At 73.0% G+C, this 55,129-nt stretch carries 55 protein-coding genes (1 of these 55 cut by a window edge); 18 read left to right on the top strand and 37 right to left on the bottom strand.

Going from position 1 to position 55,129, the window contains the following annotated elements:
* A protein-coding gene (locus IT780_RS35750) for a nitrate reductase subunit alpha (protein ID WP_233414058.1) crosses the window boundary here: on the bottom strand, positions 1-485 show its 5' portion. It extends 3,118 nt beyond the left edge of the window; only the first 485 of its 3,603 coding nucleotides appear in the window; it begins with the start codon at positions 483-485; its stop codon lies beyond the left edge, outside the window.
* Between the two features lie 250 nt (positions 486-735).
* Between IT780_RS35750 and IT780_RS35745 the strand changes: the two genes are divergently transcribed.
* Complete coding sequence (locus IT780_RS35745) at positions 736-1,287, top strand: hypothetical protein (RefSeq protein WP_199516275.1); 552 nt, start codon at positions 736-738, stop codon at positions 1,285-1,287.
* On the opposite strand, the gene IT780_RS35740 is transcribed toward IT780_RS35745, so the two are convergent.
* The gene (locus IT780_RS35740; RefSeq protein ID WP_199516274.1) at positions 1,272-1,859 is read right to left on the bottom strand and encodes a DUF4360 domain-containing protein; all 588 of its coding nucleotides are present in this window, start codon (positions 1,857-1,859) and stop codon (positions 1,272-1,274) included. The two genes, IT780_RS35745 and IT780_RS35740, sit on opposite strands and share 16 nt — an antisense overlap.
* A 169-nt stretch (positions 1,860-2,028) precedes the next feature.
* Between IT780_RS35740 and IT780_RS35735 the strand changes: the two genes are divergently transcribed.
* Complete coding sequence (locus IT780_RS35735; RefSeq protein ID WP_199516273.1) at positions 2,029-3,507, top strand: cellulase family glycosylhydrolase; 1,479 nt, start codon at positions 2,029-2,031, stop codon at positions 3,505-3,507.
* Positions 3,508-3,546: 39 nt separating this feature from the next.
* Here IT780_RS35735 and IT780_RS35730 read toward each other — a convergent pair whose 3' ends face one another.
* Positions 3,547-4,326, bottom strand: a complete 780-nt coding sequence (locus IT780_RS35730) for a class I SAM-dependent methyltransferase (RefSeq protein ID WP_307831543.1) — start codon at positions 4,324-4,326, stop codon at positions 3,547-3,549.
* A 116-nt stretch (positions 4,327-4,442) separates the two neighbouring features.
* Between IT780_RS35730 and IT780_RS35725 the strand changes: the two genes are divergently transcribed.
* Entirely contained in the window at positions 4,443-4,760 is a 318-nt protein-coding gene (locus tag IT780_RS35725; RefSeq protein ID WP_199516271.1) for a hypothetical protein, read from the top strand.
* A gap of 8 nt (positions 4,761-4,768) precedes the next feature.
* Here IT780_RS35725 and IT780_RS35720 read toward each other — a convergent pair whose 3' ends face one another.
* The 7 genes from IT780_RS35720 to IT780_RS35690 form a co-directional block, all read right to left on the bottom strand.
* Positions 4,769-7,585: an AfsR/SARP family transcriptional regulator gene (locus tag IT780_RS35720; protein ID WP_199516270.1), complete on the bottom strand. Its 2,817-nt coding sequence runs from the start codon at positions 7,583-7,585 to the stop codon at positions 4,769-4,771.
* A gap of 113 nt (positions 7,586-7,698) precedes the next feature.
* Positions 7,699-8,157, bottom strand: a complete 459-nt coding sequence (locus IT780_RS35715; RefSeq protein ID WP_199516269.1) for a nitroreductase family deazaflavin-dependent oxidoreductase — start codon at positions 8,155-8,157, stop codon at positions 7,699-7,701.
* A gap of 25 nt (positions 8,158-8,182) precedes the next feature.
* The gene (locus IT780_RS35710; RefSeq protein WP_199516268.1) at positions 8,183-10,990 is read right to left on the bottom strand and encodes a transglycosylase domain-containing protein; all 2,808 of its coding nucleotides are present in this window, start codon (positions 10,988-10,990) and stop codon (positions 8,183-8,185) included.
* An 89-nt stretch (positions 10,991-11,079) separates the two neighbouring features.
* Positions 11,080-11,382 carry a putative quinol monooxygenase gene (locus IT780_RS35705; RefSeq protein WP_199516267.1) on the bottom strand — a complete coding sequence of 101 codons (303 nt, stop codon included), beginning with the start codon at positions 11,380-11,382 and terminating at the stop codon, positions 11,080-11,082.
* Entirely contained in the window at positions 11,379-12,413 is a 1,035-nt protein-coding gene (locus IT780_RS35700) for a vWA domain-containing protein (RefSeq protein WP_199516266.1), read from the bottom strand. The genes IT780_RS35705 and IT780_RS35700 overlap by 4 nt, the downstream gene beginning before the upstream one ends.
* A 49-nt stretch (positions 12,414-12,462) precedes the next feature.
* Positions 12,463-13,077 carry a class F sortase gene (locus tag IT780_RS35695; RefSeq protein ID WP_199516265.1) on the bottom strand — a complete coding sequence of 205 codons (615 nt, stop codon included), beginning with the start codon at positions 13,075-13,077 and terminating at the stop codon, positions 12,463-12,465.
* 1 nt (position 13,078) lies between these two features.
* A complete protein-coding gene (locus IT780_RS35690) occupies positions 13,079-14,377 on the bottom strand; it encodes a hypothetical protein (protein WP_233414034.1) in 1,299 nt (432 codons plus the stop codon).
* Between the two features lie 178 nt (positions 14,378-14,555).
* Between IT780_RS35690 and IT780_RS35685 the strand changes: the two genes are divergently transcribed.
* Positions 14,556-15,929 (top strand): serine/threonine-protein kinase, encoded by a 1,374-nt coding sequence (locus IT780_RS35685; RefSeq protein WP_199516264.1) that lies wholly within the window; start codon positions 14,556-14,558, stop codon positions 15,927-15,929.
* A gap of 65 nt (positions 15,930-15,994) precedes the next feature.
* Here IT780_RS35685 and dacB read toward each other — a convergent pair whose 3' ends face one another.
* Positions 15,995-17,602, bottom strand: coding sequence for a D-alanyl-D-alanine carboxypeptidase/D-alanyl-D-alanine endopeptidase (gene dacB, locus IT780_RS35680; protein ID WP_199516263.1), 1,608 nt, complete (start codon positions 17,600-17,602; stop codon positions 15,995-15,997).
* Between the two features lie 123 nt (positions 17,603-17,725).
* The gene (locus tag IT780_RS35675) at positions 17,726-19,066 is read right to left on the bottom strand and encodes a M1 family metallopeptidase (protein WP_199516262.1); all 1,341 of its coding nucleotides are present in this window, start codon (positions 19,064-19,066) and stop codon (positions 17,726-17,728) included.
* On the opposite strand from IT780_RS35675, the gene IT780_RS35670 reads away from it, so the two are divergent.
* From IT780_RS35670 to IT780_RS43330, 3 genes are read left to right on the top strand one after another with little or no spacing between them, the layout of a single operon-like run.
* Positions 19,050-19,493, top strand: a complete 444-nt coding sequence (locus IT780_RS35670; RefSeq protein ID WP_199516261.1) for a diguanylate cyclase domain-containing protein — start codon at positions 19,050-19,052, stop codon at positions 19,491-19,493. The genes IT780_RS35675 and IT780_RS35670 overlap by 17 nt on opposite strands.
* 37 nt (positions 19,494-19,530) lie before the next feature.
* Positions 19,531-21,027 (top strand): S8 family serine peptidase, encoded by a 1,497-nt coding sequence (locus IT780_RS35665; protein ID WP_199516260.1) that lies wholly within the window; start codon positions 19,531-19,533, stop codon positions 21,025-21,027.
* Between the two features lie 24 nt (positions 21,028-21,051).
* Positions 21,052-22,599, top strand: a complete 1,548-nt coding sequence (locus IT780_RS43330; RefSeq protein WP_199516259.1) for a GGDEF domain-containing protein — start codon at positions 21,052-21,054, stop codon at positions 22,597-22,599.
* Here IT780_RS43330 and wecB read toward each other — a convergent pair whose 3' ends face one another.
* From wecB to IT780_RS35635, 5 genes are all read right to left on the bottom strand, one after another.
* Entirely contained in the window at positions 22,600-23,784 is a 1,185-nt protein-coding gene (gene wecB / locus IT780_RS35655) for a non-hydrolyzing UDP-N-acetylglucosamine 2-epimerase (protein WP_199516258.1), read from the bottom strand.
* A gap of 19 nt (positions 23,785-23,803) precedes the next feature.
* A complete protein-coding gene (locus IT780_RS35650) occupies positions 23,804-25,210 on the bottom strand; it encodes a glycosyltransferase family 2 protein (protein ID WP_199516257.1) in 1,407 nt (468 codons plus the stop codon).
* 16 nt (positions 25,211-25,226) lie between these two features.
* Positions 25,227-26,264 (bottom strand): glycoside hydrolase family 113, encoded by a 1,038-nt coding sequence (locus tag IT780_RS35645; RefSeq protein ID WP_199516256.1) that lies wholly within the window; start codon positions 26,262-26,264, stop codon positions 25,227-25,229.
* Positions 26,261-28,111 carry a DUF2334 domain-containing protein gene (locus IT780_RS43325; RefSeq protein ID WP_199516255.1) on the bottom strand — a complete coding sequence of 617 codons (1,851 nt, stop codon included), beginning with the start codon at positions 28,109-28,111 and terminating at the stop codon, positions 26,261-26,263. The genes IT780_RS35645 and IT780_RS43325 overlap by 4 nt, the downstream gene beginning before the upstream one ends.
* A gap of 340 nt (positions 28,112-28,451) precedes the next feature.
* A complete protein-coding gene (locus tag IT780_RS35635; RefSeq protein WP_199516254.1) occupies positions 28,452-29,720 on the bottom strand; it encodes a prolyl oligopeptidase family serine peptidase in 1,269 nt (422 codons plus the stop codon).
* A 153-nt stretch (positions 29,721-29,873) separates the two neighbouring features.
* Here IT780_RS35635 and IT780_RS35630 point away from each other — a divergent pair, with 153 nt between their 5' ends.
* From IT780_RS35630 to IT780_RS35620, 3 genes are read left to right on the top strand one after another with little or no spacing between them, the layout of a single operon-like run.
* A complete protein-coding gene (locus IT780_RS35630; RefSeq protein WP_199516253.1) occupies positions 29,874-30,875 on the top strand; it encodes an ABC transporter ATP-binding protein in 1,002 nt (333 codons plus the stop codon).
* Positions 30,872-31,657: an ABC transporter permease gene (locus tag IT780_RS35625; RefSeq protein WP_199516252.1), complete on the top strand. Its 786-nt coding sequence runs from the start codon at positions 30,872-30,874 to the stop codon at positions 31,655-31,657. The genes IT780_RS35630 and IT780_RS35625 overlap by 4 nt, the downstream gene beginning before the upstream one ends.
* A gap of 1 nt (position 31,658) precedes the next feature.
* On the top strand, positions 31,659-32,447 hold the full coding sequence (locus IT780_RS35620) for an ABC transporter permease (protein ID WP_199516251.1): 789 nt from the start codon (positions 31,659-31,661) through the stop codon (positions 32,445-32,447).
* Between the two features lie 7 nt (positions 32,448-32,454).
* On the opposite strand, the gene IT780_RS35615 is transcribed toward IT780_RS35620, so the two are convergent.
* Positions 32,455-32,796 carry a MarR family winged helix-turn-helix transcriptional regulator gene (locus tag IT780_RS35615; protein ID WP_199516250.1) on the bottom strand — a complete coding sequence of 114 codons (342 nt, stop codon included), beginning with the start codon at positions 32,794-32,796 and terminating at the stop codon, positions 32,455-32,457.
* A gap of 92 nt (positions 32,797-32,888) precedes the next feature.
* Entirely contained in the window at positions 32,889-33,269 is a 381-nt protein-coding gene (locus tag IT780_RS35610; RefSeq protein ID WP_199516249.1) for a hypothetical protein, read from the bottom strand.
* 115 nt (positions 33,270-33,384) lie between these two features.
* On the opposite strand from IT780_RS35610, the gene IT780_RS35605 reads away from it, so the two are divergent.
* Positions 33,385-34,497, top strand: coding sequence for an aminopeptidase P family protein (locus IT780_RS35605; RefSeq protein WP_199516248.1), 1,113 nt, complete (start codon positions 33,385-33,387; stop codon positions 34,495-34,497).
* On the opposite strand, the gene IT780_RS35600 is transcribed toward IT780_RS35605, so the two are convergent.
* From IT780_RS35600 to IT780_RS35590, 3 genes are all read right to left on the bottom strand, one after another.
* Positions 34,492-36,246: a potassium channel family protein gene (locus IT780_RS35600; protein ID WP_199516247.1), complete on the bottom strand. Its 1,755-nt coding sequence runs from the start codon at positions 36,244-36,246 to the stop codon at positions 34,492-34,494. The two genes, IT780_RS35605 and IT780_RS35600, sit on opposite strands and share 6 nt — an antisense overlap.
* Positions 36,247-36,257: 11 nt before the next feature.
* Positions 36,258-36,644, bottom strand: coding sequence for a DUF6394 family protein (locus IT780_RS35595; protein ID WP_199516246.1), 387 nt, complete (start codon positions 36,642-36,644; stop codon positions 36,258-36,260).
* 67 nt (positions 36,645-36,711) lie between these two features.
* The gene (locus IT780_RS35590) at positions 36,712-37,749 is read right to left on the bottom strand and encodes a polyprenyl synthetase family protein (protein ID WP_199516245.1); all 1,038 of its coding nucleotides are present in this window, start codon (positions 37,747-37,749) and stop codon (positions 36,712-36,714) included.
* Positions 37,750-37,821: 72 nt separating this feature from the next.
* On the opposite strand from IT780_RS35590, the gene IT780_RS35585 reads away from it, so the two are divergent.
* From IT780_RS35585 to IT780_RS35570, 4 genes are read left to right on the top strand one after another with little or no spacing between them, the layout of a single operon-like run.
* Positions 37,822-38,151 (top strand): YciI family protein, encoded by a 330-nt coding sequence (locus IT780_RS35585; protein ID WP_199516244.1) that lies wholly within the window; start codon positions 37,822-37,824, stop codon positions 38,149-38,151.
* Positions 38,148-39,374 carry an RNA polymerase sigma factor gene (locus IT780_RS35580; protein WP_199516243.1) on the top strand — a complete coding sequence of 409 codons (1,227 nt, stop codon included), beginning with the start codon at positions 38,148-38,150 and terminating at the stop codon, positions 39,372-39,374. Before IT780_RS35585 ends, IT780_RS35580 begins: the two co-directional genes overlap by 4 nt.
* A 43-nt stretch (positions 39,375-39,417) precedes the next feature.
* On the top strand, positions 39,418-39,978 hold the full coding sequence (locus IT780_RS35575) for a hypothetical protein (protein WP_199516242.1): 561 nt from the start codon (positions 39,418-39,420) through the stop codon (positions 39,976-39,978).
* A gap of 23 nt (positions 39,979-40,001) precedes the next feature.
* On the top strand, positions 40,002-40,541 hold the full coding sequence (locus tag IT780_RS35570; protein WP_199516241.1) for a hypothetical protein: 540 nt from the start codon (positions 40,002-40,004) through the stop codon (positions 40,539-40,541).
* Between the two features lie 3 nt (positions 40,542-40,544).
* Here IT780_RS35570 and IT780_RS35565 read toward each other — a convergent pair whose 3' ends face one another.
* The 15 genes from IT780_RS35565 to IT780_RS35495 all read right to left on the bottom strand — a co-directional run bounded on the left by IT780_RS35565 (position 40,545) and on the right by IT780_RS35495 (position 52,395).
* A complete protein-coding gene (locus tag IT780_RS35565) occupies positions 40,545-40,853 on the bottom strand; it encodes a hypothetical protein (protein ID WP_199516240.1) in 309 nt (102 codons plus the stop codon).
* 20 nt (positions 40,854-40,873) lie between these two features.
* On the bottom strand, positions 40,874-41,353 hold the full coding sequence (locus tag IT780_RS35560) for a hypothetical protein (RefSeq protein WP_199516239.1): 480 nt from the start codon (positions 41,351-41,353) through the stop codon (positions 40,874-40,876).
* A gap of 10 nt (positions 41,354-41,363) precedes the next feature.
* Positions 41,364-41,615 carry a hypothetical protein gene (locus IT780_RS35555; RefSeq protein WP_199516238.1) on the bottom strand — a complete coding sequence of 84 codons (252 nt, stop codon included), beginning with the start codon at positions 41,613-41,615 and terminating at the stop codon, positions 41,364-41,366.
* On the bottom strand, positions 41,612-42,052 hold the full coding sequence (locus IT780_RS35550) for a MerR family transcriptional regulator (RefSeq protein WP_199516237.1): 441 nt from the start codon (positions 42,050-42,052) through the stop codon (positions 41,612-41,614). The genes IT780_RS35555 and IT780_RS35550 overlap by 4 nt, the downstream gene beginning before the upstream one ends.
* Complete coding sequence (locus IT780_RS35545) at positions 42,049-42,408, bottom strand: hypothetical protein (protein WP_199516236.1); 360 nt, start codon at positions 42,406-42,408, stop codon at positions 42,049-42,051. Before IT780_RS35545 ends, IT780_RS35550 begins: the two co-directional genes overlap by 4 nt.
* Positions 42,409-42,460: 52 nt before the next feature.
* Positions 42,461-43,459, bottom strand: coding sequence for a glycoside hydrolase family 26 protein (locus IT780_RS35540; RefSeq protein WP_199516235.1), 999 nt, complete (start codon positions 43,457-43,459; stop codon positions 42,461-42,463).
* Positions 43,460-43,480: 21 nt separating this feature from the next.
* The gene (locus tag IT780_RS35535) at positions 43,481-44,716 is read right to left on the bottom strand and encodes a sensor histidine kinase (RefSeq protein WP_199516234.1); all 1,236 of its coding nucleotides are present in this window, start codon (positions 44,714-44,716) and stop codon (positions 43,481-43,483) included.
* A complete protein-coding gene (locus tag IT780_RS35530) occupies positions 44,713-45,378 on the bottom strand; it encodes a winged helix-turn-helix domain-containing protein (RefSeq protein WP_199516233.1) in 666 nt (221 codons plus the stop codon). Before IT780_RS35530 ends, IT780_RS35535 begins: the two co-directional genes overlap by 4 nt.
* A gap of 83 nt (positions 45,379-45,461) precedes the next feature.
* Positions 45,462-46,526 (bottom strand): LLM class flavin-dependent oxidoreductase, encoded by a 1,065-nt coding sequence (locus IT780_RS35525; protein ID WP_199516232.1) that lies wholly within the window; start codon positions 46,524-46,526, stop codon positions 45,462-45,464.
* Positions 46,523-47,860 (bottom strand): LLM class flavin-dependent oxidoreductase, encoded by a 1,338-nt coding sequence (locus tag IT780_RS35520; RefSeq protein ID WP_199516231.1) that lies wholly within the window; start codon positions 47,858-47,860, stop codon positions 46,523-46,525. The genes IT780_RS35525 and IT780_RS35520 overlap by 4 nt, the downstream gene beginning before the upstream one ends.
* Entirely contained in the window at positions 47,857-48,597 is a 741-nt protein-coding gene (locus IT780_RS35515; protein WP_199516230.1) for an ABC transporter ATP-binding protein, read from the bottom strand. Before IT780_RS35515 ends, IT780_RS35520 begins: the two co-directional genes overlap by 4 nt.
* Positions 48,573-49,421 (bottom strand): ABC transporter permease, encoded by an 849-nt coding sequence (locus IT780_RS35510; RefSeq protein WP_199516229.1) that lies wholly within the window; start codon positions 49,419-49,421, stop codon positions 48,573-48,575. Before IT780_RS35510 ends, IT780_RS35515 begins: the two co-directional genes overlap by 25 nt.
* Positions 49,418-50,482 (bottom strand): ABC transporter substrate-binding protein, encoded by a 1,065-nt coding sequence (locus IT780_RS35505; RefSeq protein WP_199516228.1) that lies wholly within the window; start codon positions 50,480-50,482, stop codon positions 49,418-49,420. Before IT780_RS35505 ends, IT780_RS35510 begins: the two co-directional genes overlap by 4 nt.
* A gap of 17 nt (positions 50,483-50,499) precedes the next feature.
* A complete protein-coding gene (locus IT780_RS35500) occupies positions 50,500-51,003 on the bottom strand; it encodes a flavin reductase family protein (protein WP_199516227.1) in 504 nt (167 codons plus the stop codon).
* A 159-nt stretch (positions 51,004-51,162) separates the two neighbouring features.
* Positions 51,163-52,395: an ROK family protein gene (locus IT780_RS35495; RefSeq protein ID WP_199516226.1), complete on the bottom strand. Its 1,233-nt coding sequence runs from the start codon at positions 52,393-52,395 to the stop codon at positions 51,163-51,165.
* 181 nt (positions 52,396-52,576) lie between these two features.
* On the opposite strand from IT780_RS35495, the gene IT780_RS35490 reads away from it, so the two are divergent.
* Genes IT780_RS35490 through IT780_RS35480 form a run of 3 tightly spaced genes read left to right on the top strand, consistent with a single transcriptional unit; the run spans position 52,577 to position 55,042 of the window.
* The gene (locus IT780_RS35490) at positions 52,577-53,554 is read left to right on the top strand and encodes a methionine ABC transporter ATP-binding protein (RefSeq protein WP_307831540.1); all 978 of its coding nucleotides are present in this window, start codon (positions 52,577-52,579) and stop codon (positions 53,552-53,554) included.
* The gene (locus IT780_RS35485) at positions 53,551-54,207 is read left to right on the top strand and encodes a methionine ABC transporter permease (protein ID WP_199516224.1); all 657 of its coding nucleotides are present in this window, start codon (positions 53,551-53,553) and stop codon (positions 54,205-54,207) included. The genes IT780_RS35490 and IT780_RS35485 overlap by 4 nt, the downstream gene beginning before the upstream one ends.
* A gap of 13 nt (positions 54,208-54,220) precedes the next feature.
* On the top strand, positions 54,221-55,042 hold the full coding sequence (locus IT780_RS35480; protein WP_199516223.1) for a MetQ/NlpA family ABC transporter substrate-binding protein: 822 nt from the start codon (positions 54,221-54,223) through the stop codon (positions 55,040-55,042).
* Positions 55,043-55,129: the final 87 nt, after the last annotated feature.

Below are 55,129 nucleotides of genomic sequence, written 5' to 3'. Positions count from 1 at the left end.
GCCTCGTCCCAGCTCGCCCGGACGAAGCCGCCCCGGCCGCGCTGCGCCTTGTAGGCGGCCGCCTTCAGCGGTGTCTCGACGATCTCGGCCCACGCGAGCACCGGGTCGCCCAGGCGGTGCCGCGCCTCCCGGAACATCTCGGCCAGGACCCCACGCACGTACGGGTGCCGCACGCGCGACGGCGAGTACTCGTACCAGGAGAAGGAGGCGCCGCGCGGGCACCCGCGCGGCTCGTAGTCCGGGGCGTCCGGCCCGGTCGTCGGGTAGTCGGTGGCCTGGTGCTCCCAGGTGATCAGGCCGTCCTTGACGAACACGTTCCAGGAGCAGGAGCCGGTGCAGTTCACGCCGTGCGTGGAGCGGACCACCTTGTCGTAGCGCCAGCGGTCACGGTAGAACGAGTCCCACTCGTTGCCGCTCACCTGGTGCAGCGTGCGCCCGTGGTCGCCGACGGTCTCGCGGGTCAGGAAGCGGCGGGCCGCCAGCAGCGGGGCCGTACCGGGAAGGCTGTCCGTGGCGGGTGGCCGGGTGTCGTCCAGTGCTGACACGGTGATCCTTCGCGTCGGGTGCGGCGGCCCCCGGCCGCCGGTGCCCCACGGTGGCGCGGCACCCCACCAGGCTTGTCGATCGCATCCGGGGTTTCAGGTGCCCGAGGTCCCCAACCGGACAGGACCAACGTCCCGAATCGATCATCGCGGCCCGACTCCAGTACCGTCGACGCACCAGGAAGGAATGACAGTGATCGATCTGGATCGGCCGGCTCCGGACCGCGGACGACGCCGGCCCGCCACCGTACGCGGGCTGACCCTGGTCGTGGTGGGTGCGCTTCTGGCCGGCATGCTGCTGGGCGGCGTCGCGGCGTACGCCTGGTGGTGCCGGCCGCTGGCGGCGTCGGTGGCACAGGAGAGGTCCACGGTCTCGCTGCTGCTCTTCGCGGAACCCGGCACGCCGACCGTGGACGGGAAGCAGCGGCGGGTGCGCCTCGACGCCCAGGTGACGGTCGTCAACGCCGGGCCGGCCCCGGTCAACGTCCTGACCGTCCGCGCCGACCGGCCCGGCGTCACCGTCCGCAGCCCCGAGCGGGAACGCTGGATCGAACCGGGTACGGCCCTGCCGCTCGACGTGGTGGTGGAGTCGAGCTGCGAGCCGGGCGTGCCCCTTCCCCTGGCCGCGTCGGTCCGCGTGGAAACGGAGGACGAGGAGGTGCGGGACATTTCGCCGGTGGCCCTCGACGGTGCGGCGTGGATGGAGAGCAGCCGCGCGGCCTGCGCCCGTCAGCAGGCTCGATAGGTGAGCCGGTACGTCCCGCCGACCGCGCCGTCCGTGGAGTCCATGGCGATGTAGCTGGTCGCCGCGTCGGCCCGGTCCGCCTGCGCACGCAGCTCGGTGTCGATGTCCACCTTGCTCCCGCCGCACGGGCTGAACATCGCCGGGCTGCCCGCCGGCTCGGTGACCTGCCAGGAGTCGTCGAGGCCGGCCGCGAAGGTGTGCACCGTGGACGCCGGCGCCCCCGCGCCCGTGAAGTGGTAGCGCGCGGACAGGCTCGCCGAGGCGCCGGCCTCCAGGTGCGCGAAGCCGCGGTGGTCGACGGCCGTGATCGCGTACGCCATGGTCTGCGGCACGCCGAGCCGTACGGTGATGCCGCAGGTACGCCGCTGGTCCTTGGTCTTGCCGCCCGCGCCGGCCTGCGCGAGGTAGTCGCTGTAGATCACCGTGAACGCGGTGCGGTCGGCCGAGAGCGCGACCGCGACGGTGTCCGGCCGGCAGCCGGTGCCGTTGACCTTCACCTTCTCGATCATGACGCCGTCGCCGGCCGGCGCGGGCAGGGCGGCGAGAACCATGATCATGAACTGGTGGAGCACCCGGGTTTCCTTCCGGTCGATCGCTAGTGGCTCACCGACGCCCATTTGGTTGCCCGGAGCCGCGATTTAAGGATGATTTCAGCAAGTTTTGCCTGCTCAGGGGGCATGCGGTTACAGTCGCCGACACCTGGGAGCGCTCCCGCGCCCGCACCCCCGATGGAGTTCCTCCATGCGCAGACTGAAACTGAAGCTTCTCGTGGCCGGCGCGGTCGTCGCCGCGACCTCGGCGGTGGCGCTGGTCGCCCTGCCGGCCTCCGCGGAGACCGCCGCGTTCACCGTCACGAACTCGTGGTCCACCGGCTACCAGGCGAGCGTGGTGGTCAAGAACGACACCTCCTCGACGATCACGACCTGGCGGGTGCAGCTCACGCTGCCCGCTGGAACGACGGTCGTCAATGCCTGGAACGCGACGACGGCAACCTCGGGCAGCACGTACACGTTTACCCCGGCCGGGTGGAACGCCACCGTCGCCGCGGGTGCCTCGACCGAGTTCGGGATGATCGTCAACGGCACCGGGCGGCCCACCGCCTGCACGGTGAACGGCGCCGCCTGCGGCATCACGACCGCACCCGCCACGCCGGGCGCGACCACGCCCACGGCCGTACCCACCTCGCCGTCCGCGCGGCCCACCACGGCCGGCCCGTCGCCGTCGCGGCCCACCACCCCCACCCCCACGGCCACGCCGACCACACCGCCGGCCGGCGGCAGCGGCACGCCCGTCGGCATCAACGGCCAGCTGCGGGTCTGCGGCGTGCACCTGTGCAACCGGTACGACCGCCCGATCCAGTTGCGCGGCATGAGCACCCACGGCCTGCAGTGGTTCGCGAACTGCTACAACAACGCCTCGCTCGACGCGCTCGCCACCGACTGGCGCGCCGACCTGCTACGCATCGCCATGTACGTCCAGGAGGGCGGCTACGAGACCGACCCGGCGGGCTTCACCGGACGGGTCAACACGCTCGTCGACCAGGCCGAGGCCCGCGGCATGTACGCCCTCATCGACTTCCACACGCTCACGCCCGGCGACCCCAACCTCAACCTGGACCGCGCCAAGACCTTCTTCGCCGCCGTGTCCGCACGCAACGCGGCCAAGACCAACGTCATCTACGAGATCGCCAACGAGCCGAACGGCGTCTCCTGGTCCGGCATCAAGAGCTACGCCGAGCAGGTCATCCCGGTGATCCGCGCGAACGACCCGGACGCCGTGGTCATCGTCGGCACCCGCGGCTGGTCCTCGCTGGGCGTCTCCGACGGCGCGAGCTCGGCAGAGGTCATCGCCGACCCGGTCCGCGCGAGCAACATCATGTACGCGTTCCACTTCTACGCGGCGTCGCACAAGGACAACTACCGCGCCGAACTGGAGAAGGCGGCCGGCTCGCTGCCGATGTTCGTCACCGAGTTCGGCACGGTGAGCGCCACCGGCGGCGGTGCGGTGGACACGGCGAGCACCGGCGCGTGGCTCGACCTCCTCGACCGCCTGAAGATCAGCTACGCGAACTGGACGTACTCCGACGCCGGCGAGGGCAGCGCCGCGTTCCGGGCCGGCACCTGCGCCGCCGGCACGTACACCGGAACCGGGGTGCTCTCGGAGTCGGGCGCGCTGCTGCGCAACCGGATCCGGACCGCGGACACCTTCCCCACCTCCTGAGGCACGACGGCCCGCCGGCGACCGGGTGGATCCGGCGATTCACCCGGTCCGGCGGGCCACCCGCAGCTCGGTCAGGTAGCGCTTGACGACCCGGCCCCCGTGGTCGTCGATGAGCTGCGCGATGGCCGTCAGCAGCCCGGTGCGCCGGGGCTCCGGCAGCGCCCGGTGCCCTGAGTAGGTCAGCAGGAGATCCAGGTACTCCGCCGTGGAGTACGCCGCCTCCCACTCGTACCGATGGAAGATCGCGGGCCCGAACCGCCCGGACCGGGTCAGCTCCGCGTCGTCGCGCGGGATGTCCTGGGCGAACACCCTCCGCAGGCCCGGTGGCGTCGCGGGGTCGAACTGCTCGTAATGCCGCTGGATCTCGCCGTGGAACGCCTCGGTCCAGCTGCCGCCGGCTATGTGGTGGGTCGCCACGGTGGCCAGCACGCCGCCGGGGCGCACCGCGTCCGCGGACTTCGTCACCCGTACGGCCGGGTCGACCCAGTGGAACGCCGTCGCGCAGAACACCACGTCGAACGGCTCGGCGGGCAGCGGCCAGTCCTCGAACGCGGCCGTCACCACCCGTACCGAATCGAAGCCCGCGAGATTGCGCCGCGCCACAGCCGCCAGGCGCGCGCCCAGCTCGACGGCCACGATGTCGTACCCCCGCTCGGCCAGCGGAACGGTGGCCTGCCCGGTGCCGCAGCCGATCTCCAGCACCCGCGCCCCGCGGGGCACCCCGGCGGCGGCCAGATCGTCGAACATCCGCGCCGGGTAGCCGGGCCGGATCCGGTCGTACCGCTCGGCGTCCTCGTCGAAGGTCTCGCGCAGGTCCACCGGGCAAGAGTACGGGCCGACCGGCCGGTTCAACGCCTGCTCAACGTTCGCGCAACGGGCCGCGCCGATCGTCATCGGTGTGCGGCAGACGGCCGCGAACCAGGGGGAGGAACCCGATGTCCACGATCAAACTGAACTCCTTTCACTGCGCCAAGCTGCAGGACTCCATCTCGGAGGACGAGATCGAGGTGCGGATCAACGGGGTGAAGGTCGCCGGCCCGTTCGGCGTCCACAAGAACGAGACCGTGCAGCTCGGCGGGATCAGCAAGACCTTCACCGGCAGCGTCAACGTGCAGCTCGTCGAGATCGACGCGAACAGCGCCGACGACAACCTCGGCCTGCACACCGTCGGCTCGAGCCCGGTGCAGAACAACACGCTGGAGTTCAAGGCCGCGGCGAAGGCCTTCTACACGCTCAACTACAGCGTCGTCTGACCGGCGGGTCAGGCGGCGGACCGGGCCGGGGGCTCGCCGCGGTGCAGCTTCGTGCGCACCGCGGCGGCCTCCGGGTGCCCGAGCTCCGTGAGCACGGCCAGACCGTCGCGCCACGCGAGGCGGGCCGCTTCGACGTCTCCGGCGGCGTCGTGGGCGTCGCCGAGGCGGGCGTACGTGGCGCCCTCCCGGTAGCGGTCGCCGAGGTCGCCGAACAGGCCGACGGCACGTGCGTAGTGGACGGCTGCTTCGAAGTACCGGCCGAGCTGGTGGTACGCGTACCCCAGGCTGTCCAGGGTCAGGGCGATGCCGTGCCGGTTGCCCAGCCGCTCGTGCAGGGCGAGGGACTGGCCGCAGCAGGCCAGGGCCCGCTGCGGATCGCCGAGGTGCGCGTGGTGCCACCCGATGGCGTTGAGGGCCGAGGCCTGACCCGCCCGGCTTCCGGCCGCCAGGTACAGGGCGAGGGACTGCCGGTCGTACGGCAGCGCGGCGGCGTGCCGGCCCTGCCGGGCGTGGACCCGGGCGAGGCCGCGGTGGGCGTGCGCCTGGCCGAGGAGGTCGCCGAGCCCGGTGAACAGCTCCAGCGACCGCCGGAGGTGCTCCCGCGCTTCGCCGGGACGGTCCAGCCAGACGTATGCCAGGGCCATCTCCCGGTGGGCGTGGGCCTGCCGCCACGGGTCGTCGAGCCGCCGGGCCGCCACCAGGGCCGCCGCGTGGACGGCGAGCCGGTCCTGCCAGTGCCCGCGCCGGTCCAGGTACGTGGTGAGCGCCCACGCCAGCTGCCACACGTGGGCGGGCGAGCCGGCGTCCGCGGCGACGCGCAGGGCGGCGAGCAGGCCGGCGTGTTCCGCGGTGAACCACCCGAGCGCCGCGTCGTGGCCGGGGACCTGCTCGGGGACGACGCCCGGGCCCGGGCCGGGCGGCGCGACCGCGTCCCGGTACGGGGCGAGCAGCCGGTCGGCGGCCGCGGCGGTGTGCAGGTAGTGGTCGAGGATCCGGCGTACGGCGGCCCGCCGGTCGGAGCCGTCGCCGATGACCTGTTCGGCCGCGAACAGCCGCACCAGGTCGTGCATCCGGTGACGGCCCGGGGCCGGGGTCTGCACCAGATGGCCGGCGGTGAGCTCGCGCAGCAGCGCCCCGGCCCGGCCCGGTGACACGCCGGCCAGGCTCGCGGCGGCCGGCAGGGTGAGATCCGGCCCGGGGCAGTGGCCCATCAGGGCGAACAGCCGGCCGGCGGCGGGGGAGAGCGCCCGGCAGGACGCGGACAGCACGGCGCGCAGGTTGACCGCCACCTCGCCGAGGTCCAGCGCGTCCAGGCGGGTGGCCGCTTCGTGCAGCTCCGCGGCGAGCGACGCCAGCGGCAGGGCCGGGTCCGAGGCGGCCCGGGCGGCCACGATGCTCAACGCCAGGGGCAGGCCCGCGCACCACCGCAGCAGCGCCTCCACCGCCGCGGGCTCCGCCGCCGTACGGGCCGCGCCGACCTGATCGGCGAGCAGCTGCCGCGCCTCCGTACCGGTCAGGACGTCGAGCGTCAGGGGGCGGGCGCCGTACGCGCTGAGCAGCCCGAGCAGCCGGGACCGGCTCGTGATCAGCACGGTGGCCGGCGCCGACCCCGGCAGCAGCGGGACGACCTGGGCGGCGTCCCGCGCGTTGTCGAGCACGATCAGCATGCGCCTGCCCGCGACCAGGCTGCGGTAGAGCCCGGCCCGCGCCTCCGGGCCGGCCGGCATGGCGGAGGAGTCCACCCCGAGGGCCTCGAGGAAGGCGTGGACCGCGGTGGCCGGCGGCACCGGCTCGCCGGCCGGGTCGTAGCCGCGCAGGTTCACGTAGAGCTGCCCGTCGGGGAAGCGGGCCGCGTTGTCGTGCGCCCATCGCAGCGCCAGCCAGGTCTTGCCGATGCCGCCGGCGCCGCCGATCGCGGAGATCACCACCGGCGCTGCCTCGCCGGCCGGGCCGTCCATCGCCGCGTCGAGCTCGGCCAGGGCCGCGGACCGGCCGGTGAACCGCCACGGCGGCGCCGGCAGCTGACGCGGCGCCACAGCCGGGAGCGGGCCGGAGGAGCCGGCCGTCCGAGGAACCGCCGGCGGCTCCAGCGCCGGATCGGCGGAGAGGATGCGCCGGTGGAGCTGCTGCAGCGGCGGGCCCGGGTCGGCGCCGAGGGTGTCGGCCAGCAGCCGGCGCATCCGCTGGTACGCCGCGAGCGCCTCGGCCTGCCGCCCGCAGCGGTACAGGGCCAGCATCACCTGGGCGCAGAGGCGCTCGTCGAGCGGGTGGTCGTCGGCGTACGCCGTCAGCTCCGGGAGCAGCTCACCGTGCCGTCCGGCGCGCAGGGCGGCGTCGTTGCGGTCGAGGACGGCCGCGCGCCGCCGGCTCAGCAACCCTTCCCGGACGCCGGTGAGCCACGGGGTGTCCAGGGCGCCGAACGGCTCGCCGTGCCACAGGCCGAGCGCCTGCTCGTACAGCGCCACCGCGGTGTGGTCGTCCGCCGCCTCGCGTGCCTGCCCCAGCAGGACGCCGAACCGGTGCAGGTCCACGGTCATCGGGTCGGCGGTGCACGCGTACCCGCCGGGCCGGCGAACGATCTCCACGCCGCCGGCCGGCGCGAGGGCCCGCCGCAGCCGCGACAGGTAGCAGCGCAGCACGCCGGGCGCGCGCTGCGGGAGCCGCTCGCCCCACACCCGGTCGAGGACCCGGTCGGCCGGCACCGCGCGGCCCGCGTCGACCAGGAGCGCCGCCAGGACGCACCGCTGCCGGTCGTGGCCCAGGTCGAGGCGGCGGCCGTCCACGACCGCTTCCACCTCGCCCAGCAGGCGGAGCTCCACCGCCATCCGGCCTCCGCTCGACACCGCCGGCGACCAGCCGGCTGGTGCCCAGTGTGGGCGGCGCGGCCGCCGGGTCCAGCGGTGTGTCGGCCACCGGACGAGCGGCCGCCGGTGCCGCCCTACCGCGGGGCCAGCCGGAACACCCGGGCGCCCGCGGCCCAGGCCCGGTGCAGATCGGCGGGCTCCGGGTTGCCATCGGCGTCGTAGCCGACGTTGTTGAACGCGCCGAAGTGGTGGTTGGCGCGCGCGATCACGGCGTAATCGGCGACCACGCCGTCCTCGTCGCTGACCACGACGACGTCGGCCGGGCGGCGCTTGCCCAGATAGCGCACCTCGATCGGCTCGCCGGTGCGCAGGTTGCGGCCCCAGCCGAACGCCGAGCCGACGAGCAGGGCGCCGTCGTGCCGCGTGTACGCGACCGGCACCGTGTACCGCTTACCGGACTTCCGGCCCACCACGTACAGGATGATGAGGTTGCGGCCGATCAGGCGTGACACGAGGGGTACCCGGGACAGGCCCTGCACCAGCCGGTTGACGAGGCCCTGCACCGGCAGGGTCCTGGGACGGTCGTCCGCCATGGTGACCTCCGTACGGTCGCTGCCGTCACCACCCAAGATAGCTGCGCGTCAGCGCGGCCACGTGCTCGACGACCTCGATGCCGGATTTCTGACCCTGATGCCCGTGGGACATCACGGACACCGACACGTCGGTCTTGTCGCCGGTGATCCGGCCGGTGCTGTTGATGATCCAGCGGTTGTCCTCGGTGGACCGGGCCAGCCACCCGTTCTTCAGCGCCGTCCGCTCCCCGGCGAGCTGCGCGGCGCTGACGCCCCAGGTCTGGTCGGCGTTGACCGACGACATGAGCGAGAGGATCGCCTTCTGCGACTTCGCCGTCAGCGGGCTGTCCACGTCGATGAGGGCACCCACCATCCGGGTCTGGTCCTTCGCCGTGGTGCGGGTCAGGCCGAACGACGACGCCGGTTCGGTGTCGTGCAACCCGAGCCGCTCGCAGGCGTCGCGGAGCGCGCCGGGGCCGCCGATGGCCTGGTACACCTTCTTCGCCGCGTCGTTGTCGCTGGCCTTGATCATCTTTGCCACCCGGGACTTCTCGGCGCCCGTGAGGCCGCGGTTCGCGCCCTGCGCCTTGAGCAGCAACGCCGCCAGCAGCTCCACCTTGATCACGCTGGCGGCCTCGAGCGGGGTGTCGCCGTGGTAGTCGTACCGGTGCCCGGTCCGGTGGTCGACGACGGAGACGGTGAACTCCGGCACGGTCGCGGCGTAGCGGTCGAGCACCGACGTCAGCCGGTCGGTCCGCTCCGCCCACGATCCCTTGGCCTTCGAGCGGTCCACCTGGTCGCCGCGCTGCGGCCCGGGGAAGACGTACCCCGGGTACGCCTTGACCGTCGGCGGCAGGCGCTTCAGGTCGACCGTCTCGGGGGTGCCGACCATCCTCGGGTCGGCCAGCGGCCGGGCCGGCTGGTCGTGCAGGGCGTCGGCCATGAAGGACCGCCAGATCCGGTACGGCATGCCGTCGCCGTTGATGGCCTTGCCGTTCTTCTGCCGGATGGGCCCGGGCTTCTCCCGGCCCACCCACGTCACCGCGGCCAGCGCCGGCGTCCACCCGGCGGTCCAGGCGTCGGACGAGTCGGTGGTGTCGGCCCACTGCTGCGAACCGGTCTTCGCGGCGGCCGGCAGGTTCGGGATCGGGCCGTCGTGCTGCACCACCTGCGACAGCACGGCTCCCACGTCCGCGGCCACGTCGTCGGACAGCACCCGCTTGGTCTTCTTGGCGTACCGGTGGAGGGTGGTGCCGTCGGCCGTGCTCACCGACTGGACGAAGTGCCGTTCCGCCCGGCGCCCACCGCCGGCGAGGGTGCCGTAGAGCGTGGCCATGTCGGCCGGGGCCACGGGGTAGCGGCCCAGCGCGATGTCGGGACGGGTCTTCCCGGGCGCCGGCTCGCCCTTGAGGTCGACGAGCGTCTGCTGGTCGCCGTACTTCTCGGGTACGCCCAGCCGGTGCGCCAGCCGGCGGACGGCGTCGGGCCCGATCTGCTCGGCGACGGCGTAGAACGGCGTGTTGAGCGAGTGCACCATCGCGACGTCGAGCGGGCAGATCGGGCACTGCAGGTTCTCCTGGTTGTACAGCGGCGCGCCGTCGCGGCTCTCGAACAGGCGCGGGGAGCTGCCGTTGTACATCGAGCGGAACCCGATGCCGCGCTCCTCGGCGGCGGCGAGCACGATCGGCTTGAACGTGGAGGCGGGCGGCCGGGCGGCCATCGCGTCGTCGAAGTAGCCGCGGCCGCGGTCACCGCCGTAGTAGGCGCGTACCCCGCCGTCGGCCGGGTCGACCGCCACCAGCGCGGCGCGCAGCTCCTTGGGCTGACCCTTGAGGGCCTTGCCGATGCCGTCGGTGGCCGCCTCCTGCGCGGTGGCGTCGATCGTGGTGAGCACCCGCAGGCCACCCGTACGGATCTGCTGCCGGCTGATGCCCGCCCGGGTGAGCTCGTCCTCGACCCGGTCCGCGATCAGCCCGGCCGGCCCGCTGACCGTGCTCGTGGTGACGGACTCCTTCGCCACAGCCGGGTACGGCGTGTTCTGGGCGTCGCCCGCGTCGAGCCAGCCCTGCTCGGCCATCGCCCGCAGCACCCAGCGCCACCGCTGCTGCGCCCACGTCGCGTCCACGGCCGGGTCGCCGCGCGTCGGGTCCTTGACCATGGCGGCGAGCACCGCGCCCTGGGCCACGGTCAGCCGGTCGACCGCCGTGCCGAAGTACGCGCGGGCCGCCGCCTCGATGCCGTACGCGCCCCGCCCGAAGTAGATGGTGTTGAGGTAGCGCTCGAGGATCTCGTCCTTGCTCCACCGGTGCTCGACCTTCAGCGCCAGCGCGGCCTCGCGGGTCTTGCGGCTGACCGTCCGCTCCTGCGTCAGGTACGCGTTGCGCACGTATTGCTGGGTGATGGTGGACGCCCCCTGGCCGCCGTCGTGGGCGATGTTGGTCCACAGCGCGCGCACCAGGCCGCGTACGGAGATGCCGAGGTGGTCGTAGAAGTCCCGGTCCTCGGCGGCCAGGAACGCCCGCCGGACGTGCAGGGGCACCCGGTCGAGGCTGACGTCCGTACGGTCGGCGAGCCCGATCCGCGCCAACACTGTGTGACCGTCCCGGTAGTAGAGCACCGAGGCCTGCGGCGGCGCCGGGTCCGGCGGCAGGTCCACGCTCGCGACGTAGCCGGACGCCACCCCGATGAGCACCAGGACCAGCACCGTCAGGGCCGCGACGGACCGGCGCAGCCACCGCGGTAACCGCAGGTACCAGGCCGGAGCCCGGTACCTGCGGTGCCGCCGCGGCGGGGGGTCGGCCGCGAGCGGGGAGGCCGGCTCGGCTGACACTGCACGCGCTTCCGTCAATGCCATGCGGGCGATCAAACCCGCCGAATGTCAGGAAGTTGTTGAGATGCGCAAATGCCGCGAGTATCGCTACGCTCCGTGACGGCGGCCGGCCGTCACCTCTCGTCGAAGAAGCGGAGCTCGGACGGCTCGCGCAGCAGGTCTTCCAGGATCACGTTGCCGTCGACGTTGTACGGCTGCCGCATGTGCTCGTCCCACGCCGCCCGGGACCGGAACATCTCGAGCATCACCCAGGTGTCCGGATCGTCCTGCGGCTGCACCAGGTGCATGAACACACAGCCGGGCTCGGTCAGGCTGTTGCGGCGCATGGACTGCAGCTGCTCCTCCGCCTCCCGCATCCGGTCCGGCCGCGGCCTGATGGTGACCACCAGGAAGAACGCCCTCTCCTCGTCGCTCATGGCTGCCTCATCTCCTCGACCCTGGCCCGGCCTCGCGCCGGTGGGTGCACGGTGGCGCGCCCCCGCGCCACGGCTGAGGGCTCCTGCGGGACCGGCGCCACCCGGGATCGGCGGCGGCGCAGGAGGAGCGCCCCGGCGGCCAGCACCACGAGGCCCGCGGCGGCGCCCCCGACAGCCAGCGCCACCCGGGTGGGGAAGCGCCGCGCCGCCGCGGGGGAGGCCGGCGGTGCCGCGATGACCGCGTCGCCGGCCAGCGTGAGGTCGGCGGTGTCGACGCGTACGGACACCCGCGCCGGAAGGGTCGGCGGGGTCGGCAGCTCCACCAGGTAGCGGCTCGCCAGCTCGGTCGACACCTGGTCGATGGCGGGACCGATGTCGGGGTCCCGGGCGGGCGCGAAGAAGCCCCCGGTGGCCGCCGCCGTGGCCGCCCAGTACGAGCCCGCGTCCGGCGTGCCCACCACGACCAGGACCGTCCCGCTGCTGCGGAACCGTTCGGCGAGCGTGCCGGCGTCCTCGCCGCCCGCGTCGGGCCCGGTCGTGTAGAGGACCACGAGCCGCCGGCCGGGCGCCGCCGCGGGGAACTGCCGCAGGCCCAGGGCCAGCGCCGCGGCGGTGTCCCGGTCGCCGCGGGCCGGCACGGACGACAGCGCCCGCACCGGGTCGGCGGGACCGCGCTGCGGCCCGGCGATCACCGTGGCGGGCGCCGAGCCGGCGATCACCACCGCCTGGGCGCCGGCGGGGGCCTCCAGGGCGAACCGGGCGCCGGCGCTGCGCCACGCGGGCAGCGTCGCCGCCCCGGCGACCGACGTGTCGACGACCAGCGCCACGGCCGTGGCGTCCGTCATCACCGGCTCCAGGGTCGCCCACTGCGGGACGCCGTCGCGGGTGACCGTGACGGCCCGGCGGCCCGAGCGCGTGCTCGCGCCCAGGTCGACGACGAGCGCGGTCTGCTCGCCGCGCACCAGCACCGCGGCGACCGGGAGCGGGAGCGGGGCTGCGGCCGCCGGGGCACCGGTCCACGGCACCGTCACCGCCGTCGCGATCAGGACGGACAGCGCCGGACCCAGCCTCCGGCGGCGCTCAGACGTGGTCGGCGAACACGATGACATTGTCCCGGTAGCTTCCTCGAGCGCGGTCGAAGCTTCCGCCGCAGGTGACGAGCCGGAGGGTGGCGTCGAGCGTGGGCGCGTACACGAGGTCGGTCGGGAACGCGGTCTTCGACGTCTGCGACACCCCGGTCACCCGGAACGTCACCGTGCTGCCGTCCGCGCGGTCGACGGCGATCAGCGTGCCGGGCCGTACGGTGCTCAGCTGAGCGAAGACCCCCGGGCCGCTCCGCGAATCGACGTGGCCGAGGATCACCGCGGGACCCGGCTGCCCGGGGCGGGGACCGTGCTCGTACCAGCCGGCCACCTCGGGGCGGGCGGGCACCTCGACGGTGCCGTCGCGCTGCAGGCCGAGCCGTTGCAGTGCGCTGTCGACGTGCAGGGCGCGGATCCGCAGGCGTACCGGCCGGGCCACGACGGTGTAGGTACGCACCGAGCGGAAGCCGTCCGCCTCCACCGGCGCCGGGTCCGAGGGCGCGACGGGTGCCGCACCGCCCGGGCGGGGAACGGACGGCGCGGCGCCGGTCAGCACCGCGATCATCGCCGTCGTCAGGCCGGCGAGGGCTGCTGTCCGGGCGTACGCGGGCATGTCACCGGTGCTCCGTGACACCGGCGAGGCCGCCGTACCCGGTCTGCGCCCCACCGTGCGGCAGGCGGGCCGCGACGGTCGCGCCGAACCCGTCCGCCAGCCCGCGGGCGAGGGCGAACATGTGCTCGTACGTCCGGCCGGCGAGATCCTGCGCGCCCCGGTAGTCCCGGGCGGCGTACGCGTCGGCGTGCTCGAGCAGCATCCGGTCGTGCTCCTGCAGCGCCGCGGACAGATCCGCCGCCGGCACCCGCCCGCCGGTCGCCGGGGCGAGCACCGCGGCCATGTCGTGTTCGAACGTGCGCAGCTCGGCCTGTGCCCGGTGCCTGCGGTCCGGCTTGCCGGCGGCCGTGGCGGCCGCGTACTCCACGAGCAGCTCCACGTGCGACGCCCACAGCGACTGGAACCGCCGCGCGGTGGACGCGCCGAACAGCGTGTCGATCGCGGCCGCGAGATCTCGCGTGTTGGCGTTGATCGTGTCGCCGGCGGCGTCGAAATCGGCGGTGTTCGCTACCGCCGCCCGGTTCACGTCCTCCAGCAGCACGGCGTGCTCGGCCAGGACCTCGCCCAGCTGGGACCGCAGCCGCCAGACGGGCGCGCGCAGGGTGGCCCGGTCGGCCGCCGGCAGCAGCGCGTCGGCCAGCGTCAGACCCAGTCCGTACGTGTGCTGGTAACCCTCCCGGTACAGGCGGTCGGCGGTGGTGTAGTCGGCCGCCGCGTACGCGTCCGCCTGGCCGGTCAGGTGGTTGACGTGCATGACGACCGCGGCGCGCGCGACCTTCGGGGGCAGCCGGCCGTGCGACGCCCCGGCGAAGAACCGGCCGAGCTGCTGTTCGTCCTCGACCAGCTCGGCGCGGGCCCGGCCCTTCGCCCTCGTGTCCCGCTCCGCCACGGCACCCGCGTACGCGACCAGCGCCACGATGTGATCGGACCACATGGGCCGGAACTTGTCCGCGGTGGCGGCGCCGAACAGCTGCCCGACCAGGGAGGTCATCGCGTCGGTGTTGCCGCCCAGCGCGGCGTTCGCGGCCTGCGCGAAGGCGTCGTCGCCGCGGATCCGGCTGCGCATCAGGTCGGCCGCCAGCACCGAATGCTGCCCCAGGAGAGCCTGGAAGCGCACCGCCAGATCGGCGGCGGAGGGTGCCGTCGCGGCGGCAGCCACCGGATGATCCGGCCCGTGGGCGGACGGCGGCGCGGGCGCGGCCGGGCGGAGCGGGGCAGGCCCGGCCGGGAGGGCCACGGCCAGCCCGGCGCAGAGCAGGGGGAACAGGTGCCGGCGGCGGCCGGCTTGGCGTGTCCGCATGTGCATCATCCCCGTCGGACGGTGATGTCGCCGCCGACCCTACGCTTGCATCGAGATCCGTCGAGTCCTCCGAGCGGACCATCCGGCATGGCCCGAAATCCGCGCAACACGAGATGAATAACCCGAGGGCGGCGAGTACGGTCCTAGATGCTGGTGCCCGCTACTCCGAGGTGACGGCATGGCCGACGCAGAGATGGCCCCGGATCAGGTGGTGGCCGGGCGCTACCGGCTGCTCCGGCCCCTGGCCACCGGGGGCACGAGCCAGGTGTGGCTGGCCGCCGACGAGGTGCTGCACCGCCGGGTCGCGGTCAGGAGATGCGGGCTGACGATGCCGCAGGCCCGCGCCCTGGCCCGGATCGGTGACCCGCACCTGCTCGGCGTCCTCGACGTCCTGCCCGGCGACGGCGAGCCGTGGATCGTGATGGAGTACGTCCCCGCCCGCTCGCTGTGGCAGGTCGTCCGTGAGACGGGCCCGCTGGAGCCGGCCCGCGCCGCCACCGTGGGCGTGGCCGTGCTGCACGCGCTGACCGTGATGGGCAGTGCCGGGGTGCCGCACGTGGACGTGGAGCCGGCGACCGTCCTGATCGGAGACGCCGGCCGCATCGTGCTCTCCGATGTCGGACCGCCGCTCACCGGCGACAGCGCCGACGCCGATGCCGTTCGCGGATCGGCGCGGTATCGGGCGCCCGAGCGGGCGCCCGGCGACGGTTCCACCCCGCCGGCCGATCTGTGGTCGCTGGGCGCGACCCTCTTCCACGCCGTGGAGGGACGCCCGCCGATCGCCGGCGAGACCCCGGATCCGCCGCGGCGGGCCGGACGGCTCGCCGCCGTCCTGGAAGGTCTGCTGCGGCCCGACCCGTCGGAGCGGCCCTCACCGTCCGAGGTGGAGGACGCCCTGCGCCGCGTGGTGGCACCGCCGCCACCGGCTGAGGAACACCCGCCCGCCGAGGCCGTACCCCCGGCATCGGGGCGCTACCGGTGGGCTGTGCTCGCCGCGGTCACGGTCATCGCGGCGGCGGCTGCGGGCGCGGCGGCGGCTGCGACCACCGGCGACGACCACCGGGCGGTCCCGCGGCCGCCGGCGCCGGCCACCCCGAGCGTCCGGCCACACCAGGCGCTGCCCCGCGGCTACGCCTGGTGGAACGACCCCGCCGGCTTCCGGGTGGCCGTCCCGCGCGGGTGGCGGCACCGGCACGACCCCGGCGGCGTGCTGGCGCTGACCGCCCCGGCAGGCCTGCCCACCCTGCGCATCAGCAGGCCCGCCGGGCGACCTCCGGACGTCCTCACGGCCCTCACCACCGAGGAGAGCAGAGGCAGGCTCACGGCGTACCGGCGGGTGCGGATCGAGGCGCTGCCCGGGCCGTCGGCCGCGGTGTGGGAGTTCACGTTCCAGAACTCCGCCGGCGTCGTGATGCGCGGCCAGCGCCGGCTCCTGATCACGGACGGACACGCGTACGCCCTCGAATGGCGGGCGCCGGCGGCGGCCTGGCCGGCGAACCTGCCGACGGTGACCGTGGTTCTCGACAGCTTCGAGCCCGTGGCCGGGGCCTGACCCCGGACAGCGAGACGCCGCCCGGGCCGAGCAGGTCCGGGCGGCGTCTCACGGGCGTACGGTCCCTAGCAGGCGCCGGGCACCCAGGAGCACTCGACGTCCTCGCCCTTGCGCGTGACGACGTGGCGCTGGACCTCCGGCAGGCGGCTCTCCCGCAGCGACGCCGCCTCCGGGCCGCCGGAGCTGGCCATCGCCACCGCGGCCGTGTCGAGGATGTCGCTGACGTTCGACTGCGCGGCGTTGGAGATCGACGAGAACACGAGCTTGCGGCCGCCGCGGTCGGTCACGTACCCGGAGAGCGCGTTGACGCCGGTGAGCGTGCCCGTCTTGCCGTGCAGGTTGCCGGCGGCCGGGGTGCCGCGCATGCGGCTGGCCAGGGTGCCGCCGATCAGCGGGCTGGGGTCGCCCGCGATGGGCAGGGCCGCGTACCAGGTGGCGAACCACGAGCGCGACTGCGCCACCTTCAGCAGCGTGGCGACCTGGGCCGTGGTGAGCCAGTCGCGGCGGGTCAGCCCGGAGCCGTCACCCATGGTGATCTTGCTCGTGTCGACCCCGATGGCCTTGAGGGCGCCGGTCGCCGCCGGCAGGCCGGTGCTCCAGCTGCCGGCCGACGCCGGCGTCTTCGCCCGGCCCATGGCCTTGGTGAGCAGCTCGGCGTGGCCGTTGTTGGACAGCTTCAGGAAGTACGGCAGGAGCTGGCTGAGCGGGATCGACGCGTGGTCGGTGATCGTCTTCGCGGTGCTGGGCGTGGCGCCCGTGGTGGTGGACCCGGAGACCGTCACCCCGTGCCGCTTCAGGGCGTCGCGGAACACGCCGGCCGCCACCTGGGTCGGGTCCTGCACCGACACGAGGTTGATCTTCGTGGCGCCGGCGAGCGGGATCGAGCCCGTGACGGTGATGGTGTTGGTGCCGTGCCCGCGGGTGGCCGACACCGTGGTCGCCGTACCCTTCGCGCCGGTGACGGTCTTGTTGACGATCTTCACGACCGAGTTGGCCGGGGTGAGCGTCACGACGCCCGCCTTGCTCGCGGCGCTGCCGGGCTTGGTCTGCACGGCGACGGCGCCCGCGTTGTAGTTGGCGTCCGCGGCGATGGTGAGCGCGGAGATCGGCGCGTTGTCGGCGTACGTCTCGTCCTGCCACGACCAGTCCAGGCCCAGCGGGGTGCGGTCGAACCACGTGTCGTCGGCGACCAGCGAGCCGGTGAACTTCGTGATGCCGGCCTGCGAGACCTTGAGGGCGAGCGCGTCGAACTGCGCGTACGTCATGGTCGGGTCGCCCTGGCCGCGCAGGTAGATGCTGCCGGAGACGGTCTTGCCGCTCTTGGTCCCCGAGTACTTGGTGATCGTGTGGAACTTGTAGCCCGCTCCGAGCACCTCCAGCGCCGCGGCGGAGGTCATCAGCTTCTCGTTGGAGGCCGGGATGACCCGCTGCTCGGCGTTGTGCGAGTAGATGATCGACCCGCTGGCCGCGTCGCGCACCTGCAGCCCGGTGGTGGAACCGGCCAGCCGCGAGTCGGCGAGGATCTGGTCCAGCGTCGCGACCAGGGCGGTGTCCGAAGCGGACGTCGTCGTCCCGGCGGAAGCGGTGCCGACGGCGACCGCCGTAGCGGTGACGGCAACGGCGACCACAGCCAGGACCGGGAGCACCGGCCCCTTGATACGCGCTCTACGCATGAAATCCGCTCTGCTCTCGTCGGGGGATGATCGTCGGAGGGTGGCGGCACATCCTCGCACGACCCCGCCAGCCGGTGGGGGCACCGGCCGTGCACGCCGGCCGGTGCCCCGCTGCGCCGCTGGTCAGCCCTCGACGCGGTGCGCCGCCCAGAACGACGTCAGGTCGGTCGAGCCCGCGGCGGCCTGCGCGGCCGCCTTGAAGTCGGCGACCGTGGAGATGCCGTACCAGTGGGACGCGGCGTACGACTTGAGCAGGTTGGCCATCGCCGTCGTGCCGATCAGCCGGCGCAGGTCGTGCAGGGTGCACTTGCCGTAGCCGTACACGACGGTGCTGTAGCGGTTGGAGTGCTGGTCCCAGTACGCCATCGAGTTGGTCAGCTTCTCCGCCGACGACTGCCAGGTGATCCCGCAGCCCGCGCCGGTCTTGTTGAAGTACAGGTCGGTGGCGTAGTCGGTGAAGCCCTCGTCGAGCCACGGCGTGCTGTACTCGTCGTCGCCGACGATGCCGTAGAACCACTGGTGCGCCAGCTCGTGGGCGAGGGCGGTGGAGTTCACCAGGTCGAGCACGAAGCCGGGGTACTCCATGCCGCCGAACCAGAAGCCGTTGTCGAGCACCACGTCGGCCTCGCCGTACGGGTAGGCGCCGAAGCGGCCGGCGTGCGCGTCGAGGGAGCCGGTGGCCACGTTCAGCATGGACCTGGCGCTCGCGGAGCTGATCGCGGCGACCGAGTACACGTTGACGGCCACGCCGCCCGCGGTCCGGCCGCTGATCTTCTTGAACGGCCCGGCGGCCCAGGCGAACTCGCGGACCTGCTTGCCCACGGCCCGGGTGACGGTGCGCCCGCTCGTCCCGGCCGTGTCGGTGGAGGTGCCGGTCGCCGGCACGAGCACCGACGACGGGTGGTCCAGCGTGACGTCGTAGTCGCTGGCCAGCGCGTAGAAGGACTCGCCGTTGTTGGTGTACGGGTCCAGATGCCAGCCCGCGGCGTCCCGGACCGCCAGCACCGGCAGCGCGTTGCCGATGAAGTAGTAGCTGCCGTCGTGGCCGAACCGGTCGACGCCCGAGGGCACCACGATGCGCAGGTCGAAGCCGATGCCGGCGGTGCCGCCCTGGGCCAGCGGCGTGGGCAGCGTGATCTTCAGGGCGGTGCAGCCGACCTCCAGCGCGCCGGCCGTGCCCCCGGTGACGTTGCTGACGGTGACCGGGGTCGACGGGCAGCTGCCGTGGTAGTTGTCCCAGAGCCGCAGGTACACCTCGCTCAGCGGGGTGGCGGACGGGTTGCTGAACGTCACGCTCTCGTGCCCGGTCCACGTGCCGCCGGCGGCGTCGCTGGTGAGGGAGATCGTGTACGCCGGGGTGGCCGGCGTACGGGTGGCGTCGGCGGCCGCCGCGGCGGCCGGGGTCGCCGGCACCGCGAGGCCCGCACTGATCGCGAGCACGCCGGTCATGAGTCTGGAGAGCATCTGCCGTCCTGTCGGTCGAGGAAGCTGGACATCGATCAGCATGATTCGCGGCCGCCGCGCGTGGCAACGGGGGAACCCCTTGCGCTGCCCGGACCGACCCCGATTGCTACCGTCCGGGCACTCGGATCGGGCCCCGGCACGTCGATGGGGCGGACATGGTCCAGCGCTCGCATCGCACGGGGTACGCCCACGTGCGGTCCAGCTGCTCACCGCCGTCGCGCAGCGGATCGACGGCGCGGCCGGTGCGAAGGCGACCGTGGCGCGTCTCGGCAGCGACGAGTTCGCGGTGCTGCTCCCGCACGCCGGCGCCACCGCTCGCCGCTCGGCCCGCGCAACGACCTGCCCGCTGACCGATCGGATGAGGGCTGCCACCGTCCGGCCACCATTTCCGCACCTGATTCATAACCTGCGCCGCCCTGCCGAGTGAAGGGCCACATCGTCCGCAGGCGTCGAAGGAGCAGCAGTTGACTGGGAAGGGTCGCCTCAGGGCCGCCGGGGCGGTGGTCGCCACCGCAGCCGCGCTGCTGCACGCGAGCGCCGCGGACGCCGCCACCTCGACGCCGTCGTTCACCGACTACACGTACACCGCCACCGCGGCCGGGCTCGCCGACGTACGGCGGATCGTCCGCGACGACGTGGCGGCGGCCGCCGGGTACACCGGCAAGGGCGTCGGCATCGCGCTCATCGACACCGGTGTCGTCCCGGTCGCGGGCCTCACCAGCGGCAACGTGGCCAACGGGCCGGACCTGTCGCTCGAGTCGCAGGTGCCGAGCCTGTTCCGCCGCGACACGTACGGACACGGCACCCACCTGGCCGGCATCATCGCCGGGCGCGACGCCGCCGGGGGCAGCTTCCGGGGCGTGGCCCCCGACGCCAAGCTGTTGTCGATCAAGGTGGGCGCGGCGAACGGGGCGGTGGATGTCACGCAGGTGATGGCGGCCGTCGACTGGGTGGTGGCGCACCGCAACGACGACCCCGCGAACCCGATCAAGGTCCTGAACCTGTCGTACGGCACCGACAGCACGCAGAGCTGGGTGACGAGCCCGCTCAGCGACGCCGTGGAGAACGCGTACCGGGCCGGCATCAGCGTGGTCGTGGCCGCCGGGAACACCGGGGGGAACATCCTGCTGCCCGGCTCGAACCCGTACATCATCACGGTCGGGGCGACCGACCCGCAGGGCACCACCAACCCGGCCGACGACAAGATCGCGACGTTCAGCAGCAAGGGCACGTTGTGGGGCAACGGCCCGGACGTGATGGCGCCGGGCCGCTCGATCGTCTCGCTGCGCGACCCCGGCAGCTACGCCGACGTGAACTACCCGTCGGCCCGGGTGGGGGACCGGTTCTTCAAGGGCAGCGGCACCTCGCAGGCCGCGGCGGTGGTCAGCGGCGCCTCCGCGGTGCTGCTGCAGAAGTACCCGAGCCTCTCGCCGATGCAGGTCATGTGCTACCTGCGGGCCACCGGCACCCCGGTCGCCGGCTCGTCCGCCCCGCAGATCAACCTGCAGACGGCGCTGCGGTCCACGCTGACCGGGTGCAGCCAGAGCGGTACCACCATCACCGGCCTGGGCAGCATCCAGAAGGACCGCGGCTCGTCGCTGGTGACCATGGGCGACGGGGTCGCGCTGACCGGGGAGCGGGACATCTTCGGCCCGCTGAGCACGGCGGTGTGGGCCCCGGCGAGCGCCGCCCACACCTCCTGGAACGGCGGGAACTGGATGGGCCGCCCGTGGACCGGCACCGGCTGGGCGGCCCCCTCCGACGGGCAGGCCAACTGGGGCGGCAAGACGTGGTCGGGCAAGACCTGGTCGGGCAAGACGTGGTCCGACGTCGCGTGGGCGGGGCAGACCTGGTCCGGCAAGACGTGGTCCAACAGCAACGGCAGCGCGCCGATGTGGAACGGGGCGAACTGGTCCCTTGCCGGCTGGCTCTCCGCCGGTGACAAGGGCTGGACGTCCTGAGCAGTGACGACATGAGGAGGCGTGGTGGAGGCACCGGGGCTCGCCCGCTCGCTGGATGACCTGGAGCAGTACCAGGGCCACGACATCGGTGCGAACCTGGCGTCCGCGACGGCCATCGAGCTGCAGGCCCGCGCCTGCGGGGACATCGTCCTGCAGCTGCGTGCCCGGCTGGTCCGGGCCGACATGGAGCAGCGCAACGGCGACCGCGGCAGCGCCGCCCAGGTGTTCCTGGAGGTCCGGCGGCGGGCGCAGGACCTCGGGTCCCGCCCGCTGCTGGCCCGCAGCCACTTCCACCTGGCGCTGACCTACAACTACCTCGGTGACCACGCCGCCAGCCTCGAGCACGCGATCAGCGCCACCGAGCTGCTGGAGGAGGACGCCGCGCCCGGCCTGCGGGTGATCTACCTGCTCCGGCTGGCGAACGCCCTCGGCGACGTCGGCTCGATCACCGCGGCGCGGGAAAGCTACCGGGAGGCCGAGCAGCTGGCGATCGCCATGGGCGACCTGCACCGGCGGCTGCAGGTGCTGAACAACCGCGCGTACACCGAGTTCGAGGCGGGCGAGCTGGCCGCCGCGGCCACCGTCGCCGAACGCATGCGGGTGGTCGCCGCCGCCCTGGGCCGCGGGTTCCTCATCGTCGAGCGCGACACGGTCGCGAACATCGAGATCGCTCTCGGCCGGTACGCGGCGGCCGAGCAGACGCTGCTCTCCCTGGTGGAGACGCCGCTCTGGTACGAGATGCACGACCTGGCGGAGGCCATCCTCACGCTGGCCCGGGCGCAGCGCGGCATCGGGGCGCTCCGCCGGGCGCAGCAGAGCCTCGACCGCAGCCGCGCGCTGTGCGAGGAACGGGAGCTCACCGGCGTGCGGGTGGCTGTCATGGCCGAGCAGGCCGAGCTGTACGCCGCGACGGGCGCCTTCGAGCAGGCCTTCGGCGAGTACAAGCGGTACCACGCGGCGGGCGAGCTCCTCCGCTCCGCCCAGCAGGAGGCCCGCGCGTCCACCCGGCAGGTGATGTTCGAGACGGCTCAGGCGCGCAACGACGCGGAACGCTACCGCGAGCAGGCCCTGCGCGACCCGCTCACCGGGCTGCACAACCGGCGCTACGTGGACGACCACCTGCCCGCCGCGGTCGCCCTGGCCGCCGAGACCCGCTCACCGCTGACCATCGCCCTGGTGGACATCGACCACTTCAAGCGCATCAACGACACGCTCTCCCACGACACCGGCGACGAGGTGCTGGTGGCGGTGGCCGAGGAGCTGCGGGCCGTACAGCGGACGGTGGCCGAGACCGGCTTCGTCGCCCGGATGGGCGGCGAGGAATTCCTCGTGGTGCTGCCGGGCATCGCCGCCGGGCAGGCCGCGAGCGGGCTGGAGGCGCTGCGCCAGGCGGTCGCCTCGCACCGCTGGCGCCCGGTGACCGGCGAGCTGCCGGTCACCGTCAGTGTCGGGGGCACCGCGACCCTCGGCGACGACGCGGTGCCGACGCTGCTCGCCGACGCGGACCGGATGCTGTACGCCGCCAAGAACGCCGGCCGTGACCGCGTGATGGTCCTGGCGACCGCCGCCTGATCAGAGCCCGCCGGGCCGGGCGCTGCCCGCGAGCGGCCGTTCCCCGGCGGTGAACGCCTCGGCCGTCGAGCCGGCGTCGAAGAACCGCGCCAGCGCGGCGATCGTCCGTTCCGCGGCGCGGCCGTCGCCGTACGGGTTGACGGCCTCGGCCATCCGCCGGTACGCCGCCGGGTCGTGCAGCAGCGAGCGGACCCGCGTGACGATCGTCGCGGGATCGGTGCCCACCAGCGCCGCGGTCCCCGCCGCCACACCCTCGGGGCGTTCCGTCGTGTCCCGCATGACCAGCACCGGCTTGCCCAGGCTGGGTCCTTCCTCCTGCACGCCGCCGGAGTCGGTCAGGATCAGGTGGCTGCGGTTCATCAGCCGGCAGAAGCAGGGATAGTCGAGCGGTTCCACCACGGTGATCGTGCGGTGCCCGCGCAGCTGGGGGAGCAGCGCCTCCCGGACGGCGGGGTTGCGGTGCACCGGGATCACGATCCGCAGGTCCGGCTCCCCGGCCGCCAGTTCGGTGAGGGCCCGGCCGACCCGCTCCAGCGGCCGGCCCCACGACTCGCGGCGGTGCGCGGTCACGAGCAGCACCCGCGCCGGATCGTCGTCCAGGTCGTCCAGGGCCGGGTCGCCGTACCCGCCGGCGTTGGCGACCGCCCAGAGCAGGGCGTCGATGACGGTGTTGCCGGTCAGCACGACGGTCTCCGGCGGTACGGCCTCCGCCAGCAGGTTGGCGGCGGCGCCCGCGGTCGGCGCCAGGTGCAGCGCCGCGACCGACGCGATGATCTTGCGGTTGGCCTCCTCCGGGTACGGCGACCAGATGTTGCGGGTACGCAGCCCGGCCTCGAGATGGGCGACCGGGACCCGCTCGTAGTACGCGGCCAGCGACGCCGCGCAGGCCGTGGTGGTGTCACCCTGCACGAGCACGATGTCGGGGGAGTGGTGGCGCAGCAGCGGACCGATCTCGGCGAGCAGGTGCTGGGTCATGCCGCCCAGCGTCTGGCGCGGCGTGAGCATGTCGAGGTCGACGTCCGGCACGATGCCGAAGAACGCGAGCACCTGGTCGAGCATGCTGCGGTGCTGCGCGGTGGCGACGGTGACCAGGGCGAACCGGCGGTCGTCGCGCAGGCGTGTGATCACCGGGGCCAGCTTGATGGCCTCGGGACGGGTCCCGAAGATCACCATGACTTTGTGCACGGTAGCGGTCCTTCCGCGGTCAGGAGCGGGTGACGTACGGCGATTCGGGCACGCCGGGGCGGGGGTCGTCCGTGGCGGCACGGGGGGCCGGCAGGACGGGCCGGCCGGCGTCGGTGGCGGCGGGCTGTCCGAGCCGGAGGGTCTTCGTCCAGCCCCGGCGGCCGCGCAGGAGCCGCCACGTCGCGCGCCAGCCGACGGGCAGCCAGACGTACGCGTACGCGGTGAACAGGGCGGAGTAGAGCAGCGCGCGCGGCAGCGAGACGTCGGGACCGGCCCGGTTGGACGCCCGCCAGTAGATGACGGCGATGAGGGGGATGACGGCCAGCACGACGAGGTACCACCACAGCAGCAGGCCGTGGTGCGCCAGGGCCGCGTCGACGGCGGCCTGCCACTGCGTGGCCAGGACATAGATCTGCCGGGGCAGGTACGCCACCAGCGACAGCGTGATCAGCAGGACGGTGATCGGCGAGACGAGGTAGACGACGAGGTCGACGGTGCGCCCGACGGACAGCTCGCGACAGGCCAGCACGTCGGCCAGCCGCGACCAGCACTGCAGGTGCCCCTGGTACCAGCGGGTGCGCTGGCGCATCAGCGGGCGCAGCGAGGTGAGCCCCTCCTGGTCCACGTAGGTGTGCGGGGTGAAGCTTGTCCGCCACCCCCGCGACTGCAGCCGCAGCCCCATGTCCAGGTCCTCGGTGAGGTAGTCGGTCCACGGCTCGGCGCCCAGCGAGTCCAGCGCGCCGAGGCGGACGAACTGGCCGTTGCCGCCCAGGCCGGCGTTGCCGTACCGGTGGCGGGCCCGCTGGAAGATCTCCGTGAACACCAGGAACTCCATGTCCTGCATCCGGGCCAGCCAGCCGGCGCCGCGGTTGTACATCCGTACGCCGATCTGCACCGCAGCCGTGCGCCGGTCGGCGAAGAGCGGCGCCACGACGGTCAGGGTGTCGGGCTGCAGGCGCCCGTCGGCGTCGACGACCACGACGATGACCCGGTCGATGTCCCGGCCGGTCGCCGCGACGAGCCCGGAGGACCGCAGATACCGGTACGCGGCGTTCAGCGCGGCGCCTTTGCCCTTCCTGGCCTCGGGCGGCCGCCGTTGCAGCAACCGGACCCGGGGGTCCCGTTCGGCGTAGCCGCGCACGATCCGCGCGGTGGCGTCGTCGGAGCCGTCGTCGATGACCACCACCGCCATGGCCCGGTTCGCGAAGCCCAGCAGGCGGTCGAGGCTCGGCCCGATCACCAGCTCCTCGTTGAGGCAGGGCACCACGAACACGAAGAACAGGTCGTCGGCGCCGGTGACCGCTACGCCCCCGGCCGGCGCGTGCCGCTCCCGGCGGGCGGCCGCCAGCGCGAAGGCGCCGTACACGAAGAACGACACGATCGGCAGGAACGGGATGACGGCGGCGAAGGTGAGGATGACGCTCATCGGCCTTCCTTGGATGTCAGGTCCACCACTGGCGCAGCACCCTCTCGGCGGCCTTGCCGCGAGGCGTGTACCCCAGCGGGTCGTCATCGGCCGGCGGGACGTCCCAGACCCACCAGAAGACCCCGGCCCACCAACTCCGGCCGTGCACGCTGGCCAGCAGGGCGCCGTACGCCGCGGCCTGCTCGTCCTGGTCCGGGCTGCTGCTGGTGGTCCACGACCACGGGGCGGTCGTGCTGCCGTGCTGGCTGGGATAGCCCGCCTCGGTGAACAGGATGCGGCGCCGCTGACGGGTGGCGAACGCGGCCAGCTCCTCGACGATCGGCTCCCACGCCCGCCGCAGGGCCCGGACGTCGGTGGTCGGGCGGGAGCTCAGCGGCCAGTACGCGTCGATGCCGATCAGGTCGACGGCGTCCCAGAAGGCGACCGCGCGGTACTCGTCGTGGTTGGCGGCGTACACGAGGGGCCCGTCGTACCGCTCGCGGACCGAGGCGATGACCCGCAGCCAGCCGTCGCGGTCGCCCGACGTCCCGGCCAGCTCCGTCCCGACGCCGAACTGGTCCACCCGGTGCCGGGCCGCCAGCTCCGCGTAGTGGCCGATGAAGGCCCGGTACGCGAGGAACCACGCCGCCCGATCGGCGGGCCGGATGGTGCCGCGGTACGAGGTCCCGTCCGGAAGCAGGTCGAGCAGGGGCTTGAGGAACACCTTCAGGCCCAGCCCGTGCGCCTCGGTGATCATCGACTGCACGCCGTCGTCCGTGGGCGTCAGCGCGGACGGCCCGATCCGGCTGCCGGCGGCCCGGTCCTGGTACCACGTCGGGGTGAGCTGCACCCACCGCGCGCCGACCGCGACCATCTGCCGCAGGCCGAGCGCCGCCTGCGGGCTCCGGTATCCGTCGCGGGTGTACGTGGGCATGGCGAATCCCCGCTGCGCCCGCGCGTCGTCCCCGTTCGCCGGAGCCTCGCGGACCTCGCCCGGGGTCACCAGCAGCGTGACGACGGTCAGGGCCGCCGCGGCGGACGCCACGCGGCGCGCGCGGGCCGGGCGCCGGCTCACCGCCCGGTCACCAGCTGCTCGGAGCTGACGAACGTGTAGCCCAGGGCGCGGATGCCGTCGACCACCTTCGGCAGCTCGCCGACGCCGAGGAACGGGTGGTAGAAGAAGCTGGCCACGCCGTCGCGCACCACCAGGTTGCTGCGGGCGGCCGCCAGCATCGCGGGCACCGAGCCGCCGTCACTGGTGACATAGTCCAGGTTCTCCGGGACCACGACGGCGCCGTAGACGTCGCGGACCGCGTACGGGAAGAGCTGCCAGCTCCGCTGCGAGTCGACCACGGGCCGGCCGGACAGCAGGCCGGGGAAGTACAGGGCGCGCTCGTACCGCCGGGTGAACCGCCGGCCCGCGGCGAGGTAGCCGTTCGGCGAGGCCATGTAGTGCGGGAACTCGTACGTGGACGGCCGTGGCAGCCCGGCCCGCGCGAACTCGGCCAGCCCCTGGTCGATCCGGTTCAGCGCCCACGCCTGCGAATCGCCCGGAACGGGGCCCAGCGGGATGATGGCCTGCTCGGAGTTCAGCCCGGACAGGTAGAACTCGGCGTCCTGACCGCTCTCCCCGTCGATGGGATTGATGCGCTTCTCCGACTGGTGCGTGTAGCCGTGCATCACCAGGCTTCCGCCGTGCGAGGTGGCGTACGCGAGCGCTGCCACGAGCTCCGGCCGCTCCGACAGCCGGATGCGCGCGTCACCGCCCGGGCCCTGGTGGACCGGGTACACGCCCACGCTGAACGGCACGTGCTGGCCGTACAGATAGTCGATGACCTCGCGGAGCTTGACGGGATCCGCGGTGGGGCCGACGTCTTCCAGGCGGACCAGCGCCCGGTGCCTCGGCGCCGCATGCCGGTCCAGCACCTCGAACAGCAGGTCGGCCAGGGCGAGGTACCGGTCGTCGTCGTCCCCGACGAAGGGCAGCGGGTCCTCGCTGACGAACAGCAGGTCGCGCGACCGTACGGCCCACGGGGTCGACGTGCCGTCGCCGCGCTCCGCCGTGCCGAGCACGGTGACCGTCGCGGGGTCCGCCACGGTGACCCGGGCCAGGCCGGTGTCCGGCAGCTCGTTGATCGGCAGCGCGGCGTCCTTGTACCGCACGTGGCGGAACGGCCCGGCGTCGAAGCCGTCGACGGTGAACCGGTAGCGGCGCCAGGCGGCCGGATCCCGCTCCCTGAGCCGATCGAGGTCGCCGCCGATCCACATCACGGGGCGGTCGCCGGCCAGGACGTCGTCGAGGAACGGGGCCGGCAGCGGCGTACCGCTCGCCTCGCCCAGGTAGAAGACCGCATCATAGGACGTGAGCTCACCCGCCCGATAGCGGCTGACCGGGTGCGCGGTCCAGGCCCCGAAGTGGGAGACGAGGTTGACCAGCGAGGTCGCGCTCAGCTCCCCGCTCTGGTCCGGTGAGTGGCTGCCGTAGAGCACCAGCGACCGGTTCCGCGAGGGGAACAGGCCGGTGCCCGAGGAGCCGCCCCGCGCGTACGTCAGCGGCGTACCGGACAGCGGCGGGTAGACGTGCGCGGGCCGGTGCTGATCCAGCGCGACCGGTGCCCCGGCCGGGCGGCCGGTGCGGCCGGGGTCGCCGGGGAGCCCGGTCACCAGCAGGGCCGCCGCGGTCACGGCCACGACCGCCGCCGACGAGGCGGTGAAGACGAGCCTCGGGCGCCGCCGGAGCCGCGCCGGCCCGAGCCGCAGCCCGATCGCGGCCACCACCAGGACGGCCAGGAACATCGTCACCGCCGCCATGGCGGCGCCGGCCAGCCCCCACAGCACCGTCAGCATTCCGGGGAATTCGGCGGGCCGGCCCTCCGCGGCGAACGGCACGGCGGTGCCGGACAGCATTGGCTGAAGCCTCACAAGAATGTCCTCCGCGCCAGCCAAGCTACTGATAAGTAGAAGAAGCGACATTGATCGAGGACGATGTTACACACGGCATTCGGAACGGGAAGTGGCCGAGCGACCAAACATATTGAACGATCGGTAAATGACCCTCAAGGGCCGTCTTCACCAGGTAATTCTTCGAGAGATGCGCGATGTCTGACTTTTGTTCGGTATGAACCGGGCACCCGATCGGATGATCGATGCATTCCATTTTCCCGTAACGTGGAAACGTGGGACCGGTCCCTGTCCGGAGTGCACACCGCGCTGCCCGGCACACCGTGCGGCGTGCCGGGCAGTCGTGTTCCGTGCCGGGCGGTCAGCGGCGCTGCTGGGCCATCCACTGCCAGATGTGCGTGCCGTCGATGCTGGGATCGTTGCGGGCGACGTAGATCCACGACCAGTGGCCGGGGAACTGGTGGCCGTTCCAGACGACATGGTCGTACAGCGTCATCAGGGAGCCGGGGATGAGGTCGTGCGCGTGCACCGTGTTGGCCTCCGGCGGCACGGTGTCGTCGTCGCGGGAGGTGACCAGCCAGGTCGGCGTACGGATGCCGCGCAGCTCGTCGTCCGTGATCACCCGCGGGCCGCCGGGCTGGAGGGACTCGATGACCCCGCAGACCGGTACGGAGGAGGCGAACAGGCGGGGGTACTCGATGGTCATCTTCAGGCTCATGTAGCCGCCGTTGCTGCACCCGGCGACGTAGATGCGGTCCCGGTCGATCCGGTGCCGGCGTGCCAGGTCGCCGACGATCTCGCGGATGAGCGGGGCGAAGCGGTCGCCGTCCTCGAGCCAGTACGAGGTGCTCTGCGGCGCCACGACGTACGCCCCGGAGAAGATCCGCTGGGCCTCCTCGGTTGCGAAGCCGAGAGCCCCGCGGTTGGCGCGCAGCGTGGTCTCGTTGTCGTAGTAGTTGTCGGGGAGCGAGGCGCCCTCGCCGCCGCCGTGCAGCCAGACGACGAGCGGGTGGCCCCGGCGGCCGGCGGCGTGGCGGTGCGGCGAGTACAGGCGGTACTTCATGCCCGACCGGGAGGTGTGGTAGCTGAACGCGTCGACCTCGGGGTTGGACAGCCGGCCCTGGACGAAGTCCGTGAAGGTGACCGGGCGGTGTCCCCGCACGACCACCGGCGCGTTCTGGGTGATGGTGTAGTCGAGGTCGAGCTGCACGTTGCGGCCGCGGCTCGCGATGTAGCCGAGCGTTCCGCCGCCGACCTGGCCCTCGGCGTACGCCAGCTCCAGCACGATGTCGCCGTGCCGGTCGAGCCGGGCGGCGGTCACCGGACGGTCCAGGTCGTACTCGCTGAAGATCTGGTCGCCGGGCGCGATCGGGATCGGGCTGGTGGCCCTGGCGTGCACGCTGAAGGTGGCGGTGGTCAGGCTCGCCGGGTCGACCCGGCCGAGGCGGCCCGTGCCGAGGGTGAGCGAGGTGACCTGCTCGCCGCCGTCGAGCGTCTCGGCGTTGAGCGTGAACCGCACCCGGGTGGCCGGATGCCCGCCGGCCCGGGCGGCAGCTCCCGGGAGGGCGAGCCCGGCGGCGGCGCCCGCGCCGGCGGCCAGGACGGAGCGACGGCTGATCGGCTGGCCCATGCGATCTCCTCGTTTCGACCACGTTAAATGTCACGCATCGTCGCCGGTCTATCACAGAAGCCACGCGCCGGACAAGAAATGGCTTGCGTGCCGGAAGCGGTTCCGTACGGTGGTGCCGGTCAATGTCGGCATCAAGACGGGGGTTGCTTTCGCATGCCGATCGTGGAGGCCCGAGGCCTGACCAAGGTGTTCCGCCGCCCGGACAAGGGTCCCGGCCTCGCCGGAGCCGTCCGGCACCTGTTCGCCCGCCGCTTCACCGACAAGGTCGCGGTCGACCACGTCGATCTGTCCATCGAGGCCGGTGAGGCGGTGGCGTACGTCGGCCCCAACGGCGCCGGCAAGTCGACGACCGTCAAGCTGCTCAGCGGCATCCTGGTCCCCACCGCCGGAGACGTCCGCATCGACGGCCTGCACCCGCAGCGCGACCGGACCACCGTGGCGCACCGCATCGGCGTGCTGTTCGGGCAGCGTACGCAGCTCTGGTGGGACCTGCCGGTGTCCGAGTCGCTCGCCGTGCTGCGCGACATCTACGGCGTCGACCACGCCACCTACCGCAAGCGGATGGCCCGCTTCGACGAGGTCCTCGAGCTCGGCGAGATCCTGCCGGTGGTCGGCCGCAAGCTGTCGCTGGGCCAGCGGATGCGCGCCGACCTCGCCGCGGCGCTGGTGCACGGCCCGCAGGTCGTCTACCTGGACGAGCCCACCATCGGGCTCGACCTGGCCGTGAAGGACCGCGTCCGCGAGTTCTTCCGCAGCATCCGCGACGAGGGCACGACCGTCATGCTGACCAGCCACGACCTGGCCGACATCGAGGGCTTCTGCCGGCGGCTGGTGATCATCGACCAGGGCCGGATCATCTTCGACGGCGACCTCGAGGCGGTGAAGGACAAGTTCGCCCGCGAACGGATCCTGCACGTCGAGACCGCCGCGCCGGTGCCGCTCGAGACCCTGCGGACGTCGCTGCCCGGCGCGAAGGTCGAGGCCGAGGACACCCCCACGCGGTACGCGGTGCGCTTCGACCGGTTCGCCATGACGGCCGGGCAGGCGGTGACCACGCTGGCCGGCCTCACCGAGCTGGTGGACTTCCGGGTGGACGAGCCCAGCATCGAGGACGTGATCCGGCGCGTGTACTCCGGTGAGCTGGTGCTCGGATGAGGAGCTACCGGGCCCTGATCCGGGCCACCGCGAAGGCGGCGCTCGCGTACCGGTTCAGCCTGCTGCTCGGCCTGGGCGCCGTGCTGGTCCAGCTCGTCGCGCTGCTGGCGGTGTGGCGGGTGATCCTCGCCGAGTCCACGGTCAACGGCTTCACCTGGCCGCAGATGCGGGCGTACCTGCTGGTGGCGTTCGCCGCGGGCACGGTGGTCTCGCTGCTGGGCGATTTCCGGATGGCGTTCCGCATCCTCGACGGCGACGTGGCGCTGGACCTCGTCAAGCCGATCGACTACCAGAAGGCCCGGTTCGCCGAGGCGGTCGGCGGCCTGTGGATCGAGCTGATCCTCATCGGCGTGGTCGTCGGCGCCACGCTGGCCCTCACCGGCGGCGTGGACACCCCGGCCGCGCCGGCGCTGGCCCTGTTCGTCACGAGCATGCTGCTGCTCGTACCGTTGAAGTTCCTGATCGTCTACGTGAGCACGCTGACCTGCTTCTGGACGCAGAACTACATGGGTGTGCAGTGGGCGCGCCTGGCCGTGGTGAACCTGCTGTCCGGCGCGCTGATCCCGCTGGCGTACCTGCCGGGCTGGCTGGCCGCGGTCGCTCAGTGGTCGCCGTTCGCCGGGCTCACCTCCACCCCCGCGCTGATCTTCCTGGGCCGCGTCGACGGCCGCCATGCCCTGCAGCTCGTCGCCGTGCAGCTCGGCTGGGTCGTCGTCCTGTGGTTCGGCGCCCGCCTGGTGTGGCGTGCGGGCCTGCGCCGGCTCACCGTGAACGGAGGCTGACATGCGAACCGTACGGCTCTACCTGCGGCTGCTCGGCGCCCACTTCCGGTCCCTGCTGGAGTACGAGGCCGACTTCGTGATCCTCGTGGTGGCCACGGTGCTGATGCAGGTCGTCAACATCGTCTTCCTGGCGGCGCTGTTCGCGAAGGTCCCGGCACTCAACGGCTGGACGTTCTGGTCCGTCCTGATGATGTTCGGCGCGGTGGCCCTCGCCGAGGGCGTCGGCTCCCTGTTCTTCGACGGCATGTGGTCTCTCGCCTGGCAGATCAACCGAGGCGAGCTCGACTACTTCCTGGTCCGCCCGTACCCGGTGGCGCTGCAGTCGAGCAGCGCCAAGATCGGCGTCAACGGCCTGAGCAACATCGTCATGGGCATCATCATGATCGGTACGGGACTGGCCCACGTGGACATCGCCTGGACGCCCTGGCGCGTCCTGCTCGGCGCGCTGCTGCTGATCAGCTCGGTGGTCATCAAGCTGTCGATCAACCTGGCCACCAACGCGGTGTCGTTCTGGCTCTCCAGCCCCACCCCGCTGTTCGCGTTTGCCATGCACCAGGTCGGCGACCTCGCCCGCTTCCCGCTGTCCATCTACCCGATCGCCCTCAAGGCGGCGCTCGGCGCGGTGCTGCCGTTCGCGTTCATCAGCTTCTTCCCGGTCGCGTACCTGCTGGACACCGGCCAGTCCCGCTGGATCGGCCTGCTGACGCCGCTGGTGGCGGCGTACTGCGCGGTCGCGGCGGCGGTCATCTTCAAGAGAGGAATGCGCCGCTACGAGAGCGCGGGCAACTAGGTGGGGCTCATACGTCGATCGCGTAGGAGCGGTCCATCAGGTCGGTCATCGCCTGCTGGAAGTCATGGCGCCTCGTGTCGCTCCAGCCTTCGGTCAGCTGAGCGAAGACGTCCTCCTGCCATCGATGTGCCTGGTCCAGCATGGACCGGCCCGCAGGGGTGAGCGATGCTTCGCGTCGTCGGCCATCGGCCGGAGCCTCCGCCATGGCCAGGTTGCCGGCTGATGTGGCGCTCTTGATCAACCGTGAGGCGCCACTCTGGTCGATCCCGATCTCGTGCGCGATAGCGTTGACCGTTGCAGGGATTCCTCGCCGGCTGAGCGCCTGGACTGCCTCACAAACCAGCACCATTCGGCCCTGGTCACCACCTGCGTCAGCCGCCACGGGTCGGCGCGCCCAGTGCCGGACGAACTGAAACAGGACTTGCCCGGGGCCTTGGCTCATCACTCGGTTGCCGCCATCTCGCGGCAGATGCAGGCCACCTCGAGGGCGGCCTTGAGGTCCGGCAGTCGCAGCGCAGCCGTGATCTTCCCGCCGGAGGCGCGGAAGACCGTCGCCACCCGCGTGGGCTCCTCAGTCTCAGGCCAGGTGGCGTCCTCCTCGACCACCATCATTCGTGCGCTGATCGGGTGCCAGGACCGAGGGACCAGCTGGATGCCGGCACGCTCCACCCACTCTGCGAATTGCGCAGGCGTGATCGGGCCCGCGCCCTTCGGGCCCAGGACGACGACCGGATCACCGACCGCCCTCGCGGCCCGCTCCAGGTCGCCGTCGTTGACGCTCGCGTGCCACTCGTTGATGGCTGCCTCAAGGCTCGAGTCCATGCCGAGAATTATATGCGATCCGCATACATCTGGGGCCCCGGGAAGGTGAACCGTCGGCCGAGACGCGAACCTGACGGTTGCCCGACGGCCGGTCGCCGCTGGTAGAACTCCAGGCATGGGCGACTTCACGGCGGAGACCTTCATCGGGCGCATGCGGCGGGCCACCGGGCAGGCGGTGACGGCCGGGCTTGCCGGGCTGCTGGTGACTCCCGGACCCGACCTCGCGTACCTCACCGGCTATCGGCCGCCCGCCGAGACCGAGCGGCTCACGATGCTGGTACTCCGGGCGGGCCGGGAGCCGGTCCTGATCGTCCCGCTGCTCGAGCGGGGCGACGCCGAGCGGGCCCCCGGCGCGGCCGTCGTCACGCTGGCCGATTGGGCCGACGGCACCGATCCGTACGCCCGCGTCGCGGCGCTGCTGGATCCGCCCGGCACCTTTGCGATCTCGGACTCGGCGTGGGCGCTGCACGTGCTGGCCCTGCAGCAGGCCTCGCCGCGGTCCCGGTACGTCTCGATGACCGCGGCCCTGCCGATGCTGCGGGCGGTCAAGGATGCCGGTGAGCTCGAGCGGCTCGCGGCCGCGGGCGCTGCGGCCGACGCGGCGTTCGAGGGGATCGCCGGGGTGCGGTTCGCGGGGCGGCGGGAACGGGAGGTCGGCGCGGACCTCGCCGCCCTGCTGCGCGAGCACGGGCACGAGCGGGTGGACTTCACCGTCGTCGGTTCCGGGCCGAACGGCGCCGACCCGCATCACGAGATGGGCGACCGGACGATCCGGGAGGGGGACATGGTCGTCCTGGACTTCGGCGGGCTGCTCGACGGGTACGCCTCCGACACCACCCGTACGGTGCACGTCGGCGAGCCGGGCGAGGAGGAGCGTGAGGTGTTCGAGGTGGTCCGGCGGGCGCAGCGGGCGGCCTTCGAGGCGGTACGGCCCGGGGTCGCCTGTCAGGAGATCGACCGGGTCGCCCGGAAAGTGATTGCCGACGCGGGCTACGGCGAGTACTTCATTCACCGGACCGGGCACGGGATCGGGCTGTCGACCCATGAGCCGCCGTACATCGTGGAGGGGGAGACGCAGCCGCTGGTGCCCGGCATGTGTTTCTCGATCGAGCCGGGCATCTACCTGCCGGGCCGGTTCGGCGTACGGATCGAGGACATCGTCACGGTCACCGCGGACGGCGGGCGTGCCCTGAACAACTCGAGCCGGGAGCTGCGCATCGTCTCATGAGGCCGGTCGGCGGGGCACCTTTCCGGTGACGCGCTGCCACAGCCAGCCCGAGGGAACCGTACGGCCGGTCAGCACGTACTCGCTGACGGCGTGGTGGGTCATGGTGTCGAGCAGCGCCCGGCGGGCCGAGGGGCGCCCGGCGAGCAGCAGCTGGTCGCCGGGTTCCAGGGTGACGTCGCCGTCGGGGCCGAGGACGGTCCCGGAGTCGCGGTGCAGCAGCAGCGGCACCGCCGCGAGCGACCGGTCCCGGTCCTGCGGGTGGCGCAGCAGGCCGCCGACCGTGGCGTCGCCCGCACCGAGGTACGGCTCGAGCGCCGGCGCGTCGCGGCCGGTCAGCTCGACCTTCCACACGCTGCCCAGGCGGGGGCCGCAGAGCCGGGTGAGGCGGCCGATGATGCCGGCTGCCCAGTCGTCGCCGCGGGCCGGCATGTCCTGCAGGAAGCGCCACAGCAGAGGGGTGCTCAGCTGCGCGTAGATCTCCCGGGCCACCGTCTCGGCCGGCACCAGCAGGCGGTCGGTGTCCATCGCCGCGAACAGGGGCGCGCTGGCGGGCCGGTTCTGCCGGGAGGCGATGAACAGGGCGGGGTTGATCCGCCGGGCGGCGGCGATGAGGGACAGGTTCGTGGTGTCGTTGTCGGTGCCGGCGACGAAGCCGACCGCCCGGTCCAGCTCGGCGCGGGCCATCACGGCCGGCTCGGAGGCGTCGCCCACGATGCCGGGCCCGCCGGCCGCGTCCGGCCGTACGTCGATGACGGTGATCTCGAGGCCCTCGGCGCGCAGGTCCTCGGCGAGCTTGCGGCCGAAGCGGCCGTAGCCGCAGATCACCCAGCGCCCGGCGGTCGGCGGCCGGCCCCGGTCCGGCAGGTCCGCGCCCGGTCCGCTCTCCAGCCAGGACATCAGCTGGTACGACGCCGGCGAGCGCAGCGCGACCCGCAGGTGGTCGCCGAACCGGTCGAACGGGTTGACGACGGCGGGGGAGCCGAAGGCCCGCATCCGCTGCTCGATGGCCGGTGACACGGTCCGGGCGATCACCGGCAGGCCGGGGCGCAGCAGCGCGGCGGTCATGGCGACGACCAGGTTGACCTCGTCGTCGTCGGTCAGCGCGAGCACGCCCTCGCAGCGCGGGTGCCCGAGGCCGGCCACGCCCAGCGTGTGCGGGTCGCCGGCGTCGGCGGCCAGGCCCGGCACGTCGGCGTGGTACGAGTCGATGTCCAGCACGTCGACGCGTTCGCCGGACACGTCGAGCACCACGAAGCGGCGGCCGATGGCGTCCAGCGAGCGGCCCAGCAGCTGGCCGGTCTGCCCGTACCCGACGATCAGCAGGAACGGCTCGCGCAGCCGGGCCACCGTCCGGGTGAACCGCTGCAGCGCCAGCGCCTGCCGGAACGCGCGGTCTTGCAGCAGGGTCAGCAGCGAGCCGATCGCGTACGCCCACCCGACGACGGTCAGGTAGATCGTGGCCATCACCCACAGCCGCTGCCCGCCGGTGAAGGGCTGGGGGATCTCGCCGTACCCGATGGTCGTCGCCGTGTAGCTCATGAAGTAGAACGCGTCGAAGAAGCCCATCCGGACGGCGTGCCCGGCCTCGTCCCGGCCGGGGATGAGGGTGAGGCCGAGCACGCTGACCGCGAAGATCGTGATGAGCACGATCAGCGGCGCCCGCATCCGGCGCAGGATCAGGAAGATCGTGGAGGACGTCTCCGCCGAGCGGGTGGACAGCCGCCACCCGCGCAGGCCCGGACCGGCCACGGCACCTCCCCTCACCGGCGGTGGAACGACACTGTCTCGATCACGAGGAGCACGACCGAGACGAGGTTGGCCAGCAGGGCGCCCCCGGACAGCGACACCACGCTGGCCATCGCCGCCCCGTCGAGGCCGGTCGAGGAGATCTGGGTGGCGTACCCCCACACCAGCGCGGCCGCGATCAGCTGGAGGTCCGCGACGAGGCTGGTGGCGAGGTGGACCGCGCCGATCTGGGTACGGTCGCCGAACTTCAGCACGGTCGCGATGAGGCTGACCACGACCGCGGCGAACAGCTCGTACACGTTGTGCAGCGACGGGTCGGACAGGTCGCCGATGAAGAACCCGAAGTTGAGCGTCGCGGCCAGCAGCACGAAGAAGCCGAAGATGACCTTTTCCAGACTCATGCACAGCTCCCCACGTCGGACCCACGCTAGCCCGGCTCGCGCTCCGGCGCCGGGCGGAGCGCGGATGTCAGCTGATCCGGTCCATGCTGACCAGCGGAAGATCGCGGAAGAACGCCGTTCCTTCGGTACGCCACCAGCGCCACGTCGCGGCCTCGGCGGCGGCCGTCTCGGCGTGGTGCCGGATCGTGTCACGCAGCCGCCCGGCGATCCCGTGCTCGATGGCCCTGTCCCGCAGCTCCGCGACGACCTCGGGCGTGACCGCCGGGTCGCCGAGCGCCGGCTGCAGCAGGCGCCGGGTCTCCGGGACCTCCAGCAGGGCCCGGACCACGTACGTGCGCCGCCCGGCCCGGAGGTCGCCGCCGACCGGTTTACCCGTGACGCTCTCGTCGCCGAAGAGGTCCAGGTAGTCGTCGCGCATCTGCTCGTAGATGCCGGCGGACCAGGCGTACCGTCGCAGCTCCTCCTCGTGGTCTCCGGGCTCGGCGCCGGCGGCGAGCAAACCCAGCCGGAGCGGGGCGAGGATCGAATAGCGTGCGCTCTTGTGATCGGTGACCACGTCCAGGAAGCCGGCGCCGGCGTCCGGTGTGGCGTCCCGCTCGAGGTCGAGGATCTGACCCAGCACCGCGTCGGCGGCGGCGCTGGTGAGCACAGCCGCCATGGCGTGGCGCACGCCGGCCGGCACCGGCGCGTCGAGCACGGCCCGCACGGACAGGAACGCTGCGAGGTCGCCCGCGAGGATCGCCAGGTTGCGCGCCTCCGGGTCGGCGACCTCGGCCCGGTACGCGTGATACGTCGACGGACCGCCCCGCCGGGTGGGCGCGTCGTCGATGATGTCGTCGTGCACGAGACCGTGGGTGTGCAGCAGCTCCACGCCCAGCACCGCGCTGTCGAGCCCGGGCACGTCGGCGCCGGTCACCAGCCCGGCCGCCGCGTAGACGACGGCCGCCCGCAGCCGCTTGCCGCCCCGCAGCGTCAGGTCGCGCAGGAGCTCGACGCTGCGCGCCGGCCAGCGCCCGGCGGCCGGAAGGAGGCGGTCCGGCAGGTCGTCGAAGTACCGGACGAGGGCGGCCTCGGCGCGCTGCCGGTACGCGTACAGAGATCTCATGGCTTCGATTGTCGGATCCGGGCGCGGTCGTTCGTTGCAGGGTTGAGCAGCAGCACACAGGGAGGAACCACGATGCAGTATCTGTTCTCCGTGATCCACGACCGGACGGACCTCGCGACCCCGGAGGAGATGACGGCCATCGACGCGTTCAACGACCGGCTGCAGGCCGAGGGGCACTGGGTGTTCGCCGGCGGCCTCGGTGCGCCCGCCACGGCCACCGTCATCGACAACCGGGGCGCGGAGCCGGTGGTCACCGACGGGCCGTACGTGGAGTCGAAGGAGCACATCGCCGGCTTCTGGATCATCGAGGCCCCCGACCTCGACGTGGCGCTGAAGCTCGCCACCGAGGCGTCGCGGCACTGCAACCGCAAGGTCGAGGTACGCCCGTTCGTGAGCGAATGACCGACGTCCACGAGGCTGTCACCCGGGCCCACCGCGACGAGTGGGCGCGGGTGGTCGCATCCCTGACCCGGCGCTTCGGGGACCTCGACGTCGCCGAGGAGGCGGCGGCCGAGGCGTTCGCGACCGCCGTCGAGCGCTGGCCGGCCGAGGGCGTACCCGCGAACCCCGGCGCCTGGCTGACCGTGACCGCCAACCGCCGGGCGATCGACCGGATCCGCCGCGAGAGCAAGCGCGACGACAAGCAGATGCAGGCACGGCTGATGCACGACGACACCCCGCACGAGCCGCTCGGCGCCATCGACGACGAACGGCTCCGGCTCATCTTCACCTGCTGCCACCCGGCGCTGGCGATGGAGGCCCGGATCGCCCTCACGCTGCGGCTGGTGGGCGGCCTGAGCATGGTGGAGATCGCCCGCGCCTTCCTGGTGCCGGAGGCCACGATGGGGCAGCGGATCACCCGGGCGAAGGCGAAGATCAAGGCGGCGCGGATCCCGTACCGGGTGCCGGCCGCCGAGGACCTCCCGGCCCGGGTGTCCGGCGTGCTCGCCGTGCTGTTCCTCGTGTTCAACGAGGGCTATCTGGCGACCGGGCCCGGCACCGGTCCCGTGCGCGCGGACCTCACCGCCGAGGCGATCCGGCTCACCCGGCTGATCCGGGCCCTGCTGCCGGCGGACGGCGAGGTGGCGGGCCTGCTCGCGCTGATGCTGCTCACCGAGGCGCGCCGCCCCGCGCGGGTCTCCCGGAACGGTGAGCTGGTCCCGCTGCACGAGCAGGACCGGGGCGCGTGGGACCGGGCGCTGATCGCGGAGGGGCACCGGCTGGTCCGGGAGCGCCTGGCCTCCGGGGTGGCACCCGGCCGCTACCAGATCCTCGCCGCGATCAACGCCGTGCACACCTTCGCCCGGGAGGCCCGCGACACCGACTGGTCGCAGATCGTCGCCCTGTACGACCAGCTCGTCGGCCTCGACCCGTCGCCGGTCGTCGCCCTGAACCGGGCCATCGCGGTCGCCGAGCTCGACGGGCCGGAGGTGGCGCTGGCGGCCGTGGACCGTCTCGGCGACCGGCTCGGCGGCTACCACGCCTACCACGCGACGCGCGCCGAGCTGCTGCGCCGGATGGGCCGGAGCGGGGAGGCGGGGGCGGCGTACGACGCCGCGATCGAGCTGGCCGGGAACACGGCCGAGTCCGCGTACCTGACCCGCCGGCGCGACCAGCTGGGCTAGAGTACGCATCGACAGTCTCCGATATTTGACCACCGGGGGAACCATGAAGGCTTCCGTCATCGCGGCCACGGCCGTCGCCGGGCTGCTCATCACCACGGGCGCCGCCGCCCAGGCCCGGCCCGGCGCCGCGGCACCCTGCGCCGGCCAGATCCACCCGAACCCCAGCTTCGAGCGTGGCACCGCCGGGTGGGAGGCCGGCCCGCGCATCGTCGTGCTCGGCGACCAGGCGCGGCCGGCGCACACCGGGCGGGCGTACTCGACCTTCGCCGGCCTGGACGTCACCCACAGCGACCTGCTGCGGACCACGGTCACGATCCCGGCCGGCTGCACCCTGACGGTCGGATTCTGGGCGCGGGCGACGACCACCGAGACCGCCCGCGGCGACTACCTCAACGTCGGGCTGGCCGTGACCGGGACGCCGCCGAAGACGTACTTCTCGCTGGCCTTCGACCACCCGGCACAGTGGACCGTGCACACCGCGACGGCCGGTGCGGCGGCCACGGACCGTACGGCGACGGTCAGCTTCCTCGGCAGCGAGTCGGCCGGCAACGGCGTCACCGCGTTCGACGTGGACGACGTGACGTTCACCCTCACAGCTTCCTGACATGCGGCCCCGATAGTGGGCGCATGTCGATCAAAGGTCTCGCCGTCGCCGCGCTGTGCCTGTTCGCGGCCGCGGCCTGCAGCCAGCCCTCATCCTCGGGAAATTCCCGGGTCGCCACGCTGGATTCCGCCGCTCCGGGCCCGTCCGCCTCGACGGGCGTCCCGGAGCGGCCGGTGCTGCGACCCGACGAGGGCCGGGCGGAGTTCGAGCGCTACGTCGCCATCTTCGACAAGTGCCTGCGCGACGAGGGTGCCCAGCTCGGGCCGGGAAAGCGGCCGCAGCTCGGCAGCGACCCGAAGAGCAGGGCGGCCGCGGACAAGTGCGCCCACCTGTACCCGGAGAACTGGATGGAGCACGAGGCCCGCACCAACCCCCGCTACGTCGACCTGCTGCGCGAAACGGCCAAGTGCCTCAAGGAACACGGCCACGAGGTGACCGTCGGCGGCGACCCGGTGGCCCTCATGTACGGCGACAACACCAGCGCCAACAAGGCGTACGCGGACGAGCAGGAGTGCGAGAAGATCGCGTTCAAGGACGACCTCAAGAAGTACGCCGGCAAGTGACGGTCAGCCGGCCATCATGCGGATCAGCGCGTTGCCACCCAGCAGCAGCACGTCCGCGCCGGCGATGAACGCCATCCCCTGCCGCAGCCGGCGCTCGGCGTGTGCCGGGTCGGCCGCGCGGAAACCCTGCGCGATGCCGGCGAAGCCGGCGAGCAGCAGCGGCACCCCGCCGATCAGCAGGAACCCGACCGATCGCGGGGTGTTGCCGCGGGCCACCAGCATCGCCACCATCACCGCCGGGACGATGCCGAAGAAGATGGCGGCGAGGACTGCGTACCACTTGAGCGTCCGGGCCGGGTCCGTCGTCTGCACCCGGCGATCCTACCGGCGCCTCACTCCACGGTGCTGACCGTCGGGCCCGGGCCGCCGGCCTTCAGGCAGAGCTCCTGGATCGGTCCGAATGCCTGCTCGGAGGCGTCGGCCGCCTTCGCCGTGGCGCGGCGGTCGAGTTCGGTGATCTCAGCGGTGAGCGCCGCCTTCAGCTCGGGCGTGTCCGCCTGCGCCACGAGCGGCCGGACGGCGTCCGCCCATCCGGACCAGTACGCCCGCTGGATCTCCCGGGCACCGGCCGTCTTCTTGCCCTGGTACGAGTCGGCCATGGCCTTGGCGTACGCCTTCGCCTCGGGGGCGGTGTTCATGAGGAACGGCTGCTGCGCGGCCATCCACTGCTGGCAGAAGGCGTCGTTGTTCGCGGGCGCCGAACTGGCCGGGGCTGCCGCCGCTGTCTTGCCGGTCGTGGCGTCGTCACCGGCGCAGCCGGTCAGGGCGAGGACGGCGCCGAGCGCCGCCACCCCGGCGAGATGCTTGATCATCCGCAGGAGGTTAGTGGACGCAGGCGCATCCCGTACGCCCGCATCCGCCGGCCGCGACGCACCGGTTACCGCGGCGGCTGTGCAGCCACCCCAGGACCAGCGCCGCGACGGTCAGGCCCGCGGCGACGGCGAGCAGGGTCTGCCGGAGGAGCGCTGCCCCCGCGCCGGTGAGCACGCCCGCGGCGATGAACAGCGGAAGGGTGCAGCAGGCGGCGCAGGCCAGCGCCGCCAGCCCTCCCGTGACCTTGCTGGGGCGGCTCATGCGGGCTCTCCTTCTCCGGCGGGGCGACGGGTGCTGATGGTCAGGAACGGGATCGGGCAGTCCGCGCAGGTGCAGTCGGTGAGGCTGTCGCATCGGGCCTCGACGACCTCGGCGAGCGCTCCGCGGATCGTCGTGAGGTCCGCGATCTTCGCGTCGATCTCGGCGATCTTGTCCTCGGCGCGTCGCCGCAGGTCACGGCCGGGATGCCGGCGGCCGCCGGTGCGCAGCAGGTCGGCCACCTCGTCGAGGGTGAAGCCCAGCCGTTGCGCGGCCTTGATCACGCCGAGCAGTGTGACCGTGTCCGGTGGGTAGAGCCGGTGCCCGCCGGGTGACCGGCCCGGTTCGGCGAGCAGGCCGCGGCGTTCGTAGTACCGCAGCGTCTGGATGTTGAGGCCGGCCCGCTCGGCGACCTCGCCCGACCGGAGCCCGGCGGTCACGGCGCGTCCCGCGGGACCGCGGCGGCAGCGCGCTGGGTGAGCGCCCGCAGCACGTCGGCGTACTCGGCGGGTACGTCCACGTGCAGGCTCACCTCCTCGCCCACGGCCGCCGGCGTGGCGGTGACCGTGAAGGCGAAGAACGAGCAGCACGCTGCCTCCCGGGCGGTCAGGTCCCGCACGGTGGCCGCGAGCCCGCGCGGGCCGGCGAGCCGGATCACCGCACGGGTCGGCGTGACGGGGTCGACGCCCCGGGCCGCGGAGGCGAACAGCGCGTCGAATTCCGCGAGGCGGAGCGGGCGTTCGGCGGTGGGCAGCGTGCAGGCCTCGGGTGCCCATGGCTGGTCGGTCGTGGTCATGGCTCGACGGTAAGCCCGTACCCAGGTACCGGATGCAAGCCGTTCGCCGGCGTCACGGGTTCATATACGGATCCTTCGCCATCTTCCGGTACGCCGACAGCGCCGACGACGAGGAGTTGATCTGCCAGTGGCGTTCCTTGTCGACGTCGAACCAGACCACTGCCTTGATCAGCGGGTACGTGTTCCGCAGCGTGGGGACGATGCCGGCGATCCAGGACGCCTTGCTGCCGCCCGCCTCGTCCGAGGCCGTCTCGGCGATGATGATCGGCTTGCCCTTGGCGGCGAGCTGCGCGTACAGGCCGGCGAAGACGGAGCGGAAGCTCTGCCACTCGAAGTCCGGGTCCGAGGTGCCCCAGTTGTAGCCGTCGATGCCGGTCCAGTCGACGTACGCGTCGCCGGGGTAGTAGTCCATGGCCGGCGGCGAGTCCTCGGCGTCCTCGTTGTTCGGGCACCAGGCCCAGACGACGTTGGTGGCTCCCCGCGCCACGAAGATGTCGTGGATGTGGCGCCACGCGGCGACGTACTTCGCGGGGTCATGGCCGCCCCAGCCCTCGTCACCGTTCATCTCCGCCGCGAAGTCGACGAAGAACTGCCGGCCGAGCGCCTTGGCGTCGTCGGCGCGCCGGCGCAGCATCGCGTCGTACGCGCCGTCGATGATGTCGGCGAAGTCGACGTCGTTGGGTTCGACGTTGACCAGCGGGATCCGGCCGTCGGCGAAGTCGGCGGCGCTGACCGGCGACCGCACCCAGTCGTCCTGCGCGAAGTCGTAGTAGGTGAGGTGGACGGCCGGTTTGCGGCCGATCCGCTTGTCGGTCTGCGCGATGCTGCCGTTGCCGTAGTAGTGGCCCAGCAGTGCCCCCTGCGCGGGCGCCAACCGGGCTGCCGTCGACGCTCTGGCCTGCAGGGCGCCCCCGCCCGGCCCGGTGTTCGAGGCGAAGGCGTCGGTCTGGCTGACGGTGGCCGCGGTGGCCGCGGCCAGGAACAGGCCGGCCGCGACGGCTCGCACGGCACGGCGGGACCGCGGCCGCGTCGACTCAGGATCAATGCTCATGGCGACAGCGTGACAAGCGGATCATGAGCGGACGATGAAGCGGGGGAGGACCAGCTCGACGAGCGCGCCGGGCCCGGAAGCGGGCGCGACGTGTGCCCGCCCGCCGTGCAGCTCGGCGACCCACCGGACGATGGCGAGCCCGACGCCGATGCCGCCCCGCCCGTCGGTGACGCGGTCGCCGAAGACCCGTTCCCGGTCCCGGGCGGCGATCCCCGGCCCGTGGTCGCGGACGGAGACCCGGCCCGTCGCCACGGACACCTCCACGGGGGCCGGCGCGCCGTGCCGCAGGGCGTTCTCGACCAGGTTGCGGACCGCCTGGGCCAGCAGGTCCGGGTCGCCCAGGACGACCGTCGGCTCGGTCCGCAGCGACACCCGGCCATCGGCGTACGGGAGCTCCTCCAGCACCTGCTCGACCACCAGGTCGAGCCGCAGCGGCGTCAGCTCGAGCGGCCGGGTCCCGGTGTCGATGCGGGCGCGGGCGAGCAGCCCGGTCACCAGCCGGTCCAGGTGGTCGACCTGCCGTACGGCGTCGCAATCCGCGCCGTTCTCCACGGCGAGGCGGAGGGTGGCCAGGGGCGTACGCAGCTCGTGGGCGGCCTCCGCCAGGAACTGCTCCTGCCGGTCGAGCGCACCCAGCGCGGGACGCATGCTCTTGCCCGACAGCAGGTGGCCGGCGCCGGCCGAGGTCAGCACCAGCACCGCGCAGCCGGCGGCCAGCCAGAGGACCAGCTCGGTGTGGCGGCGGCGTACCGGTGCCGGGTCGGCCGCGATGAGCACGACCGCACCGATCTCGTCGGTGTCCCACACCGGGGCGGTGGCCCAGCGCAGCTCCCGGCCGTCCGGCGCGGGGATCGTCGCGAGCACCGGCTCCTGGTCCCGCAGGGTCGCCGCCCACAGGTCGTCCAGGCGGCCGGCCGGTGGCAGCGCGCTGTCCCGCTGAGGGTGGAGCCAGCCGGCCTGCGCAGCGCCCGTACCCGTCTTCTGCAGGACCGCCGTCACGTCCGAGACCGTGGCCAGCTCGTCCTCGGCGAGCGGCTCGAGGTGCAGCGTGCCCTTGTCCATCCAGATCGCGCGGGACAGCGCCTCGGCCCGGCCCCGGATCTCCGAGTCCAGGTCGCGGGACCCCGACCGGGCGTCGATGGACGCGGCGATGACGACCAGCGCGACGAGCGAGACGGCGCTGACGGTGGCGTACAGCAGCGTCAGCGCCCACCGCATCCGTCGCAGCCGGGCGGCGGCCGGGCGCCCGGCGATCATGCGGCGCCGCGGAGGCGGTACCCGACGCCCCGGAGCGACTCGATGAGGTCCGGCGGCCCGAGCTTGCGCCGCAGCTGGCGGATCGCCACGTCGACCACGTTGGAGGCCGGGTCGCTCATCTCGTCCCAGCAGCGTTCGAGCAGCTCGCTGCGGGTCACAGCGGCGCCGGCCCGGACCATCAGCGCCTCCAGGACGGCGAACTCCTTGGCGGTCAGCGCGAGCAGGACGCCGGCCCGGCGTACCCGGTGGCTGGGCACGTCGAGGGTCAGGTCGGCGACGGTCAGCACCGGCAGCCGCGGCGGCTGGTCGCGCCGGCACAACGCGCGCACCCGCGCGACCAGCTCCGCCATGGCGAACGGCTTGACCAGGTAGTCGTCGGCGCCGTGCTCGAAACCCGCCACCCGGTCCTCGACGGTCCCCAGCGCCGTCAGCACGAGGACGGGCACCGTACGGCCGGCCCCGCGCCACGCCCGGACCGTCTCCAGCGCGTCGCCGTCGGGCAGCCCGCGGTCGGCGATCACGCAGTCGTAGCTGTTGACCGACACCTTGAGGTCGGCCTCCTCCCGCAGCCGCGCGCAGTCGATCGCGAACCCGGTGGCGCGCAGGCCCGCGGCGATGGCGGGACCGAGCTCCGGATCGTCCTCGACCACCAGCACCCGCATGGTCGGCGAGTGTAGATCCGCTCCGCCGCCCCGCCGGCCGTTCCTGCCCCTCGGTACGCGCCCCGGCGGCAGGAAGGTGCAGATCAGGAGGCCCGCGCCGGCTCGCGCAGCCGTCCGATCAACGCGTCCCCGACGCGCGCGGTCTCCTGCCGGTACGGCGTGTCCGACAGGATGAAGTGGCCGATGCCCAGGGCGGCGTACCGGCGCAGGGCGGCGGCGACGTCGTCCGCGGAGCCCACCAGCCACGTGGTGCCCGCGCCTCCGCCTCCGTACCGGCCGGGAGCGGTGTAGAGGCAGGTGTCGAGGACGTCCGCGCGGGCGGCCAGGTCGAGCAGGCGTTGCTGGCCGACCGCGGGACCGCGCAGCCGGTCGGCGAGTGACCCGGACCGCTGCGCCATGGCGGCGACCCTGGCTTCGGCGTCGCGCCACGCTTCCTCGGTGGTGTCGCGGACCAGCGTGGTGATGCGCAGCCCGAACTCCAGCGGCGGCAGGTCGCGGTCCAGGTCCGTGCTGAGCCGGCGGAGCCGCTCGATACGTTCGGCGATGCCGTCGAGCGGCTCACCCCAGAACAGCTGGACGTCGGCCTCGGTGGCGGCGACCCGTTCCGCGGCCGGTGACGCGCCGCCGAAGTAGAGGCGGGGACCGTTGCCGTACGGCCGCGGCACCACCGTGGAATCCGTGACGCGGAAGTGCTCGCCGGCGTACGTGACGTTCTCCTCGGTCCACAGCCGCCGCGTGAGCCGCATGAATTCCTTCGTGCGTGCGTACCGCTGGGCCTGATCGCCTTCGATGTCGCCGTAGGCGGCGAGGTTGTCCTGTCCGCTGACGATGTTGATGAGCAGCCGCCCGCCGCTGAGGTGGTTCAGCGTGGTGGCCGCGCTGGCGAAGTGGGCCGGCTGCCAGTAGCCCGGGCGGATGGCGGCCAGCGGCCGGAAGGTGGTGGTCCGCGCGGCCAGCGCGGTGGCGACCGTGAAGGTGTCGGGGCGTCCCCAGCCGGTGCCGATCAGCGCGCCCTCCCAGCCGTGCCGCTCGGCCGTGACGGCGAGGTCGACGCTGTGCTCGAGGCTCCCGTAGCCGTCGACGGAATCGTCGCCGCGATGGCCCGGCTCGACGGTGTTCGGGATGTACCAGAGGAAGGCCGGGCTCATCGGGCTCCCTCCCCGGCCAGGACCAGCCGGTTGGCGGGCCGGGGCAGCCCGTAGTGCTCGCGCAGCGTGGTGCCCCGGTATTCGGTGCGGAACAGGCCGCGCTCCTGGAGGATCGGCACCACCTTCCCGGCGAACGCCTCGAGGCCGGACGGCAGGACCGCGGGCATGATGTTGAAGCCGTCGGCGGCGCCGTTCTCGAAGTAGTGCTGGATGGTGTCGGCGACCTGCTCGGGTGTGCCGGTGAAGGTGCGGTGCCCACGGCCGCCGCCGAGCTTGCCGATGAGCTCGCGCACCGTCAGGTGTTCGCGCCGGGCCCACTCGACGATGAGCGTACGGCGGCTCTTCGCGCCCTCGATCTGCTCCTCGCCGGGCAGGTTCTCCGGCAGCGGCCGGTCGAGCTGCAGCAGCTCGGGATCCACGCCGAGGGTGTTTGCCAGCTGCTTGCGGGCGTACTCGGGGCCGATCAGCCGGTCGAGCTCGGCGTCCAGCTCGCGCGCCTCGGCCTCGGTGTCGCCGATGACCGGAACGATGCCGGGCAGGATGACGACATGGTCCGGGTCGCGCCCGGCCGCCGCGGCCCGGCGCTTGAGGTCGGCGTAGAACGCCTGGCTCTCGGCGAGGGTGGGCTGCGCGGTGAACACCGCCTCGGCCCACTTCGCCGCGAACTCCTTCCCGTCCTCCGACGACCCTGCCTGTACGAGCAACGGGTACGCCTGCGGCGAGCGCGGAAGGTTCAGCGGCCCGTCGACCCGGAAGAACGTGCCGTGGTGGTCGATGGCGCGGACCCGCTCCCGCAGCGCGTGCACGCCCCGCTGCTTGTCGGCGACGATCGCGTCGTCGGTCCAGCTGTCCCAGAGCCGGGTCGCGACCTCGAGGAACTCGTCGGCGCGCTCGTAACGGGTCCGGTGCAGCGGCTGGTCCGCCAGCCCGAAGTTGCGCGCGGCCGCGTCGCCCGCGGTGGTGACGATGTTCCAGCCGGCCCGGCCGCGGGACAGGTGGTCGAGCGACGCGAACCGCCGGGCCAGGTTGAACGGCTCGTTGTAGGAGGTGGACGCGGTCGCGATCAGCCCGATCCGGCTCGTGGTGACCGCGAGCGCGGCGAGCAGGACGGTCGGCTCGAGCTTGCCCGACGGCCGGCGGCCGGGATCGTTCCACAGCACCGGGCTGTCGGCGAGGAAGACCGAGTCGAACTTCGCGTCCTCGGCGATGCGGGCCAGGCGCTGGTGGGCGGCGAGCGACAGATTCGCGTACGGGTCGGCCTGCGGCAGACGCCACGACGCCTCGTGGTGGCCGGTGTCGTGCAGGAACAGGTTGAAGTGCAGCTGACGGCTCATGAACGGCTCTCCTCGTCGACGCCGAGCTCGTCCAGCAGGAACGCCCGCAGCTCGGCGAAGGTGGCATCGGAACGGGACCGGTGTGCGACGTCCACCCGGACGTCGGTGCGCACCACACCGGCGTCCAGCAGGATCACCCGGTCGGCGAGCACGATCGCCTCGTCGACGTCGTGGGTGACCAGCAGCACCGCCGGACGGTGCGTCGCGCAGAGCTTGCGCAGCAGCGCGTGCATCCGGATCCGGGTGAGCGCGTCGAGCGCGCCGAACGGCTCGTCGGCCAGCAGCAGCTGCGGCTCACGCACCAGCGAGCGGGCCAGCGAGGCGCGCTGCTGCTCGCCACCGGACAGCTGGTAAGGCCAGGCGCGCTCGCGGCCGGCGAGGCCCACCTCGGCCAGCGCCTGCCGGCCCCGCTCGACGGCGCCGGGCCCGTGCAGCCCGAACATGACGTTGTCCAGCACCCGCTTCCAGGGCAGCAGCCGGGAGTCCTGGAAGACCACGGAGACGGAGTCGGGCACCTCGACGCGGCCGTGGCCGGCGACATCGCGGTCCAGCCCGGCGAGCGCCCGCAGCAGGGTGCTCTTGCCGGTGCCCGAGCGCCCGATCAGCGCGACGAACTCGCCGGGCGCGATGTCGAGGTCGAGGCCGTTGAGGACGCCGCCGTCCTTGCTGAAGCTGCGGTGCAGGTTGCGCACGCGAACCGCGGGCGCGGTGGTCAGTCCTCGAGCGTGCGGCGCCATGCGAGCACCTTCCTTCCGGTCGCCCGTACGGCCGTGTCGGCCAGGTAGCCGAAGATTCCGTAGATCACCAGGCCGACGACGATGACGTCGGTCTGGCCGTACTGCTCGGCGAGCGTGATCATGTGGCCGATGCCGCTGGTGGCGTTGTACTGCTCGACCACGACCAGGCCGAGCAGCGCCGAGGTCACCGCGAACCGCATGCCGAGCAGGAAGCCGGGCAGCGCGCCGGGCAGGATCACGTGCCGGACGAACTCGCCGCGCCCGATGCCGATTGTCTCGGCGAGTTCGGCGTACCGGCCGTCGATGCCGCGCAGCCCGTTGTGGGTGTGCACGTAGATCGGGACCAGGCTGATCAGCGCGATGGTCACGATCTTCATCTCCTGGCCGATGCCGAACCAGGCGATGAACAGCGGGATCAGCGCCAGCGTGGGGATCGAGCGCTTGATCTGGATCGGCCCGTCGACGAGCGCCTCGCCGATCCGCGAGAGCCCGGAGAGCACCGCGAGCACGGTGCCGCCGACGATGCCGAAGGCCAGCCCGAGTACCGCCCGCTGCAGCGAGGACAGAACGTTGCCGAGCAGGTCGTGGTCGGTCCACTGGTCCCCGAACGCCCGGACGACGTCCCACGGCGCGGTGAGGATGGCCGGGCTGATGAGGCCCGTGGTGGAGCCGATCGACCAGATGGCCAGCACGAGGAGCGGGCCGGCCCAGAAGCCGAAGCGGAGACGGCGGCCGGGGCCGAGGCGCCGGCGCACGACGCGGGCGTCGACCCGGGAGTCGTCCGTCGTGGCGGGCGCAGCGGGGGCGTGCACGGTGGCGGTCATGCGGCATCGCCCGTGACCACCCGGGTGCCCGCCGTGGCCGACTGCACCTTCTCGAAGCGGCGGTCGACGAGCGTGCCGGCGTCGAGCTTGTCGTGGTGCTGCTCCTGGGCGAGCAGGTCGGCGGTCTGCTGCAGGCGGGCGATGGCGTTGTCCCAGGTCGCCGGGATGCCCTTCGCCCCGTCGGTGGCCACGACGTCCTTCGCGTCCGCGGCGCTGAGCCCCTGGGTGTCCTGGTAGTACAGCTTGGCGTACTCGTCGGGGTGGTCGTTCTGCCAGAGCACCGCCTTGGTACGGACGCTGACGTAGACCTTGAGCGCCGCGGCCTTCTGCGCGTCCTGGACGGACTTGGTGAGGCAGTACAGGGTGGACGCGTCGTCGCGGATTCCCGTGGGGAGGGCGGTGACGCCTTGGTAGCGGCCCTTGTAGACCTTCACGTACTGCGCGCCGAGGGGGGCCACGTCGACGGCCTTGCTGCCCAGCGCCGTCACGTACGCGTCGTCCTTGCTGGTCAGCTCGACGAGGGTGACGTCCTTCTGGGTCAGGCCCGCCTTCTGCAGCACGCGCAGCACCAGCGCACCCTGTGCCTGCCCGGCGCTGTACGCGATCTTCTTACCGCGCAGATCGGCCAGGGAGGTGACGGTGACCCCGGGCGCGACGCCGAGCTGGTAGATGGGGTGCGCCAACGGGTCCACCGTGACCGACTGGAAGACGATCTTGGTGGAGGTGCCCGTCCACGCGGCGAAGAGCGACGGGATGTCAGCCACCGCGCTGCAGTCGAGCTTGTCGGCGCGGAACGCCTGGATGCTCTTCGGGCCGCCGCTGATGTTGGCCCACGCCACTTTCACGCCGGCGTCGGCGAGTTCCTTGTCCAGGCCGGCCGCCTGCAGGACCGCCTGGATGGACGGGTCGCCGATCCGGACCTCGGTGCCGCTCGGCACCTTGTCCGGCAGTGCGGCGGTGAGCTCCAGCGTCGCGCCGGAACTCCCGCTGCCGCAGGCGGTGCCGAGGGCCAGGACGGCCGCCAGGAGGGGGACGAACGCTTTCCTCGATGTCGTGATCATCAATCTTCTCCGGTGGCTCAGAGGACGTGGTACGTGCCGTCGTGGTAGAGCAGCGGGCCGCCGCTCCCGGCGAGTTCGGTCTCCTCCACCCGGCCGATCACCAGGTGGGAGCCGCCGGCGGGGTGCCGGTGCTCGATCGAGATCCGCAGCCAGGCGGCCGCGCCGTCGAGGACGGGTTCGCCGGTGGGCAGCCGGCGCCAGCGGGTGCCGGCGAAGCGGTCGATGCCGCTGGTCGCGAAGGTCTGTGCCACCTCGGTGTGATCGGCGCCGAGCAGGTGCACGACGGCGGAGTCCGCGTCGCGCAGGTGCGGCCAGACCGAGGCGCTCGCCGAGACGCTGAACGACAGCAGGGGCGGCGTGGCGGACAGCGAGGCGAGCGAGGTGACGGTGACCCCGGCGGGGCCGCGCCCGGCGTCGGTGGTCACAACCGCCACACCGGCGGCGTGGCGCCGGAAGGCCTGCCGGAACAGCGCGGCGTCGACCGGTGTGGAGGGGAACGGCCGATTGGCGATCACGGTCATGGGACGGCTCCGTTCGGATGCGGAAGCGTTGCGGCTGCGCGGGTGGGCACGGCGGATCAGCCCGCGGCAGTGCGGACCGCGCGCTGGGTGTCGGGGATTTCCTGCGGCGTACTCGCCACCGGCTGCAATTCATACTATGCAGCTAGGTTTAGGAGGCAACTATGCGCGGGACTGAATTAAGTCCGTCCTGGTGAGCGGGGAGGCGTACAGGTCGTCGAGGGCGACCGCGCCGCCGGCGACCGCCAGGACGTGGTCCGGGAAACTGCTCGGGCGTACCGAGGACGCCATGTCAGCGCCGGTGGTCGACCAGGCGGCCGCCTCGGCGCGCAGGGCCGCCAGGCAGGCGGGCAGCCGGTTGACGCCGGCCTCGGCCACCACCAGCACCTCGGGGTCGAAGAGGTCGAGCAGCAGGCCCGCCGCCCGGCCCACCAGCCGGGCACGGTCCTGGAGCAGCTCCACCGCCCCGGCGCGCCCGCCGCGGGCCGCGTCGACCAGCTCGGTGACGTCCGGCCGGTCGATCAGGCCGCGGACCAGCGCACGACGCACCAGCGCCCGCTCGGAGACGGCGGCCTGCAGGCAGCCGCGCCGGCCGCAGGCGCAGAGCTCGGTGCAGCCCTCCACCGGCAGATGGGCGATAGCGCCGGCGGCGGACCGCGGACCCTGGTGGACCACTCCGCCCGCCGCGAACCCGACGTCGACGACGTTGCCCACGAAGAGGTGGACCGCACTGCGGCGGGCCCGCGCGGCGACGGCGCCGAAGAGCTGTTCGGCTCTCAGTAGCGCGCGGGAGTTGCTGTCCAGGCGTACGGGCAGCCCGGTCGCCTCGGCCAGGACCGCACCGGCGGGGACGTCGCGCCACCCGAGGAACGGGTGCTCGACGACCGTGCCGGAGGCGGGATCCACCCACCCGCCGGTGGCCAGGCCGAGCCCGAGGATCCTGCGGCGTACGCCGGATTCCTCGAGCAGGGCGGCGATCCGGTGCGCGAGGGCCGTCAGGACGTTCGCCGGATCGTGCCCGCCGTGCGGGTCCTGACGCTGCGCGAGCACTCGCCCGCGCAGATCCAGCACGGCCACGGTGGTACGGGGAACCGCGATGTGCGCCCCGACCACCGCGACGGCGTCACCGTCGAGGTCCAGCGGTACGTGCGGCCGGCCGATGCCCGGGCGCCCGGCCGCCTCCGGAACCTCGCGGACGAGCCGCCGGTCGAGCAGCGCCGGGACGACGCCGCTCACCGTGGCCGCGGACAACCGGGTCACCCGGGCGATCGAGCTGCGGGCTATCGGCCCGTGGTCGAGCACGGCCCGCAGCACCGACGCCGTGGCCTCCGCCGGCCGGCGCGGCCCGGGCGCCGGTAGATCGCCGCGCCGGGTGGTGCGCCGGGCGCCGTCCATGCTCCGAGGCTATAGCGCGTTCACCTGCGGCGTCGCGGTCGATAACCGGACGTTTGAGGGCCGGTAACAAGTGCCCGTGACGGTCGTTACTCCGGCTTTCCCCGGACCCGGCAGCGGGCTATCTTCGTACGGCCCTAAACCTATGGGTCTTGTAGAGAAACCGGACGGGAAGCCGAGTCGAGTGATCCAGATCGAGGGTCTGCGGAAGGTGTACCGCGCCCGGCGCCGGGAGGTCGTCGCGGTCGACGGCGTCGACCTCGCCGTGCGCGACGGCGAGATCTTCGGCGTGCTCGGCCAGAGTGGCGCCGGCAAAAGCACGCTGCTGCGCTGCGTGAACCTGCTCGAACGGCCCGATGCCGGCACGGTGGTGGTCGGCGGGGTGGAGCTGACCGGCCTGTCCGGCGGCCGGCTGCGCGCGGCCCGGCGCCGCATCGGCATGGTGCACCAGCACTTCGCGCTCCTCGCGTCGCGGACCGCGGCGGGCAACGTCGCCGTTCCGCTGGAGATCACCGGAGTGCCGCGGGCGGCCCGGGCCCGCCGGGTGGCCGAGCTGCTCGACCTGGTCGGGCTCGCCGGCCACGCGGACGCCTATCCCGCCCAGCTGTCCGGCGGGCAGAAGCAGCGCGTCGGGATCGCCCGCGCGCTCGCGGCGGACCCGCAGGTGCTGCTCTCCGACGAGGCCACCTCGGCGCTCGACCCGCAGACCACCGGCTCGATCCTCGAGCTGCTACGCGACCTCAACAGGCGGCTGGGGCTGACCATCCTGCTGATCACCCATGAGATGGACGTGGTGAAGCGCATCTGCCATTCCGCCGCGGTGATGCGCGACGGCCGCTTCGCCGAGTCCGGGCCGATCGCCGACCTGCTGCGCCGGCCCGGATCGGAGCTGGCCGGCGGACTGTTCCCGCTGAGCGGCGCCGCGCCGGACCCGGAGGACCCGGTGCTGGACCTCACCCTCAGCGGTGCCGTCGCCGATCAGCCGCTGATATCCCAGCTGGCCCGCCGGTTCGACGCCGACGTACGCATCCTCGACGGCACTGTGCAGGAGCTGGCCGCGACGCGGGCCGGACGGCTGCGGATCACGGTGCGCGGCGACGCCGGCCCGGTCGCCGGCTGGCTGCGCGAGCAGGGCGTGCTCGTGACGGAGGTCGTCCGATGACGTGGTCCGAGGTCGCCGAGCTGCTGTGGCAGGGACTACGGGAGACAACCTGGATGGTGGGCTTCTCCACCGTCCTGACCGCGATCGGGGGACTGCTCGTGGGCGTGCTGCTGACGCTGACGGAACGCGGCGGGCTGCTCCCCCTGCGGCCGGTCAACGCGCTGCTCGGCCTGGTGGTGAACGTCGGGCGCTCGTTGCCGTTCATCATCCTGCTCGTCGCGGTCATCCCGTTCACCCGCGCCGTGGTGGGCACCACCATCGGCACCACCGCCGCGATCGTGCCGCTGACCATCGGCGCCATCCCGTTCTACGCGCGGCTCGTCGAGACCGCGATCCACGAGGTCCCGGCCGACGTCGTGGCCGCCGCCACGGCCATGGGCGCCACCCGGCGCCAGATCGTCGGCAAGGTCCTGCTGCGTGAGGCCCGGCCGGGCCTGGTGGCGGGCCTGACCGTCACCGTCATCGCGCTGGTCGGCTACTCCGCCATGGCCGGCGTCGTGGGCGGCGGCGGGCTGGGCGACCTGGCCATCCGCTACGGATACCAGCGCTTCGAGACCGAGGTCATGATCGCCACGGTCGGAGTCCTGGTCGTCTTCGTGCAACTGATCCAGACGCTGGGCGACGTCCTCGTCCGGCGCCTGTACCACCGATAGAAAGGCACCCCTCATGCATCGCCGCTCCATCGTCGCCGTGATCGCCGCCGCCGGGCTGACCCTGGGCCTCGCCGCGTGCGGGTCCGGCTCCTCGTCCGGGTCCGGCGGGGGCGACACCCTGAAGGTCGGCGTCAGCCCGGTCCCGCACGGCGAGATCCTCGCGTACGTCCGGGACAACCTCGCCGCGAAGGAGGGGCTCAAGCTGGACATCGTCGAGTTCAACGACTACATCCAGCCCAACGTCGCCCTGCGGGAGAAGCAGATCGACGCCAACTACTTCCAGCACATCCCGTACCTGGAGGAGGAGACGGCCGCCAAGGGTTACAAGTTCACCGCGCTCAAGCCGGTGCACATCGAGCCGCTGGGCCTCTACTCGAAGAAGGTCACGTCGCTGGCCGAGGTGCCCTCCGGCGGCGTGGTCGCGATCCCGAACGACCCGTCGAACTCGGGCCGGGCGCTGAACCTGCTCGCCAAGAACGGCCTCATCACGCTCAAGCCGGGCGTCGGCGTGAAGGCCACCGAGAAGGACATCGCCACCAACCCGAAGAACCTGAAGTTCTCCGCACTCGAGGCGGCCCAGCTCCCGCGCAGCCTCGAGGACACGGCTGCCTCGGTCATCAACGGCAACTACGCGATCGAGACGGGGCTGAGCCCGGCCAAGGACGCGCTCGCCCTGGAGGACGGCAAGGACAACCCGTACGCGAACCTGGTGGTCGTCCGGACCGGCGACGAGAACGACCCGCGGGTGGCGAAGCTCGAGAAGCTGCTGCACTCGCCCGAGGTGAAGAAGTTCATCGAGGACAAGTACCAGGGCTCGGTGCTGGCCGCGTTCTGACCGGTGCGAGGGCCGGGCGCCCCGGGGGGGCGGGGGGCCCGCCCCCCACCCCCCCACAGGGACGGCGGGGCGAGCGACCCCGCCACC

Origin of the sequence: Nucisporomicrobium flavum, from assembly GCF_016464385.1 — a bacterium.
GTDB lineage: Bacteria > Actinomycetota > Actinomycetes > Mycobacteriales > Micromonosporaceae > Actinoplanes > Actinoplanes flavus_A.
Note: the sequence above shows the minus strand (reverse complement) of the source record. Positions and strands in the feature narration are given on the sequence as shown.

What these genes read in the sequence shown, in the direction of transcription:
- IT780_RS35560 (WP_199516239.1), bottom strand. Translation starts at nt 41,353, where the DNA reads ATGATCAAGCATCTCGCCGGGGTGGCGGCGCTCGGCGCCGTCCTCGCC.
- IT780_RS35635 (WP_199516254.1), bottom strand. Translation starts at nt 29,720, where the DNA reads ATGGGCCAGCCGATCAGCCGTCGCTCCGTCCTGGCCGCCGGCGCGGGC.
- IT780_RS35510 (WP_199516229.1), bottom strand. Translation starts at nt 49,421, where the DNA reads ATGACCGCCACCGTGCACGCCCCCGCTGCGCCCGCCACGACGGACGAC.
- IT780_RS35535 (WP_199516234.1), bottom strand. Translation starts at nt 44,716, where the DNA reads ATGATCGCCGGGCGCCCGGCCGCCGCCCGGCTGCGACGGATGCGGTGG.
- IT780_RS35715 (WP_199516269.1), bottom strand. Translation starts at nt 8,157, where the DNA reads ATGGCGGACGACCGTCCCAGGACCCTGCCGGTGCAGGGCCTCGTCAAC.
- IT780_RS35480 (WP_199516223.1), top strand. Translation starts at nt 54,221, where the DNA reads ATGCATCGCCGCTCCATCGTCGCCGTGATCGCCGCCGCCGGGCTGACC.
- IT780_RS35705 (WP_199516267.1), bottom strand. Translation starts at nt 11,382, where the DNA reads ATGAGCGACGAGGAGAGGGCGTTCTTCCTGGTGGTCACCATCAGGCCG.
- dacB (WP_199516263.1), bottom strand. Translation starts at nt 17,602, where the DNA reads ATGCGTAGAGCGCGTATCAAGGGGCCGGTGCTCCCGGTCCTGGCTGTG.
- IT780_RS35620 (WP_199516251.1), top strand. Translation starts at nt 31,659, where the DNA reads ATGCGAACCGTACGGCTCTACCTGCGGCTGCTCGGCGCCCACTTCCGG.
- IT780_RS35495 (WP_199516226.1), bottom strand. Translation starts at nt 52,395, where the DNA reads ATGGACGGCGCCCGGCGCACCACCCGGCGCGGCGATCTACCGGCGCCC.
- IT780_RS35590 (WP_199516245.1), bottom strand. Translation starts at nt 37,749, where the DNA reads ATGAGATCTCTGTACGCGTACCGGCAGCGCGCCGAGGCCGCCCTCGTC.
- IT780_RS35580 (WP_199516243.1), top strand. Translation starts at nt 38,148, where the DNA reads ATGACCGACGTCCACGAGGCTGTCACCCGGGCCCACCGCGACGAGTGG.
- IT780_RS35530 (WP_199516233.1), bottom strand. Translation starts at nt 45,378, where the DNA reads ATGCGGGTGCTGGTGGTCGAGGACGATCCGGAGCTCGGTCCCGCCATC.
- IT780_RS35685 (WP_199516264.1), top strand. Translation starts at nt 14,556, where the DNA reads ATGGCCGACGCAGAGATGGCCCCGGATCAGGTGGTGGCCGGGCGCTAC.
- IT780_RS35520 (WP_199516231.1), bottom strand. Translation starts at nt 47,860, where the DNA reads ATGAGCCGTCAGCTGCACTTCAACCTGTTCCTGCACGACACCGGCCAC.
- IT780_RS35690 (WP_233414034.1), bottom strand. Translation starts at nt 14,377, where the DNA reads ATGCGGACACGCCAAGCCGGCCGCCGCCGGCACCTGTTCCCCCTGCTC.
- IT780_RS35710 (WP_199516268.1), bottom strand. Translation starts at nt 10,990, where the DNA reads ATGGCATTGACGGAAGCGCGTGCAGTGTCAGCCGAGCCGGCCTCCCCG.
- IT780_RS35735 (WP_199516273.1), top strand. Translation starts at nt 2,029, where the DNA reads ATGCGCAGACTGAAACTGAAGCTTCTCGTGGCCGGCGCGGTCGTCGCC.
- IT780_RS35500 (WP_199516227.1), bottom strand. Translation starts at nt 51,003, where the DNA reads ATGACCGTGATCGCCAATCGGCCGTTCCCCTCCACACCGGTCGACGCC.
- IT780_RS35725 (WP_199516271.1), top strand. Translation starts at nt 4,443, where the DNA reads ATGTCCACGATCAAACTGAACTCCTTTCACTGCGCCAAGCTGCAGGAC.
- IT780_RS35605 (WP_199516248.1), top strand. Translation starts at nt 33,385, where the DNA reads ATGGGCGACTTCACGGCGGAGACCTTCATCGGGCGCATGCGGCGGGCC.
- IT780_RS35610 (WP_199516249.1), bottom strand. Translation starts at nt 33,269, where the DNA reads ATGGACTCGAGCCTTGAGGCAGCCATCAACGAGTGGCACGCGAGCGTC.
- IT780_RS35485 (WP_199516224.1), top strand. Translation starts at nt 53,551, where the DNA reads ATGACGTGGTCCGAGGTCGCCGAGCTGCTGTGGCAGGGACTACGGGAG.
- IT780_RS35615 (WP_199516250.1), bottom strand. Translation starts at nt 32,796, where the DNA reads ATGGTGCTGGTTTGTGAGGCAGTCCAGGCGCTCAGCCGGCGAGGAATC.
- IT780_RS35625 (WP_199516252.1), top strand. Translation starts at nt 30,872, where the DNA reads ATGAGGAGCTACCGGGCCCTGATCCGGGCCACCGCGAAGGCGGCGCTC.
- IT780_RS35585 (WP_199516244.1), top strand. Translation starts at nt 37,822, where the DNA reads ATGCAGTATCTGTTCTCCGTGATCCACGACCGGACGGACCTCGCGACC.
- IT780_RS35545 (WP_199516236.1), bottom strand. Translation starts at nt 42,408, where the DNA reads ATGACCACGACCGACCAGCCATGGGCACCCGAGGCCTGCACGCTGCCC.
- IT780_RS35670 (WP_199516261.1), top strand. Translation starts at nt 19,050, where the DNA reads ATGAGTCTGGAGAGCATCTGCCGTCCTGTCGGTCGAGGAAGCTGGACA.
- IT780_RS35575 (WP_199516242.1), top strand. Translation starts at nt 39,418, where the DNA reads ATGAAGGCTTCCGTCATCGCGGCCACGGCCGTCGCCGGGCTGCTCATC.
- IT780_RS35505 (WP_199516228.1), bottom strand. Translation starts at nt 50,482, where the DNA reads ATGATCACGACATCGAGGAAAGCGTTCGTCCCCCTCCTGGCGGCCGTC.
- IT780_RS35525 (WP_199516232.1), bottom strand. Translation starts at nt 46,526, where the DNA reads ATGAGCCCGGCCTTCCTCTGGTACATCCCGAACACCGTCGAGCCGGGC.
- IT780_RS35720 (WP_199516270.1), bottom strand. Translation starts at nt 7,585, where the DNA reads ATGGCGGTGGAGCTCCGCCTGCTGGGCGAGGTGGAAGCGGTCGTGGAC.
- IT780_RS35515 (WP_199516230.1), bottom strand. Translation starts at nt 48,597, where the DNA reads ATGGCGCCGCACGCTCGAGGACTGACCACCGCGCCCGCGGTTCGCGTG.
- IT780_RS35540 (WP_199516235.1), bottom strand. Translation starts at nt 43,459, where the DNA reads ATGAGCATTGATCCTGAGTCGACGCGGCCGCGGTCCCGCCGTGCCGTG.
- IT780_RS35695 (WP_199516265.1), bottom strand. Translation starts at nt 13,077, where the DNA reads ATGCCCGCGTACGCCCGGACAGCAGCCCTCGCCGGCCTGACGACGGCG.
- IT780_RS35650 (WP_199516257.1), bottom strand. Translation starts at nt 25,210, where the DNA reads ATGAGCGTCATCCTCACCTTCGCCGCCGTCATCCCGTTCCTGCCGATC.
- IT780_RS35630 (WP_199516253.1), top strand. Translation starts at nt 29,874, where the DNA reads ATGCCGATCGTGGAGGCCCGAGGCCTGACCAAGGTGTTCCGCCGCCCG.
- IT780_RS35675 (WP_199516262.1), bottom strand. Translation starts at nt 19,066, where the DNA reads ATGCTCTCCAGACTCATGACCGGCGTGCTCGCGATCAGTGCGGGCCTC.
- IT780_RS35595 (WP_199516246.1), bottom strand. Translation starts at nt 36,644, where the DNA reads ATGAGTCTGGAAAAGGTCATCTTCGGCTTCTTCGTGCTGCTGGCCGCG.
- IT780_RS35555 (WP_199516238.1), bottom strand. Translation starts at nt 41,615, where the DNA reads ATGAGCCGCCCCAGCAAGGTCACGGGAGGGCTGGCGGCGCTGGCCTGC.
- IT780_RS35570 (WP_199516241.1), top strand. Translation starts at nt 40,002, where the DNA reads ATGTCGATCAAAGGTCTCGCCGTCGCCGCGCTGTGCCTGTTCGCGGCC.